The sequence below is a fragment of the Butyrivibrio hungatei genome (assembly GCF_900101605.1).
GTDB classification, from domain to species: domain Bacteria; phylum Bacillota; class Clostridia; order Lachnospirales; family Lachnospiraceae; genus Butyrivibrio; species Butyrivibrio hungatei_B.
In genome coordinates this window covers 115343-170928 of sequence record NZ_FMUR01000010.1, presented here as the reverse complement: position 1 = coordinate 170928, position 55586 = coordinate 115343, and the positions used below count along the sequence as shown (strand labels likewise).

Sequence of the window (55586 nt, the reverse complement as noted above, 5' to 3'; positions counted from 1 at the left end):
AAGCATTTTATGCTGCACTAATAGCACTACTATCTTTTCTTCTTTGCAGTTCTTATTTTGTGGATATCCTTTTTATATTTCTTACATCTGGAATAGCTGTGACATTATTGTTAGATAATCCAACATTTGGATTGATAACTGCAATTCTTATTTCTATTGGATTTCATCGCGCTAGAAATACAACTGTTGTCAAAAAAAACATGATGATTATTTCCTCAATAATTCTATCGATTATAACATTCTTGTGGACACTACTTTTTCATAGTATTTTATTCTCTATATTAGCCATGCTCTCGATAACGATTGGCTTAAACTCCTGAGCATTACTAAGCGCATCCACATGAAGCTGCTCTGCCGTGATCCCGTACTGCTCAATCATCCTGTTTGTCACAAGCACGGAAGTTCTTCCCTCATCGGTCTGTGTAAGCTCAAAGCGATAAACAACCGACATATCCTCGATATCCTTATGCGGAACTTTCTGCAAAAGATCTGCGTTTCTCTCAGAAGAGACAACCTCCATGGTCAGCTTTTCCTTCATCTTGCCGTAGTCATTAAAAGAATCGATATCAAAACCAGGCCCGCTATGAAGTGATCTGTTGGCAAACTCCGCCGCAGTAGAAGCAATGCAGTCAATGCTTTTTCCCTGTTCATACTCCTTAAAAAGCTCATTAGTATTGAGGTTCACACCAATGATGCTGCCCTCCGGCTTTACTGTTATCGCTTCGTAAGACTCATTCATCTTCTCCACTGTTCTCACATCCACAGATGTTTCCATTCCATACTTGGAATCGAGAGCCTCCTTGATTTTTTTTGCCATTTCCTCCTTAAATTGTTCAAAGTCCATATGCTTTCCCTTTCCCCTTTTTAGGCATACACAAAAGGCGCCACCTCTGAATCTCTTCAGAAGTAGCGCCTCACTATAGTTGCTTCTTTTGCAAAAGAAAAACCAAGAAATGAATCGATTGATTTCTCTCTCGTTCATTTCTTGGCTCAGTATAATAATATCACACCCAAAATCGGTTGAAAATTGCCATTTGGGTGCCATTTGGTTGCCATTTGGGTTACTTTTGGGGACATTTGGGGACGTTTTTTTACAAATATTAACGTATTAAAGTATTCTGCATAAAAAATAGCAATCTTCCAAGAATGGGCTCCAATTCCCCAAACAGAAGATTGCTGTTTTAGCTTATCAAAAATCAATTTTATAAATAGTAATCCTATAGTTTTCGTTGTAACCATCACTTGATAGAACAATCAAATTTTTTTGATTTTCCCTATCTAATACTTTTAATCTGCAAAAGTAATAATCCTCATCCGGATAAATATATTGATTTTCTGAACCAACGATTTTTATTTGACTTTCAGATAGATATTTATCTGTATCTTCTGATTTCACATAATCAATCCACTCTTCATCAAGTTCTTTATTATCGAAATCGTCTTCAGGAGCAAAATCATCACAAGGTCTCACGATTAATTGATCAGTATCTAAGTAGAAATAATTATTTTTATATGTTTTTATAATAATATCATTTCCGTTGTCAGCAATCTTTTTATCCAGTATTTCGTCATAAAAACAATCCGGCATTTCCATCATCTTTATTTCATCAGTATCAATATTAACTATATAGATTTTCTTACTTTCAATACAATTCAATAAAATCTCTTTTTCATCGATGACTATCGCATTATATATACATAAATCCTGATCAATACTTATTCTTTTTACAATAGACAGGTTGGAGTCCAATACGATAACACCTTCATAATTATCATTCAATATAACTTTATCTTTTAGGACTTCCAATATATATGCATCGCCGCTATATGTTTTTTCTATAATTTTATTGATATTCATACTAAATATACTCTACACGCGTACAGCAATGTCCGCGTAGATCAAACCAAAGCTTATAGTTATCAAAAGTGTAGATAGAAAAACCATCTCCTCTTTCCCAAACAGTATATTTGTCCTCAATATCAGAAAGAAGATTTTCTTTCATTGCTCCAATTCTAAAGTTTCCAATTCTTATTCCCAGTTCAATTTCACCTATAATCAACATTATTGTACCCTTTCTAAATCTTTAGTATTATCGGCTCTCACAATATCCATATAGGTGTTTTCCTTTGGTCGCTCGTAATTGATCAAGTATTCCCACTATTCCGACATCATTAGTTTTTTATACAATTCTTCTATCTTATAAGCCAACAGTTCTAATTCTTCAACACTTATTTCCGAACAAAAAATATCTGAATAGTTTTGCGCAAAATCCTCATAATCATCTTCATCTTCGCTCTGCATTTGGTACATTGGTGTAACCAGAATATAATATCTTTTATCCTTCTTAAAAAGCCATGTTGCACAATTAAGAGAAACATATGCACAATAATTTTCTATATTATCTTCATCATCAAAATCAAATTGATAAATATCATTTAGTTTTCTGCCTAAAGAATGTACATCCAGATTATCTGCAATATCAGGAATGCTTTCTTCTTTATACCTACGCACAATATTATAAAGCTCCAATAAATTATCATTATAAATATTGGTACTATTTTTCTTTTCTATAAACTCTAATAAAATTCTAGAATAATAATCAAAGTCGTCTTCTATATAATCTGCCACTATAGAAAAATTTATATTGTGGATTAATTCGAATTTCATTCCAGTTCTTTACCTTTCTTTTACTCTACCTTTATTATCAACCATTCCATTTTTTCTCAGAACACTCTTCATCGGATTCGAAAGCTCATCCCATGACCTAACATGTCCATGATAAACCCCCGGAGTTGTTTCATCTAGAACAACAATCTCTCCGTCACTTACGCCTACTCTCCTATGCGTATTGGGGCCTAACGGAACAGAATTATCTAATGCGGCTTGACCATCCTGCGGGCCTTTATTCTTTACTCCTGTATCTCTATTTCCATGGTATTTCGCCCCCTCAAATTTCCCATGTTCATATGTATAACTTATCTCCGATTCATCGCCTTCAATAGTTGTAATCTTCGGTCCATCATCTTCTATTGAAGGCGTAGGCATTATATCTCGTCCGATTTCTTTTTCTTCCACATCTCCTGACGGAATATCAGTCACTGAAGGCTTATCCTGTGGCGTTGAAGAAGGTTTTTCAATTAGAGTTTTTTTATCTTCCGTCGGTGGAATATCAATAATATTGGCATTTTCCTCTTTATCTCTTGGCGTAACAAGCGGACAAAAAGTATTGACAATCTCACCTATAATACGGACAAATAGAGCTATTCCGGCACCTATAAGCATTCCTGCCAGAATTGGCGGAACAAAAGGTGCTATTTCAGATACCAACGTTGCCGCTCCCGTCATAAACAATGCCGCTATATCAGCAATAGCCTTTAAGGTCTGCCCATCCGTCGCCAGCATTGCATTTGAACAATTCCGTATAGCAAGCATTCCCTCTTTACTTGGACACATCTGCAACGCATAGTCGGTTGCCGTTTTTATTATATTAGCATCAACAGGAAGATCTGCGCTATGTTCTAATCTTAAAAGTTTTAGAAGCTTCTCGCCTTCCGTCATTGAAGCTTTGGGGCTTACTGTAAGCCCTGCACTGTACATCATCCTTGCGGCCATCTGTGCTACCGGTGTCATTGTAATCTTTTTGACATCGGGATTATAAACCTTCATTCCATTAAGAGCATTCATCGTAGCTTTGGTATCGGTCTCAATATCATACATGTACCTATCAAGCTCAGAGCTCTTTAAGTATGACCTGGTTTCCTCATCAAACTGCTCAAACGATCTCATGCATTTATTCATAAAACCGCTGTAGCCGCAAAAGTCCTCAAAATCGTATTTTGCTCTTTCATATCTTATTTCTGTTATATAACCAAAGCGCTCGAATCTGTCACATATTTCCCGAGATACGCGTTCCATCTGCAATGCTTTATCTTCAAATCTATCGTTCTGAATCGAAAAGAATCGCTTATTTCCTTCAAGCACATCCATGTCTATCTTTGCATTTGGCGAAGAATCGACCATGGTACTAAATGCGTCCTGTGTTTCATTAAACTTTTTGCTCAGCTTATTAAGGACTCTGACCTGTTCCTTTATAAGTTTCCCCTGTCCTTTATATACAAACTCTTTCGAAGCATTGGCAGCTTCGCCCCGATAAGTGTTATTGCTGTTATATGCAGAATACTCGTTTTCGAGCATCTCAGCTTTTGCAGTAAAGTCGCTTACCACATGGCTTATACTGTCACAAAGCTCGGTCATCTTCCGAGCATCATATCTTTTCCCCATACCTTTCCTCTAACCTTTATTCAATAACCGGAATCATCTTGTGCCGCTTCAAGGCTTGATAATTCACTTTCATAATCCTCAATCTTTTCATGTAACGTTTCGATTATATTCCGAACATCAGATATAAAATCGGAAGCAAGACTTTGTCCTGCAGCTATGCCACAAAGAATCTCATTTCTATAATCCTCAGCCTCCTTTTCGAGGTTTCCTTCCCAGCTTCCGGCTGATGTAATATCAAAGCTTCTAATTGGCTCTTCATGATCATTACGTATTTCTGATTGCATATCTCTCACAAATGCGCACACTTCCTCAAGTTCAGATATATATCCCCTATATTCATCTATCTTATCCCTGAGATATTCCATTCTATCGTGATTACTCATACTTATCTCTTATGCCTCCCGCTGATTCAACTACAAGACTCTTGCTAAGAGCATCATCAACAGTAATCATACTATCGCGAAGCGTCGAAAGAGCACGTGGTAATGCTTCGGATGCTTCAGTTCTGTGAAGCTCCGTCATTTTATGTGCTTCTTGTAAAAGAGAATGAAGCTCTCTGCCAACATCTGTATCATCTAAAAAATCTGCTTTTGCAAGTGCCTCAGTCTTAAGCATGCACGACGAGGCTGCGCCTCTTATATCGTCGACAATACCGGTAAATATGCCGGTGTCCATGAATACTTCTTTTTCTGCCATACATTTCTTTTCCTTGTATTTAATATTTTGTAACAGATTGGTAATATTTTATCACTCCAAAATATGCTTTATCAAGCACATTTATTGCTACACTTCAAACACAAATAGTTTCTAGCATCATCTATATTCACCTCATCTTTCTATCTCTGCATACTATAAATGGAGATTTCTTATACTGTTCATCCTGTTTGCCATAACTAACTTTATTCTTGAAATAGTTCAGATAATTATGATATGATGTTAATGTTATTTTTACATACTCGTACTATAGTTTATAAAATCAAAATAATGAGGTACCCAAATTGAACCGAAGTGATAAACGCTCAGAAATAAAGAAGCTCGACGAGCAGATAAAAGAATTTGAAGCTAAAATCTTTAAACTCGAAGAAACATATAAAGAAGTAAAGATACATTACAACAATATTATAAAAAAAGTCTATGAGCCGCAAAAGGCTTACGATATGTCCCCTTTTGCCGTCTGTGGAAAAGAAGCCCAAGCCGAGGCAGAAAAATATAAAGAAAGAATCGTCACTGAATTAGAAAAAAGTCTCAGTGATACTTCTAAATTCTTGTCTCAAATTGTTGTTATCAAAGAAAAGATACTGAAAGAAAAAAAGGACTGCGAAGATAAGAAAAAAGCACTTGAAACAGAATTGGACACGATCTCATAATTCTGTCTTGTATCCGTACCAATACTGAAGATTCCATATTGCAGCTATGATAGTGCCAATAGCTACCACTGTAAGCTGCGCATGCCTTGAATCGTAGCTCTTCCAGATAGAACAAAGAAACGCTATAGCTACGCAGCTTATCACAGAAGCAAGTATTTTGGCAATTGTAAACATATGCTGTATTACCAATGCCAAAAGCACTGCTATCCCAAAAATAATCCAATTTGTCATTTTATCAAACCCTTTGTTTCTCACAAGAAATACCGGAATAACTCCGATAAACAAAGAATTGGTAAGATCAACCCGCTTTATCAAAGCACACACTATTTTAACGATAAAGTTGATTACCATCAAAAGAATATATAAAAAAACTGCCATTTAATCACCTTCTTTTTTCTGTTTGCCCAACCGATTTACATATACTGCAGCTCTTGAATAGAACTTAAGCTGTTCTTCTCCATTTTTTATTGTTGTTGCTCTGTCTATTCCCTTTGCAGTTCCTTTACGCACAGCTTCATTGAACATCTTTCCAAGGCGAGCTCTTACCTGTGCAGGAGACTCTTTAATCTCGCGCTCTACAAGAATCTCATTTACCCCCGCAAAAGTCGGAAGATCTGACAGAGTAAACTCTTCATCCATCTTTTTGGCCTCTTTGATCATATTCCCTACTGCAACGGTATAGTCGTAAGTATCTTTTCTGCCAAATATTTCTTCCAACATCTCGCAGATATAATAATTAACTGTTATTTTTTCCTTATTGGCAGCATTCTCAATTCGATCATATAGTTCCTGTGTTAGTGATAAGTTGACTCTTGGCATATTTCAATCCTCCATTGTGAGTGTTGCGCAATCATGTAACTAATTTGATTATATGAGTGTCGTGCAGATATGTCAAATATTATCCAACAACCCTGCTTGCCATGTCATGCCTATACTCAGATTGATAATAGCTCCCCATTGTTGTAGGTGCGTTAAATAGCGCTGATAGCAGGTAGTTTTTTATATTTCTAACCTTTGTTGTATTATCTTTCATGCATCCCATAACATACTCAAGATGCATATGATTGAGCTTTAAGAACTTGGACTTAACCAGATTGACTGGATACTCATTCTTTGAAATCCATATGGTAGACTTCCTGCAAAGGATTGTCTCAAGTACAAGATCGTAAATTCCCTCAATAATCTCAACATCTTGTGGATAGCGTTCACACATACTATCAATATCTAGATTTTCTCTTACAATTTCAGCATACGCATTATACTCATCATTCATATCCTGCTTCATCGAAGAGATATGATTAGTATTTATAGCTCTATTAGTATTATTAATATTATTATAATTAGAGTCGGATTCTCCGTGGTCTTGAATCGGGTTTTTGCTTGGTCTTGAACCCGAATTTTCCGTGGTCTTGACCCCGATATTTCCGTGGTCTGAATTATCTTTATTTCCTACAGAAGCAAAGTTTTTAAGATAGATCTTTGTGGGTTTTCCCTGTCCCTGCTTTTGACGTTCTATAAGCCCATATTCCTCAAGCTTCTTAAATAAACTCCTGATCTTATCCTCACCACATCCCAACATTTCTGCCGCTTCCTGCTGAGCAAAGTATATAAAAGCTCTCTGAAGCTCATCAAACCACTTATTCTTAAGAGAAAGCGACATTCTGTCAAGCATAAGCCCGTATAGAGTCTTGGCAAGCGCATCAAGCCCTTTAAAATATGCATTTGTAAATAAGAGCTTTGGTATTCTGTAAAAGGCAAGCATTTCGGATTCTTGACCGGTAAAATAGTCAAATACAATTCTTTCGCTCAATCCTTTTTCCTCCCTTCAATAACTTTCCACGATGTTCTGTGGACTTGAGTGGTGCAATTTCTGCACTACCCTATAAGCTGAAATCTTCTTTTCAGATTAAAATTCTTAACGTAGATCTTGCTTGGCTTCCCCTTTGCCTGAAGCTTATAGATAAGCCCGAATTCTTCCAATTCATTCATACAATCAATAATCGTATGCCTTGAGAAATTGATATCTTCCTCAATCTTGCTAAGAGGATATATGATATAAACTCTGTTCTCATCATCGAACCAGTTATGTTTTTTGGCCTCTCCCATCTTGTCCAAAAGAACTGCATAAAGCATCTTTGATGAAACGGACAGGGAAGAGAAATTCTTCCCTGTAAGCAGTTCCTTCGGAATCTCTACAGATGCATATTGCTCAGACTGAACGCCATAAAAGTATTCCATCATATCATTTTTCCTCGCCTTCCTGTGAAGCCTTCCACTGTTCCAAAAGTCCAACAATCACTCGCTCTATCTCAATCTGAGAATAGTAAGCCGGAAAATACTTATTGAGCCTTCGCTCTGTGATTGTGATTTTCTTTCTTGGTTGTGGTGTAGCTTTTTTCTGAATTAAGATTTCTATCATCTGTTCCTGTGTAAGAGAATCATCATCTCGGTACTGACGAAGATCTATAAGTTGTTCCTGCTTGAGCATTCCATTTTCATGAATATATTCGTAGAGCCATTGTTGGTAGTTATTGTTGAAATAGGAGAGTTCTACTGCTACAGATAACGCTAATCTCTTTTCATCAACCATATCCAACAGTTTGGGAATAAGTTCCGTAAGTCTTATAAATCTTGCAACCTGAGCACCACTACAGCCCATTTCTTCTGCAATTATCTCCCTTGAAGTTTTTCCATCCAACTTCTGCTCAACTTGATCAGAAGTTAAATCTCTTCGCTTTCCTTGGCTTCTTATTGCATCAAGCTTCATCTTATAAGCAAACGCTTTCTCACTAGGCAGAATCTCTTCCCTCTGCATATTTGCGTTAACCATTGCAATAGTCGCATCATCATTGGTCATTTCCTTGATAATTGCCGGTATCTTCCTAAGTCCTGCCCTTTTCGCCGCATGAAGTCTTCTATGACCGGAAATCATTTCATAAGTACCTTCATCATCAGGTCTTACAAGTACCGGAGTAAGAACCCCGCTTTCCTTGATGCTCTCTACAAGCTCTTCCATCTTTTCATCATCAATTACCTTAAACGGATGATTTTCGAAAGGATATATTGTTAATACATCAAGATCTACTGTCCCCTCGGTGCTTGGAACACCGAGGAGTTCATCTATACTAGATAGCTTTAACTTCTGCCCAATTCTTTGTGCCATTGTTCATAACCTCCTTGATAAACGCTGAATAAGCAAATGCCGCTTTTCCCTTGGGATCATACTGATATAAACTGCTTCCTGAAGCACTTATCTCAGCTGCTCGTACAGATAACGGAATCTCTGTTTTAAACACATTTATGCTTGATGAATACGCTTCATATATCTGCGCTGAGATATCTTTTGCATAATTTGTTCTGTTATCAACCATAGTGATGAGTATTCCTTCAATCTCAAGCTTAGGATTGAGCTGACGCTTTACTCTTCCTATTGTTCTGATAAGCTGCTGTAAGCCCTTTACTGGAAGATAAGCAGCCTGGCAAGGAATAACCACAGAATCTGCACAAGCCAGAGCATTTATTGTCAACATTCCAAGTGATGGCATACAATCAATTATGATAAAGTCATACCGTTCTCTTGCCTTATCCACATATTCTTTGAGGATTGTCTCTCTGCTTATCACTCCGGTCATACTGATTTCCAAACTTGAAAGCTCGATATTTCCCGGCATAAAGTCAACTCCCTCAGGGTGCCTGATGAGCCCCTTTGCAACATCCACGGGTTCATCATTTATGATATTTACAAGAGCCGTTGCCAATGAATAATCCAAACTGTCGGGTTCATCACATCCAAGACTAATTGACATCGAGCCCTGCGGATCTGCATCTATCATCAATACACTGTAGCCTTCTCTTGCAAGCCCAATTCCCAGATTTACACTTGTTACAGTCTTTCCTACGCCGCCCTTCTGATTTGTTACCGCAATTACTTTAGACATCTGTTCTTCCTCCTTATTCCTCAAACGACTCGATAAATGCATCAATCTTTTCAGTGTTACAGAGAACCACACCTTTTACTTTCCTAGTTGCCTTTGCTTCTTTTGCCAAATTCTCAAAAGTATGCAGGCCAATGGAATAAAGCTCCGCTCCTTCTGCATATCTCACATATTTCTTTTTGCCTTTCTTAACAACGTCAGCTAAATCTTCAATCTTTCTTCTACTAGCCATTTCCGAAACCTCTCTTTCATATTCTTCTTTAAAATTCTCCTCAATGTACTTATCAACAATGTTCAGATCCACAATTGCAGTCTTACGAAGCTTGAAATTTGCTCCTGCTTCCTTACAGAACGTTACAAAGCTCCAATAATTCATGCAGTAAAGCCTTGCTCCTTCATTGTAAGTACAGTAACGATGTTCTTTTCCGACAAGATACTTGTCTAAATTGATTGGTGGGGATTTTCCGCGATTCATCCGTAACCTCCTTTTTCTTAGTTACGAGATGCAGTTAAGAAGATTTTGGGTACAAAAAAACCACATCTTCCTTTTTTAGAAAAATGTGGTCTTTATATCATGGTTTTTTATGAACTGATCATTCCTCTGACACACCATGTTTGTCCTGATATTTTATTGAGAAAACTACATACCGGTCCGAATAGCTCCGTAGAAATCCAATGAATCTGTTGTACATTCATGGCGTTTTTGGATTACATTGTATGTCCACGGATAACGGTGAGTCGTAATAAGTCCAAATGTTAATTTAAACTTTTCAAGGTCGGGATTACTCCTCTCATCTCATTATCTTTCTTCGAGACGGTTTATCATGCGATTTTTGCTATCTATACGTCTCGTTGTGTTGACTTATTATTCTTTGTTGTCAGAACAAATTTGTTGTCAAATTGTTGTCTTTTGGATTTTTTGTTGTCAGGATTTTCAGCCCGACTTTCTTAAAAGATGTCATCCAATTTTGATGCCAAATTCTGGAATGATAACTTCTTCATCTCCTGCGTTGCTTCAGCATAAATGTTCATGGTTGTTTCAATACTTGCATGTCCCATTATATCCTGAATAACTTTCAGATTGGTTTCTGTCTCACAAAGCCTGGTTGCAAAGGTATGTCTCAAATGATGACAAGAGAAATCCGGTAAGATAATTGGATCTCTGTTCTCCTTCTTTGCATTAAGTAATTCTTCTGAGTTGTAGGCTTTGCAGATCCTACGAATTGTATCATTCACTGTTTGAGGATTATGTACCTTCTTAAATCTATTGCAGAAGACAAATCCTTTCATCCCATCAATAACCTGCTGATTCCCTCCTGAGACTGCCTGTTCTTCTTTTTCTATCTCAAATGCATCTTTTACAATATCAAGCATCGGGATATCTCTGATACCAGCCTTTGTCTTTGGAAGTGATATAGTCACTGTGGAATTTTTTCTCTGTGAATCATAACGAAAAACCACGCTATGATTTACTGAAACAATACGCTCCTTGAAATCAAGATCCTCCCATCTTATCCCTAAACACTCACCGATACGCATCCCTGTTCCAAGAAGCACTGTGAACAATGGCCACCAGTGATAGTACACCGGATGTTTTGCCATGTAATCCATGAATACTCTCTGCTCATCTCTTGTAAGAGCATGTCTTATGCCTGCTTTCTTATCTGTCTTTTTGGAAATCTCTGCGATAACTCCATCGGAAGGATTCTTCCTTATAATATCATCTCTCACAGCAAGTTCAAAAGTCGGATGTAGCAATCCATGAATTGTCTGCACTGTACTGATGGACACATCCAGTTCATTCAGCAAATAGTAGTAATACTGAAGGACATCTGAATACTTTATATCTATAAGCTTTTTAAGTCCGAAGTTCTCACGAACAAAATGATTATAGAAGTAAATGTATCCGTCTCTGGTGGAATCTCTCAGCTCATATTTAGTTGACATGTAACGATCAAAGGTATCGTTGATAGTTGCTTTTCCTGCAGCATACAGGTCAAGACCGTCAAGCTGATCTCTTTGAAGCTTCTGCTCCTTTTCCCGGAGCTCTGTCAGATCATTTGCGTATATAAACTTCCTTCTCCCAAGAGGGTCTGTGTAGGAATACATATATCGCTGATCATCTTTTCTCTGGATCTCACCCGGTTTAAGGGCTCGACCTCTTAAATCTTTCCTTGCTTTTGCCATTCTATTTTCCTCCTGTTAAAAGAGGACCCTTAATGCTTAGAATTGCATAAACAAGGCATTTGCACTCTTTAATTATATGCCTGTCAGCACTAAATATCAATGAAAACCTGGCATTTCCGGTCCTCTTACATCCTTCAATTGTTTTACTGAGCTAACCAATCAGAACTCTCTGAAAGTCTCAAGGTATTTCTCAAAAAGGTCACAGTTTACAAGCACCAGCTTGTCTACTTTATAAGTAGCCTTTGCTTCTCTTGCCAAAGTTTGAAACTTTGAAAGACCCATGCTGTACTTTTTTGCACCCTCTTCATAACGAACAAACTTCTTTGCGTATAATGCTGTTTCCTCTACATCTGCTCTTCTGTATGCCATCTTTATGCTCCCCTCCTAAGTCTTGGTTCTACACGTTCAATCAGTTTATGCTTGATTCTTCCTATTTTCTTAACTGCCGACTGATAATCAATTCCCATCTCTTCTGAAAAATCTCTAAAGGTCTTAGTCCCTGAAAGGTACTCCCTAAGGATTTTCTGATCCTTTGGCTTAAGAGTCTCCATCTTACTTTGGAAAGACAGATAATCAATGCTTACTCTGTGGTAGATGGTTACTCTTTTTACCAGAGCTTCTGGATCATCCGTGTCTTCAAAGAAATCCTCATCCAGATACCCTTCATCAACTGCCTTTGCAATTGTGATATTATTGATTGCCTTATTCATGGTCGGGTTACTTGTACCCATAGACACCTGAACCCTGACTCCAAGTTCTCCATTGGCAGCTCTTCTGTTGTAGCTTTTCATGTCAATCACATCATTGATGATGTCTTCTCGATAATCTTTGATGATTGCTTTCAGGACTGAATAGTTTTCATATAGAAATTCAAATCTCTGACTCACATCACTGTCTAAGTATTTGTCAATGCTAATTGCCTCAGATTCCATGTGTACCTCCTATAGAATTTCTGAAGCATAACCGGTTAGCTTCTTGTATCTCGTTGACAAGACTTATTATAGGTTGTCACTCATTTTTAATCGTTTGCCAAAGATTGGACTTAGGGAGCAAAAAGTACAAGGACGTTGTACTTTTTTGAAGAAGGTATTTGAACAAACGCCTTAGATGATGTATTATAATCTCAAGGTGTTTGTTCAGACACCTTGGAAAGGACAAATAATGCGAGTACAGTTCACAGTAAATGATAAAGAATGGGAAAAGCTAATGGGATTTGCAAAAGAAAAAGGATATCCAGATGTGCCATCATATTGTAAAGATGCTTCTCTTAAAGAACGATCATATGCTACCATGTGGAAGACAGTCGTAAAAAAAATAAGTGAAATGCCATCAGGTACAAAATTTGCACTGAGAGATCTCATCCAAACACCTCCATCAAATCTTGGAGTTAAACTTTATAACCATCAGGAGGAGCTTAAAATCACAGTAAACGATCAAAAAGACAGTTTAAAAACAAATACATTTACAAAGATATAAGGAGTATGCTCATGCATAGAGGAATGATATGGAATATAGATAATGGCGGTACATTAGATCTTTTAACACCCAACATTGGAAATATTTCCAATGTAGTAAACACAATCCACGAAGTAAACCCTGATTTTGCCGTATTGCCTGAATATATGATCCGTTACAGCAATAATTTGATCACCAATGGACTGCGCCAAATAGGCTTCGACCATTTTTGTGTTAATAAGAATAATCAGGACAAAGACTTAAGAAAACGTGTTCTCATTGCATCAAAATACGAAATTACCGATATTTCAGATGAAGGAAATATCAATTCCTATGATCTCAGAAACTGGCGAGAAGTTCAAATCAATGACCTCAATATACATCTTCTTGCAGTAGATGTTCCTCTTGCTGAAACTAAAGATTTACAGGGTAACAAAAAAAATAACAGACATAATAAAAAGAAATTTCTTGATGCAATGCTATTAAAAGCTCAAGAAAACAAGCATAAAGAAATTTCTTTTGCTATGCTTGGGGACTTTAACTTACATCCTGATGCAGTATTCCCAGAATACCTTGAAAAGTTTAATAACGAATTGCAAGAGATTACTGATGGTAATGCCACCTGGAATGATAAAAAACTTGATTACATCTTCGTAAATGATTGTTTTATTAAAAAAATCACGACAGTATCTTCTCCAAAATCTACAGCTTACTCAGATCACTGTTATATTTATTTCGACTTTGAGGATTGATAATGACACACAAACTGCAAATGGAACAAGCTAAAAAGGTTCCACGCTTTGGAGGAACCTTTTTTCATCTATACTATTTAACTAAAGCTTCAATCTGAGTTTTAAGTATCCTTCTTATCTTGATATTTGTTATCTTCGCAAGCAATGAATTTATCTCTTTCAGATATGCATCCTCTTCCTTACCCTCAAGCCCAAGCAGATAATTTGGTGTAGTATCAAGATGCTTTGACAGCTCCACGAGCACACTTCCCTTGATATCCACCTTATCATTCTCATAAGCAGAGATTGTAGACTTAGGAATGCACATCACTTCTGCAAGCTGTTCCTGCGTCATCCCCATTCTGATCCTTGCTGCCTTAATTCTCTGTCCCAGTGTTTCTTCTTTAATAATATTCTTCATCTTCTCCCTCTTTCCGGGCTGAAACCAGAAAAGGAACAAAGAAAAAGGACGCACAATAAGACTCAGCCTTTAACTGATTTCTTATCATGCGTCCGCGGTGGGCTATACCCCCATATCATGATGCCCTCATTTAGTTGTGTTTTTTATGCACGGATCACCGCGCCTGATTTCTAATTTATTTACAGATAGCATCTGCCGGATACGTTTGCTCTCTGTACTATCTTACCCTCCGTGAAATTCTTAAGGGTAACTACTCTGGTGCACTTACGTGTGTGACACCTGATGATGATTCCATTCATGGCCGGAGCGTCCTTATCTCCGGTAAGTGCATAAGACATCTTCATAGTCTTCCTACACTTCTTGCAATAAAACTCAATTTCCTGCATATTGACCCGTCACCTCCAATTCAAAGTGTTGTCCAAAAGCTTGAAAAGGAAAGGGAAAGTCACCTTTACAAGTTATTGAGATTTTCTCGATATTAACTTTTCCGGATAAGCCGACTATAAGTCTCCGAGGTCCGAGCAGCTTATCAAAAGCCTCTGTAAGTTTTGTAACTTCATGCGCAGAAGGCCGATGCTTCATGTCCCCCTACGCATATAGACATCGTTCTCCATATATCCATTACCTCCACATTCCCCAAATATCTGGCAGCCGTTTTCCGTTTACACAGAGGTGTGTGCCGTCTGCCGTTCTCCTCTTTGCATTATCAACTATAAATCAACTATATCCAAATTTCAACGGGACTATATATCACATTTTTCAATTATACATTGATATTAGGTTTTTACTGTGGTATATTCCAAATATAAAATCAACACAGACTAATTTAGTCTGCACTTACGCAGAAATGAGGAAAACACTATGAACATCGGACAGGTCATTGCACAGAACAGAAAAAGTAAAGGCTTATCTCAGATCGATGTGGCAAAAGAGCTTGGACGATTCGACATCCATGTAGGTAATGCTGCCATAAGTGCCTGGGAAAAAGGTATAAACATGCCAACTGCGAATCAGTTCCTTGCACTGTGCCAGATACTTGAGATCAACGATATCTATACGGAGTTTATTGGGGAAAATCCAAATGATCCTTTCAGGAATCTCAATGATGACGGAATCATTAAAGTCTACGACTATATCGATCTCCTGGAAGCATCAGGAAAATACGATAAGAAGTCATCCAAGGTCATCCCTATGGAAGGACGCATAATGAAGATAGCTCTTACCTCAGCATCAGCAGGAACCGGTAATTTCCTTGATGATGAGAACTTTGATGAGATAGAGATCTTTGATCACGTACCAAGAAAGGCTTCCTTTGGAGTACATCTGGATGGTGACAGTATGGAGCCAAAATTTAAGAATGAACAGCTTGTATGGATTGAACAGACAGACTGCCTTGAATCAGGGGATTTGGGACTATTCTTTCTTGACGGTCTTACCTACTTCAAAAAATTTGTAAAAAAGGAAACCGGCACCTTCCTAGTATCACTTAATGCAAAGTATAAGCCGATTGAAGTAGGCGAATACAGCACCTTCAAGATATTTGGAAGGCTCGCTACAGATTAAGTCCAAATTATAGGACACTCCTTTATTTACAATGATACTTGTGAAATAGTCTGTATTTTTATAAGAGAGGGGTGAACATCTTGAAAGATTTAATCTATTCAAACAGAGTTTATGAACTTCGTAAAAGCTACGGAATCAGTCAGGATCAAATGGCTGCCGACCTTGATATAAGCAGGCGCACTATCAGTAAGATTGAAAACGGTGAACAGAATCCTTCACTTGATATGGTTTACAGGATTGCTGCCTATTTTAATCTTCTGATTCCTGATGTATTCCCACTGGCAAAAGAAATCCATCTTGCCTCCTGTGAGGAATGTATAAAGAAATGATATGAACAAAAGTAAGCGAACCTATATCGCTATTGATATGAAAAGCTTCTATGCATCAGTAGAATGTGTGGCAAGAGGACTTGACCCGCTTAAGGCAAATCTTCTTGTAGCAGATGCTTCGAGGTCTGACCAGACCATTTGCCTGGCTGTCTCTCCGTCACTAAAAGCTATCGGTGTACCGGGAAGACCAAGGCTCTTTGAAGCCAAGCAGGCAATAAAGAAATATGAGCAGATGCACCACACACGCGTCCTCTATATAACAGCTGTGCCACGCATGGCTGAGTATGAAAAGATATCTGCCAGGATATATGGCATTTATTTGAAATATGTAGCTCCTGAAGATGTACATGTCTACAGCATAGATGAATGCTTTATAGACTGTACGCCTTATCTGCATTTCTATGAAGAAGCTGCAAAAATGACAGGCGAATCCCCGGCTCACATCATGGCTATGACCATGATAAGGGACGTACTAAAAAATACCGGGATCACTGCAACTGTTGGTATAGGAACTAATCTCTATCTTGCCAAGGTTGCCATGGATATAGTAGCCAAGAAAGCTCAGGCAGATAAAGACGGAGTACGTATAGCAGCACTTACTGAGGATTCCTATAAATATCTGTTATGGGATCACAGACCTCTGACAGACTTCTGGCAGATAGGTAACGGAAAAGCCGGAAGACTTGAAAGAAATCATATGTACACCATGGGTGATATTGCTCAGCGTACCCAGTGGGATGAGGAATGGTTCTACAAGACCTTTGGTATTGATGCTGAAATACTTATAGACCATGCCTGGGGCATAGAGCCAGTAACCATGTATGACATCAAGCACTATAAGACAGATAATCACTCTCTTTCCAACGGCCAGGTACTTCCAAGGCCATATAAATATGAGGAAGCCTGCATTGTCCTTATGGAGATGATCGATATTCTGTGCTGTGACATGTACAAGAAAAGCCTCGTATCTTCCACCTTTACCTGGTGGATAAGCTACGACTATAAGAGCCTTGAATACTGCCCTTCCTATGATGGACGACTTTCCATCGACTGGTACGGAAGGCTGCATCCTGCTCATTCAAATGGCACTGTGCGTATGCGAGCTGCAACCAACAGTGTACAGCAGGTCACAGACCTTATCATGGCAGATGTAAAAAAGAAAAGTGATCACAGGATTCTATTCCGCAGACTTGGAATCTGTGCCTGTGATGTAAGAAATGATGAAGGAATATATCAGATGGATCTGTTTACAGATTACGATGCACTAGACAGAGAAAAAAGGCTCCATGCTGCCCTGCTTGAAGTCAGGACAAGATATGGTGCCAATGCACTTCTTAAGGGAACAAATCTCCTTGAAGGTGCAACAACTATAGAGAGAAACAAGCAGATCGGAGGTCACAGAGCTTAAAGCACAGCCTCCGGTCTGTTAAGAAACGGAGGAATCAGATGAATAGCGAAAGTTCTGTGTTAGAAATACCTTCCAATTTCAGATACAGGGATGTATTTTTAAAAGGTAAACCAAAGCATGATAAGACTGACAGCTTTTCCATAAAGCATCCGGCGATGGATCTTGGACGGAGGGCAAAGATATTCAGTCCCTTTGACGCTCTTAAAGGTTTTAATGATGAGCTCGCAAGATCCGAGAAAATAAATGAAGACTACTATGCCGATAATGGCTATGAAGAGATAGATGAATACCCATAGAAGTAAAACATTATGTGTACCAGATATGCACTGGAGAAGGATCTCCCGGAGTTAAAAGATATAATTGAAATAGCTTTACGGTCATCTCTAACCAGTAAATTTGTAGATACCCACGCAAGGCCTCTGATCACTGATGGAGAAGTTCGTCCCACAGATATAGTCCCTGTTATAGCTCCCAATGCCAAAGGAATAAAAAGTGTATTTCCAATGCAATGGGGATTTATGGCAAGAGACGGTAAACGGAGCCTCTTTAACGCAAGAGTTGAATCTGCCATGGAAAAGCCCACCTTCAAGGATGCCTGGAAATCCCACAGATGCATCATCCCAGCTTCTTATTATTTTGAGTGGGAGCATTTTAAAAGTGCAGATGGCAAGACAAAAACCGGTGATAAATATGCCATCCAGCCAAGAGGCTGTACTGTAACCTGGCTCTGTGGGCTTTACAGAATTGAAGAGGGCTATCCGGTATTTGTAGTCCTTACAAAAGAACCTACCGCAGAGCTATCTAAAATCCATGACAGGATGCCACTTATGCTACCTATAGAAAAAATAGATGAATGGATAAGCCCTGCATCAAATCCGGATGAAATTGTACCGTTTGCTTTGTCAGATATGGTTATGGAAAAAGCTGAAATTTAGTTCTTCAGCTTTTTATGCTATCCACCAGGTTCCATCCTGCCCTTGATATAACGACCCTATTTCTTCTGAAAGGATAATAAGTACTCACAAAATGTCATTGCTGCGTTCATAGCCAGCCTAGCTTCACGTTCCTTTACTGCTATGCGGCTACTTCCAACCCCATGAGCATCACTGTTGACATTTCTCATATTACCAATTGCTTCGACTATCTTTTCAAGACCAGAAAGCAATGAATTTACTCTTCCATCATAATTCTTACTTTGCTGCATATTAAAAAGATTTTTTACTTGGTTATACAGCTTATTAATGTCCCCTCTTGACTCTATTGGTTGATTCCTCTTTTCCAATATAAATATAAGGACTTCTTCCATAAGCGTTCGCGATTTAGTTATTACATTGTCATAATTTCCTTGTAGGATTTCATTTTTACATCTATTTGGCAGTTCTCTAACATACGAAAGATCAATTCTGCTAATATTAGGAGAAGCTACTTCTACTTTCTGATTAATATCTGTTATATAAAAATGTCCACCTACAAACTGTAGTTCATGCCTCCCCAATGCAAGCTTAGCATTTATTTTATCAATTGCAGCATTACATATTTCTTGATGTCTGTTAGTTACTTCTTCTGAACTTCCATAACTTTCCAATTGATAAAACCTTGCCAAGTCGAACATATAACACAAAAGCTCATCGCACCTATCTTGTTTAATCATGCAATCCATAAGGTTTTCAAGGTATGTCCATCTACTTGCCCCATATTCCTGATGCAACCCAAAATTGTCACTCAGCTCACATAGATGTGTTCCCTTTAAATATGGCATTCTAAAGGTATCATCGTTGCCGTCTCCCAATAGTTCATCACCATCTAATATTGCGTAGATATCTTTACGTTTCAACAAATTCCAATCATTTTCCATTTTTGCTTCCTTGTTCAATCCGCGTATTATCTGCATTAGCATAAAAATTATTAGTATAATTGTTTATTACAGCAGACTTTGCAGCCACTTCCTTCTCTTCATTAGTGAAGTTCAAACCCTCGCCAACGATTCCGTTTTCTTCCAACAGTAATGCCCATTCCAATATCTTATTTCTTACGGCACTTATTATTTTATGCATTTCTGTTTTGGTTGTATGAAAGCTATATTGCGTAATAAAACCATCTGTATTTTTGTTAAAGAAATCTTGAATTGCACCCGGAACCGTTAACATTAACGAGCCATCACTCTCTTTGTATGAATCAGCAATAGTTGCTATTGGGATTTTCAGCGGCATTCTACTTGCAACATCTGCCAGCTCGCCCTGCATAACAACTGGCATCCAACCACGATATGGATTCCAAGCTCTTATCTGCCCCGAAATAGTTCTGTAATCTGGTATTTCTCCACTGTAGCCATTTTGCTCGTTTGAAATCCATTGTTCAAAATCTTTTAACTTCAGCTTGCACGCCACAAGATAAGCCTTCCTTAATAACGTTTCAATATCTACTGAATCATCCAATGCCTCAGCCTGGAGTTGTAATACAATTCCCTCCATAAATCACCTCAACAATCTTGTTGCTATTTCAATTATTCCTGCTGCAATTAATCCACCGCCTGCATTAACTGATAAGTCTCGAATATAACTTACAGTCTTTTTTACACAAGAAACATTGGCATTTCTTAAATCTGTCTGTGCCAGATCTTTACAATTCTTTCTTAAATCATCGGCTGCATCGCCATATTCAGACTCCAACACAGCATCGTATTTATTTACAGTCTGTACTAGCTGCCTTACAAGTGAATTAAAGTCTTCACCGTTCATCTTTTGAAATGAATCCACAGTTCCCTGTTGTATCTGAACATTAGTAGCTGCTCCATAAAAATTATTTACATAAGAAGATGAATGAGCAGCTAAATTATCATTTGAATCCTTTTCTTCAAAGTAAGAAACTCCATTACTCAGCAACATCAAAACTGCCGGGTAATCATCATACCAGCTGACTAAAATCATTCCAGCTTCTCGTAGTTCCTTGAAAAGACTTCTGATAATTGCATCCTCAGAAACCGAATACTCTTCAAATCTGTCTTTCCAATAGTTGGTATCACAATCGCCATTTTCTAATCTATGCTCTAATATTTCTTCAAGTAATACTTCAGCTTTCTTTGTCAATTGCTTCATATATCATTCCACCTCTAGTGCTTTAAACACAACAGCATCAGCACTCTAATAGTACACCACCCTCATATTGCTTAACACACGTGTGTGGTATTATCTGAAGAGTTTATCAAATACTGCATTTTCCATATCTGCGATATTATATAAATGTTCCATGGTCTCAAATGTTTCCTTAAGATTTCTTCTCGCTGACTTCCATCCGCCACCATCAGTAATCCATACAAACTCGACACCTTGTACCTGCTTTGCCTCTTCAGCAATCATCTTATAACTTCTTGCAGTTTCATTTAATTTCGAACCGCCCCCTGAGTAAAAATTGGTTTCAATCACATATATTTTTTTAGCCGTCTTAACTACAAAATCCCATCTTTTTGTTGTAGTCCCCTCAGCTGATATCGCAGAAAGGTTTGCTCCCCATTTTTTCTCAATATCTGTCAGATACATTTCTTTATAGTATTCTGCACCAGTTTTCTTGATATATTTTTCTACCAGATCTTCCATTTGATGCCCACCACGGTTTTTCCTGCCATTACTATCCAAACCAGTTTCTACTCCAGTCGCATAGTCATACAAGTTTCCAATAATATGATTTGAGATCAAATCCAAGAGACCTGTTTTTTTCATAAATGTGATATACTGTTCGATCGAACAGCTTTTAAAATCGACATTGCTAAAATCATATAAAAATGCACCTTCTTCATCTTGTGCATATATTTCATTTTCTCTTACAGCCAAGAGAATGGGAATGGCTTTCATAACATTGGGATATTTCCTAAGCAATTCTTTACATTCTACATCAACATTTTTAGAGCCAATAAGCGAGTTCAAAATATTAAGTTCCACCTTGATTGCATCAACGTTGGCATATACTTTATCAAAATCCACATAGTATGAATATCCGTTGATACTCTTACGCATTTTACTCAACCATTCTTCAAAATCACGCATAACATTCTCCTATAATTCTATTCTTCGATAATTCAATATATTCTTTAGAGTTATCTATTCCGACAAAGTTTCTTCCTAACTTTATTGCGGCAACACCTGTTGATGAACTTCCGCAAAAAGGATCCAAAACCAAATCCCCTTCATTCGTTGATGCCAAAATAATTCTTTCTAACAAATATAAAGGCTTTTGGGTAGGGTGTTTTCCATACTTTTTCTCTTTGGGTGATGTTAAACTTCCTGTCCATACATCCTTCATTTGCTTCCCACCGTTTTCTTCTTTCATAACTTCATAATTAAATAGATGCTTACTCTTTTTATCTGCCTTCTGAGCCCAAAGTATAGTTTCTGTGCTATGAGTAAAGCATCTACATGCTAAATTTGGTGGAGGATTAGTTTTTTGCCATGTAATATTATTAATAATCTTATACCCCTCTTGCTCCAATGCCATTCCGACACTGTAAATATTATGAAGGGTTCCGCTTATCCAAATTGAACCATTTGGCTTTAATACCCTTTTACATTCACGGAGCCATCTTCTATTGAAGTCATGCTTTTCATCAAAAGAATTCACCTTATCCCAATCACCTTTATTAACCGAAACCATCTTCCCACCTTGGCAAGTAATTCCATCATTGCTAAGAAAGTAAGGAGGATCTGCAAAAATCATATCAAAAGTGTTTTCTGGGATTTGGTTTAATGCATCAAAAACATCACTAAGGACTAACATTGTCTCATCTGTTTCATAGTATGATTCTAAACAGTCCAAACACAAATCTTTCATATGTTCCATCAGTAATTTGTGATAATTACTTCTTTCCCCTTTCTCCCATCTGCATTTCTATTAATCATACGCGCCACATCAGTCTCATAAATATTAAATCCTTCATATAATTCATGGACCAGCGGAACATTATTATTGCTCAGCATAACCATTGCCCCACGTTCAGACAATTTTCTAAACAATCTTGATAGTCTTACATGGTCTTCGTATTCAAAACCAGTTTTTGTATAGTCTGTAAAATTAGCAGTGTCACTTTCAGGCACATATGGAGAATCAAAGTATACAAAATCTCCAGTACCAACACCCTCACACCCTGCCTCAAAATCCCCTTCAAGAATTGTCACATCGTTGTTCCTCAAATAATCACTGATTTCCCTAAGATTATCTTCCGAAATAGAATCACCACTCTGTTTATTATTCCATGGAACATTAAAACTACCTTTCTTGTTTACTCTGTATAATCCATTAAAGCAGTGTTTGTTAATCCAAATTGTAAGCGCAGCGCATTCTACATCTTGTACATTGCCAGATATTTTCCTATTATATGCCTCTCTCATTTCATAATATCTTTCTTTTGTACAAGGAACAGCATCAAACTCATGTACTATAGATATCAAATCCTCCACACCATCTCTTATTTGTCTATATACATTTAACAACTGAATATTACAGTCGTTAATTATTGCGCGTTCTGGACTAACGTCCAATAATAAAGCCCCTCCTCCTATGAATGGCTCAAAATACCTATTGTATTCTTCAGGCATACGGCATTCCAACCTATCAAGAAGTTGTGTCTTTCCTCCTGCCCACTTAACTACTGGTTTCATATCTGTTTCCTCCATCTTGCATTATTCTATCATTGGTATTATTCTTTATTTTCTTCACAGACAACTTCTGCTATGTCTCCAATATCACATTCTAAAGCAGAACATATTTTTACCAATATATCCGTCGTTACATTCTCATTCTTCCCAAGCTTCGCCATTGACGCATGACTTATTCCGGCGGCATCACATAAATCTTTCTTCTTCATATCTAAATCGATTAATTTTTTCCACAGTTTCTTATAACAAATAACCATGTTCATCTCCAACGCCAATACTCTAGCTGTATTATTCAGCCCACACCAACTTCAAGTATTAGATTACAGCATAAATTCACCGAATGCAACAAAAAATCAGCGTTCGCTGATTTTTTCAAGAACAAATATATATTCATGCGCTAGTAAATAAAAGCTTCTTTTTTTCCTCTCCCAGTATGCGGTGCTTCTACAATTATGCTGCTCCTTGATAATTATTTCTTTCAGCTTAAAGCCATTATCAATAAATATTTGCATAGCATCCATTCCAAGCGGTCTGACATATCCATGCTCTCTTATATCTCCAATCATAAAAGCACAAATACGGTTTTTCTTCAAAACACGATTTGCTTCGGAAGCAACCTTATTCATTGAAGCCAAAAAGTCATCATACTTTAGCAATGAAATATCACCTAAAATACCTGAACTATATTTTATGATATCAGCATAAGGTGGATGAGTACATATCATATCAATACTATTATCTTTTATAAAATCTAAATTCTCAGCAGTCCCTTCCTTTAAGACTATTCTAGATTTACTATCTGACTCAAATTTAAGATTATTCTCTGATAGCAATAACGCATTTGTATTTATATCTACACCTATGGCATTTCGATTTAAAAGCTTCGCTTCCACCAATGATGTTCCGCTTCCCACAAATTGATCAAGAACCCAATCACCTTCTTTAGAATATTTTAATAATAGATTTCTGGGAACATATGGTGACCAATTTCCTCTGTATTTTCCAGAATGTGTAGCCCATTCTCCTCTATCTGGAAATGACCAAATAGTAGTTTTTTCCATTTTAAAATCTATTGGCTGAGTTATTATACCTCTTCACCCCTTTCTCTTCTTAAGCTTTATATCAATAATATCTAATACTTCCTGTTTATCGCCATCACTCAAATGCAAAAACTTCTCCTGCATTGTAATCAATTGCAAATATTTGCTTAATCTTCTTTTGGTAGCCTCATCATTATCTGCACTGTATTCCAACAACACATCTGGATCAACCTTATATAAACTTGCAAATTTAACTAATTCATCAGTACTTACTTTTCTCTTTCCGGATTCAATTGAACTTAATGTAACCCTAAGCATTCCAACTTTGTTAGCCGCGTCTTCTTGTCGTATACCTGCTGCCTTGCGAGCTTTTTTCAAATTCTCTCCGATATCTGCCATATTGTTCTCCTGTCCAATTTCAATCTTGTATTAAAAAATATAACACTCCGTCCTTTAAATGTAAATGTTTTCCTACATATTTATTTATAAAGGTTGTTAATTCTTACATTCGTTGATTTTTCCTGTTGCTAACAATTATCGTATTTCTATGGAATGAATTTATTAGATGTATGGAGGTTATATCTTATGTATTTACAGGAAGCTGAAGAAAAAATAAAAAAACTGTCTGACATTCCTTTTTCAAAACTTTTTTCAGAGGATGATATCCAGTCAATTATCATCAACAAGGGAAAAACTGGTCAGTTGCTCGAACTAGCCCTTGGAAAAAAACTTGATAGTTCTAATTTAGATTTTGATGATGGGGAATTAAAAACCAATAAGTGCGATGCTTATGGCGAACCAAAAGAGACCGTTTTCGTTACTCAGATTAGCAGCATTATAGACGAACTATTGATGGAAAAAACTTTTGAGGAAACCCACCTATATGAAAAAATAAGCAATCTTCTATACGTACCCGTTTGTAAAGATGGAGATCCTCATTCTTGGAAATTCTTCATGCCAATTCACATCGATTTAGACCGGCCAGAGTTTTCTGACCTGATGAATATTTGGAGAGAAGATTACTACAGCATATGTAGGCAACTAAAGAATCATGTTGAAACAAGCCCTGATGGTTTTATACACACATCTAACGGTAAGCATTTACAAGTTAGAAGCAAAGATAGCAGACGAAGTGATGGTTCATATAATGCAATTTATTCAGAAATTTATGGTAGATATGTTTCAAACAAAAACCATGCCTTCTATTTCCAGCGCCAGTTTGTCTTTGATATTAGAAAAATGATGGGTATCTAAATCTTCGAAAGGAGCTTTTATGGGTTCACATGAAGTTTATTACACATTACCAGCAGGCGATCGGGTTATAAAACGTAAAGCCCTTATTTCCAAAATGCTCGAGGAAGAATGTGGCACTGGAACAGGGGATAATTGTTCACGATACACATATTTCGTTGAATCTTATAAAGAATACGGGATCTATCTAAAAAGGCCCACTCAGCTGAACAAAGGTTTTGACTTCACCGTTAATGTGAGTGGTATGTGGTTCAAAAAGAATAGAAGATATTCGAATCCTAGCCATCAGGATATTTTTGATGTGTTAATTGAGTGCAAATCAAAATATCCTGAAGAATACGATGCTGTGAAATCAATAATTGCTAAGATCTATAGATGTGAAGACATTGACTTAACTACTCCATTAGGTATCTTCTTCCATGACTTTGAAGGGATTGAACGCCCTATTGAAATTATACTATTGTCAGTAAAGTGGCTTTTCATGGAACAAGACTGTGCTTACTGGAACTACTCAGGAAGAAAAATGCTTTATTCTGGGCTATTGGAGCAAGGTTTAGTTTAGATTTATGTCAAGTAATAGAACCTCCACATATGGTGTGGAGGTTCTATTGTAATTGATACAATATATAAGAGTACTCATAAAGATCCTTATAATCATTATTGTTCTATCGAAGCGCATTCCTCAGCTCATCTTCTGAATATCCAAACATATAATCCTCATCCATACCATTAGACATCCAGATATCAGCAGCATCCCAAACACTTAGTCTTTCACCTGAACCATAATTTCTACTGCTTCGACATTCCTTGCACCATGATTGTGGCTTTGTATGGCCATATCTAAATCCAAATATTTCCTCAATTTCGTCATCACCATGTGCTACTATTCCGCAATTTGGACATTCCGCATAACTTCCATGTGGCATAATTTAAACCTCCCTTAGTTGTTCAGAAAAGATAAACGTTATTTGTGTACGTTATAACTAATTATATCATCAATGCATGATTTATAAATGTTTTTCATTTTCGCAAGCAGGGCACCGAGGACCCTCGATGCGTTTTTGCTTGTTGGTGGTCATTCCCCCAATCCCCCTGAACCTCGTTTTCACTCGGAGCTACGCATCAACAAAGTTGACGCTGACAGAACTTCTCATAACGCAAAAAAGAGGGAGACTCCATTGTGTCCTCACAATGAAATCTCCCTCAGTCTTATAGAGTCTGTTCAGTTGTCTTTTGCTTTTCGTCCTGCTCTTTCGACTGCTCAGATTTGAGCAGTCGGTCTACATTATACTTTGCAGTCTGTAGATCCTTCATATCCTGCTTCGCCTGCCGGTACTCGGCATAGGTCTTTTTCTTTTCCTGAAGGACTTCGCTGTATTCCTGATTCAGTTCTTTGATCTTAGGAAGTTTACCCTCGATCTTGGAGAAAGCTTCCTTAGCAGCTTTACAAAGAGTGATAGCCTCCCTGTGCTCTTCAAAGACCTTTTTGCTATAACCGCTCTTGCGATATTCAGCATAAGTGTCCTTAGTCTTGGAATAGTTTATAATATGCTTTTTCAGCGCAGCTATCTCAACAAGCCTTGCCTCAAGAGCTTTCTGCTTCTCAGTAATTTCTCCAAATCTCTCGGAGGCTGCCCTGGCTTTTTCTGAGAGTTCATCATAATCTCTGAGACCATGTTCTTCCAGAAAAAGAAGCGTCTGTGCCATCTGCTTTATGTTATGAACCTTAGCCCAGCGTTCATAGCCTGGTCCTTTTCCCTTGGCAATCATAGCCTGAATATCAAGAAGCATATCCACCTTTGGCTCAGGTTTAACATAAACATTTTCGTCAGTACGCTGTTGCTTCGGATCAGGTGTAAATGCACTTTCCCCGGAAAAGACTTTCTCCAAATCCTCTTCTCTATAGCCTGCTCCAAGAGAGCGCATTCGTAAAAACTTCTTTTGATCTCTACCCTTAAGAGAAACATATTTACCGCGTTTTATTTCGTATCCCATTTCCTGAAGAAGCTTTATAAGCTCTTCCATATCTTTGGGCTTTTGCTCCATACAGATATCAATGGACTCACGGATTTCTTCACGGTAGCTTTTCCGCTGAGGATAAACAGTGCGCTTGCTTCGTTCACTTGGTTTCCTCGGAGTAATGACAGAGAGACCATTTTCAAGGCATACGATGTCGCTGACTTTATGGAGTGCTATTCCTGATAAATGAAAATCTCTGAATTTTCTGTTACAGTCAAGATTCGTGGAATTATATATGATGTGGTTATGAATATGCGCTTTATCTACATGTGTAGCGACTATAAAAGCATGTCTCCCCTTAGTCCAGCGCATAGCCGTTTCATATCCGATTCTGTTGGCTTCCTCCGGTGTGATTTCTCCGGTTTTAAAAGCCTGCCTTATCTGATATGCAATCACATCATTATTATTTTCTCTGCCGGTATTATGCTGATATTCTCTTTTGGCAAGAGCGAACTGCTCCTCCACAAGCTTAGGATCACACTCATAGCTGCTGACCAGAATACCACCATCTGTCTTCTCAGGATTCTGAGCATAATCCGTTCTGTCCTTCAGGCACTGCTGAATGGATTTTCCTTTATTCATATGCATGGCTATAAGTCTGGTAGCAGCTATAAGTCATCACCTCTTTTCTTAAATCGTAGCAAGCCTCTGTAATATTTCTTTCATAAGAATCCAAAGTTCTTCCTGCTGTCTCTGAACATCTTTGATATCTTCCAGATATATGCTGCCAGTTTCATTGGCTCTTTTTGCATATTGGTTGATGTTATTGGCGTTGATGCGAAGGAGGCGTGATACCTCCTTCACATCACTAAGATCCAGCTTTATAACATAACCATCAATCGCCATTTTTCTGATATAGGCAGACATGTTTCTGATACCGGCTTCTTCCATACGCTTTCTTATTTTTTCCTTATCTCCGGGCTTTATCCATACCCGGATTCTGTCCGTATACTCACGCATATCAGAACCTCTCCAGGGCATTACAGAAGCAACAAGGAGTTACAGGCTTTGGCTTTTCTACATCATAGGCAGCTTCCTGAAGTTTCTTAAGAACAGACTTTTTCTCCAGTTCCTCTTCTATCACATCTGCATTTGTCTTCTGAGCAGGTGTCTTATCTTCAGGAAGATTGTTGATAACACCATCAAAATTGTTATCATTCTGCTCAACCATGTCCTCAATGCCTCGCATGAAGTTCCTGCTGACAGATGGACCGGCACCGGGATCTTCTGTTGGGCTTTCCGAAAAAACTTCTTCCTCGACTTCTACTGCACCGCCGACTTCATCCCATTTTCTGATCTTATTCTTTTTCTTTTTCTCCATAGGCTATTTCCCTCCCTTCGTGAAATCCAAAGTGAACTGTGGCTGACCATTATCAGTTGTAGATAGGACTACTGTAGTGTCATAGCTCTTGCCAGTTTTTACCGACCTGCATTTTTTCAGCTTTGCCTTTCCGTCTGTAAGCAGCTGCACTGCAATCTGCTTCGTAAGCTTCTTGGAAAGAGAATCGAAGAAACGATTATCCTTCCAAAGAGCAAATTTGCAGTCCTTATTCTCACAGAAAAAGCCCTTGGACTTCTCTACCACATTGCTTCCACAATGAGGGCATTTTCCCAAAGGCTCATATACAGGATGCATAAGTACCTCTGCATCAGGAACTATCCTGTAGGTATCAAGCAGTTTTCTTATCATCTGTGTGATCTCAATCATAAAGGCATCTGCATCATAGCTGCCCTTTTCAATTTCTAAAAGCTTCTGCTCCCAGTCGGCTGTCATGGAAGCTGACTGAATGGATTCAGGAATAACTGTGATCAAGGTCTCGCCCTTATGCGTAGGAACAAGATATTTTGTTTTCTTATCTCCACGCCTTTCCAGGAATCCAATGCGGACAAGCTTTTCTATAACACCGGCTCTTGTGGCAGGTGTGCCAAGTCCTTTCCTCTCAGCTTCATCAGGGATTTCATCACAGCCTGCCTTTTCCATGGCAGAAAGAAGTGTATCTTCTGTATAGGATTTTGGAGGTGTGGTCTTCCCTGCTTTCACAGAAGTTTTATCAATTGCAACTGTATCGCCTGCCTTAAAATCCAGAATAATAACTCTGCTATCCTCATCAGAATCCTTATCTTTGGTATTAGCTACACTTCGCCATCCGGGATCAGCTATATATTTTCCTTTAAGCGTATAGGTTTTCCCAAGGCAACTGACTTCTGCAACAGTTTCCTTATATTTGCAGGGAGCTGATACACTCTCGGCAAGCCTTGTAGCTGCAAGCTGCAATATTTTCTTTTCCCCTTCAGGAAGTGCTTCAACATCTGTCGACCTAAGTGTTTCAGTTGGGATGATTGCATGGTGGTCTGTGACTTTTTTGCTATTAAGAATCTTTTTGAAATTAAGCTCGTCCGTTATCTTTATGGAAAGCTTATTTCCTATGATTCCAAGGATAGAACTCGCTGTTGTCTCCATATCATCTGTGAGGAATCTGCTGTCAGTTCTTGGATAGGTGAGCAGTTTTTTCTCATAAAGGCTCTGAGCATAATCAAGAGTCTGCTGAGCTGTGAAGCCATATCTTTTATTAGCTTCTCTCTGCAAAGAAGTCAGGTCAAAAAGAGCAGGAGCGTTTTCCAACTTTTCATTTATGTCTGCTTTTGTTACTACTGCCTTACTCTCAGTCCGACATTTCTCTGCAAGATCCTCAGCTTCATCTTTATCCGGTATACGTTCTCCTGTGAAGATGAGATCATTCCCTTCCAGTTGTACCTGATAAAAGTCTTCCGGCTTAAAAGCTCTTATCTGTGCCTCACGCTCTACAGTAAGCGCAAGTGTCGGTGTCATAACACGGCCTACATTTAAGGTCTGACCATAAGAGCAGGTGAAAAACCTTGTGGCATTGATGCCAACAATCCAGTCAGCACGTTCTCTGCAAAGTGCGGCTTCATAAAGCCTGTCATAATCTTTCCCATCAGCCAGGTTATCAAAACCGTTTCTTATCGCCTCATCTTCCATAGATGATATCCATAATCTCTTCATTGGCTTTTTGCAGCCTGCCTTATCATAGACAAGTCTGAATATTAGCTCCCCTTCACGTCCTGCATCACAGGCATTTGTTACTACTGTGACATCATCTCTGTTCATCAGATCCTTCAATATCTGGAACTGCTTTTTGGTGGAAGCTGCAACCTGATACTTGAATATATCGGGGATTATAGGAAGATCTTCCTTTTTCCATTTTTCATATTTGCTGTCATAAGTCTCCGGCTCAGCAAGTTCAATAAGGTGCCCAACGCACCAGCTGACAAGATATCCATTTCCTTCCAGGTATCCATCCTGTCTGCCGGTGCATCCAAGTACCTTTCCGATGGACTGCGCAACCGAAGGCTTTTCAGCCACCACCAGGTTAATCATCGCAGTCATCGTCTCCTTCCTCATCGAAGTCATCACAGTAGTCATCCTCGAAATCCTCATCATAATCATCCTCAAGGAAATCGTAGTCATCCTCAAAATCATAAGTGCGATCAAGGAGCTTCATTGCCCTTTCCACTACATCCATAGATTTCTCTACAAGCTCTGTTGCCTCGCTGACTGCACGATTTGCCCTGCGGACTTTCTGATTGCTCCTGTGAACAATTCCTGCAACCGTGCCTACTACACCTACTCCTGCTACAATTCCCATTACCAACTTCTTATTCATGCGTTTTTCTCCTCTCATTTACATAGCGGCCTGAAGATCTTTCTTCGGCTCAGTTTTTGTTTTATTTGTCTTTGATACTTTTTCTTTTCCGGCAGTGAGCTTATCCTTTACGGAAGTCTTCTTTGCAGATTCTCGGCTGGCAGGTTTTTTCTCAGCCTTAGCAATTTCTTTGGTTTCATCCTTCTTTTCTTTGGATTCCTCTGCATTTTCTTTGGATTCAGCTTTGGTTTCAGCTGTCAGAGTGATCTTTTTATCATTCTTAAAATCACTGAAATCAACCGGAGGTGTGATCTTGATATAGCCAACCGGCTGGTCAGCCTCCGGATCAGCGAAAGGGAGCTCATCACCATGAACCTCCATGAACTCATCAATCTCTTTCACAGTGGTAAGAGCCTGAACCTTGTCATCAATCTTTTGAATCATCTCTGATGCAGTTCTGCGGATTGTATCAAGGGATGCTTTAAGCTCAGGTACTTCTTTTCCCTCAGACCAGGAAGCGACATAGCCAAAGGAATAATCAGAAGTGTCTATGCCATAATGCTGGCAGACTACATAGGCTACAGATTCGGCCTCTGTCTCTTTCTGATTCTTCGACTTTTTCTCTCCTGAAGCTTCCAGTGCATCCTTAGAGTGAAGTGCCTGGTGGGCTGCTTCATGGATTATAGTCTTTACAGTTTGGGCTTCACTCATGCCCTCCTGCACAGCGATACGGTTATCCTCCAAATGGAAATATCCCTTTGCACCGGATTCAATGTTTTCAAAAGTGATGGGTACAGGAACTACTTCTGTGATTGCATCGAGAAGCGTCTTATAGCCATCCACACTTCCGGTAAGTTCTGCAATTCCAAGTGTTGGAAGCGGATCGCCATCAGTCTGACTCACATCAAAAGTACTGACAGGCTTAAAGGCATTGATTGTCACTTCAACCTTTTCTTTTACAGGCTCACCATCTTTATCAAGGATTGCCCTGCCGTTTGCATCCAGCTTGTCCTGCTCACGTTCCATTTTGTAAGGAGCAGGTGCAAGAATCCTGATTCCCTTCTCACCCTTTACCACATGGCGGTTCATATCTTTCCAGCCGGTGAAGGACTGACACATGGTTGCATCAGGTTTTTGCATCATGATAAGGATCTGATTGTTCACAGAGTACCTGGGAAGCTTGGCGCAGAAATTCAGATAATCCTTGAAGTTATCCGAGGAAAAGATATCCTTAACGCCTTTTTCAAGTTTTGTGGTGATCTCTTCCATTTCCTTTTTTCTGGCTTCAGCAGCTACTTTGGGATCAAAATTATTTTTGTCATATGCCATGTTTACTCACCCTCCTTTCCCTTCTTATCAGGCTTTTTATTTACCTCTTTGGACTTTTCTTTCATCCTGGAAAGTTTGTCCCTAATAGAAAGAGCAGGGACACTGCCCTGCTCTCCATACACTGCTTTCGCATATTCGCTGTATCGTGATTTTCTCGCCATTACTCTTCCTCCGTTTCATCTGTTGCTTCGTCTGCCGAATCCTCAGATAGCTCATAATCCTCATCCAGATCATCAGGGAGACTTGCAAGATATTCATCCTCATCCTCGTTATAATCAGCATCAGGATCTGCGGTAGTTACCGTTTTTCTTTTGGTCTTAATCTTAGTAAAGTAGATATAGCCTCCTGCACCACCGATTGCTAAGAGTAGGATCAGTGCCATGGCTCCTGTAGGATTTTTCTTCTTTTCTGGTTCAGGCTGTACTGGCTCTTCAGGCTCAGCTTCCGGTTCCTCTGTAGGTTCTTCTGTAGGTTCTTCTGTTGTTTCCTCAGGCTTTTCCTTACCTGTAGCTGCAAGATATTTATCTACCTCTTCCTCATCCATCAGAGCTAAAAGATCTGACTCATCGACCATATTCAGGAAGTGAACTGTCTCCTCGCCCTCATCATCACGATCTATAATGATATAAAAATAGTTTCCGGACTTTGTAACAACAGTGATGAACTGCTTGCCTCCTGCTTCAAGAGTGCCGTAGTCATCAACAAGAGTCATGTTGCCATCAGGTGTAAGCGGTCCCCACTTTTCTTCCTCAGGTTCTGTAGGTTCTTCCGGTTCTGTTTCCACAGGATCTTCACCCTCACACATGGTGTAATCGTATTTGCAAAGCTCACAGTCCGGATCAATTTTATCCGCTGTACACTTGTGCTCACAGGTGCAGTCAGGACCACCTGCAAATGCTGTGATAGGTGTCGCTCCAATAAAAGAAGCTGCGACAATTGCCACAGTTCCCAGTAATCTACCTCTGATATTCAGTTTATTTTTCATCTTCGATATCCTCCCAGTCAAAATCATCCTCCGAATCAGTTTCCTTTGTTTCAGCTACAACAGCTTTGTCCGTAGCTGTAGTTACAACAGTTGCCTGAGTGCCTGCATTACCGGCCTGACCATTTGCCACAAGTTTAAGGAACTCGGCAAGCTGCTCAGGTGATAAGTTCAGTGCTCCAACATCAGCAAGGATCTGTGAGTTTTCAGCTTCCTGCAATCTCTGCTGTGCAGCCTTAAGCCTTGCCTTATCATCTTCAAGTTTTTTCTCCATACGCTTAACCTCAGCGCGGAGCTTATCTAATCTCTCATACATGCTTCATCATCCTCCTATCTGATTCTGCCGTAGCAGTAAAAATGTGCTCTCCAGTACCGTGTGTCATAGCTTGCATACTGAATCGGGTTGCCACAGTGAATCATGATCTTATTAACAGGATCTACAACAATTCCAACATGGCTTGCGCCTGCCGTATCATAGGTGCCCTGGAAGAAAATCAGATCTCCCGGCTTTACATCACCTTCATGGACTCTTGCAGTAGCATTCTTCCATCCATTCGCTGTAAGCCTTCCATAGTCCCAGCCGTTTCCACAGTGATTGATAACCCAGCTAACAAATCCTGAACAGTCAAAGCTTGTGCTTGGCTTGCTTCCTCCCCAGACATAAGGGTATCCAAGGTATCTCTCTGCCTCACGGAGCATATTAGCAAACTGAGCATCGGTGAGATATTCACCTGGAACTGCGTAGTCATCATATTCTCCGGGAGAGAAGCCTCCTACATAAGGATCATCACCAAAGATGTCAGGCTTATTGCCCTTCATCTCTACAATGACTTCATAGCGTCTGATCTGATCTACAGTAAGTCCAACCTCATCAAGGGCTGCCCTGATTCCTTCATTTGTGAGTTTTACATTAAGGATGTAGTAGTCATATTCTTCCTCTGACTCATTCCCCTCATCATCTGTGACCGTCCTTGTCCTGGTTTCAACAACTTCTTCAATTTCCAGTTCATACTGAGCTTCAAAGATTGTTTCCAGAATCTCTTGGGCTTCCTCTTCCGTATAATCCTCATAAAGAACAGTAAGAAGTGCTGCAAGCTCAAAAGGATTATGACCTATCTCAGCCAGATCATAGTTGTACTCGTCATAATCAGGATAGTCATCCTCAATGTTGTCTATCTGATCCTGAAGATCAGCTTCCAGCTCTTTGTAGTCAGCTTCAGCAGCAAGGATGTCACTGTCATCTGCTGTATAGCTTGTACCAACCAGCATGTTGTTAGTTCCGCCTGCCATCATGGAACAAGAAGTAAGAGTCCCTGACATTACAAGAACAACGATTAGAACAATAAGAGCTATGATGAGTCCAAGGGGATGCTCCTCAGCAAATTCTTTTATCATCTCAGCAATACGCCCTGCCATATCCTCAGCCTTATCTGTAAATCTCTTTGTGATGCTGTAGGAAGCATTGGCTGCTTCTTTTGCCTGAGCCTTAAAAGCATTTCTTTGGATTTCCTTTTTCATGAGGTTCTTCTGTACTTCCTTTGAGGAAGGCTTTATTGTTTTTACCTCTGTCCTCCCATGGATCTTGTCAGAATATCCGCCTTTATCAGAACTCTTTAGTTCTTTCATCTTTGCCGCATATCCGAGGTCTTCCGCTAATTCTGTAACAGAATTTACTGCATCGCCTCCTGCATTGTTATCTTCATTAACCTTATCAACCTGGCTGTGAATTATCCTTGATACAGCTGCATCAGAGTAAATCTTTTTCCTGCCCTGTCTCTGTAGCTTTTTACGCTTCTTTATAGCTTCTGCACTTTCAGAAATATCAGCTTTTCCGGTACGGAGCTTTTTCCTCATGGCCTCAGCCTGGGAAGCCTCGTTTTTCAGCTTCCCGGCATGAGACTTTTTCTTTGTAGTATTATCAGTTTCTTTCTTAGCTTTGGATCTGCCCTTATCCCTCGTGTAGATTCCTTCATTCATTTATCCGCATCCTTTCCTTTATTTTTCTTCCTTTTTTGCCTCTGTGATCTCAGACAAGCGGGTTGTCATGATACGATAGAGCTCAATGTCTGTAGGGAATCTGTCTACGAAAGGCAGGATTACATTGCCATAAAAAATAAGCCCTTCACCGGCTCCTGAGTGTGTTACATAGGAAAGCTGATGTGGACTTATATTGAGCTGCTTGGCAAGAATCTGTCTGTCACCTACAGCCTGGTTCAGCATATATACGAAGTCTGAATTTTCAAAGATATTCTCTACCTCTTTGGATGCGAGCAGATCTTTGACGTTCTGCGTGATACCTGTCGGAATACCGCCCCATTTCCTGAAACGCTTCCAGATCTCTACAGTATAGGCTGCTGTCTGCTCTTCTTTTAACAGAAGGTGCATCTCATCCAGGTAGTATCTGGTAGAACGTCCTTCACTTCTGTTGGAGGAAACCCTGCCCCAGACCTGGTCCTGCACAATTAGCATTCCGATTTTCTTAAGCTGCTTGCCAAGATCCTTGATATCAAAGCAGACGATTCTGTTGGTGATATCTACGTTGGTTCTGTGGTTGAAGATATTCAGAGACCCCTTTACATATATTTCAAGAGCTGTGGCTACATGCCTTGCCTCTGCCTCATCCTGCTTCAAAAGCTCATTATAAAGATCTTCCAAGAGAGGCATATTCTCTGGTACAGGATTCTCATAATAATCTCTGTAGACCTTACGGATGCATCTGTCGATTACAGTCTTCTCTACAGGAAGAAGTCCTTCCTTACCACCAACGATAAGCTCACACAGAGATAACAGGAACTCTGCCTTTAGTGACACCGGATCATCGTCATCGGAGTAGTTATTATTGATGTCCATAGGGTTGATATACTGAGTCGAAGTGGTGCTGATCTTAATGACCTGACCACCGAAACGCTCTACCAGCGGTGCATACTCAGCTTCTGGATCTGAGATTATTACATCATCATCTGTAACCAGGAATGCATTTGCAATCTCTCTTTTTGCAGCAAAAGACTTACCGGAACCAGGTGTACCAAGGATAAGACCATTAGGGTTCTTAAGAAGCTTTCTGTCTACCATGATAAGGTTGTTGGAAAGAGCATTTAAACCATAATAAAGGCTTTCATCTCCTGCCTGAAAAAGCTCCTGAGTAGTGAACGGTACAAAAATCGCTGTTGAGCTTGTAGTCATGCCACGCTGAATCTCGATAAGGTTCTGTGCAAGCGGAAGGCTCGACATAAGCCCCTGCTCCTGCTGGAAATCGAGTCTTACAAGATTACAGTTATGCTTCTGAGCAATGGACTTTGCCTGGAACACATTGTTTTCAAGCTCCTGCTCAGTATGCCCGGTATTCATCACAAGGAATGTCAGAAGGAACATTCTCTCATTTTGGCTCTGCAATTCTTTTAACAGGTCTTTCGCATCATTTCCAAAAGTTGCAAGGTCAGAGGGGATGATGTCCATATCATATCCGGCACGAACCGCCTTTTTCTGCTCCTCGATCTTACTTCTGTCAAGCTCTGTGATAGTGTGCTTTACAGTCTTAATAGCCTCATTCTGATCTACGGACTGGATGTGCATGGTCACAATCTGACTTGATTCCATATTGAGGAAATCTGCCAGCATCCTGTCTGAGATATCTGATGCATCAATGGATAAAAAGCTCATGGCTCCGTAAATATTACCCATCTGAAACTTCTTTCCATTTGGAAAGTTGAAGCTGCTTGGTGCAATGAAGTCTTTTACAGTAAGACCTGAGCCCAAAAGATATTTCCAGTCGAAGTTGAATTTATCCCTATCTCCCATATGAAACTGCTGATGCATAAGAGCAAGTCGTTCTTTTCCGTTCAGGATCTTCGCCTGTACTCCAAGTCGTTTGAAGTTATTAAGGATATCCGTTTCAATATGGATGATCCTTGGTTTTGCTGCTCTCATGGAATCCGCATGGATGCCAAAGGTCAGAAATTTTGTTTTTGTTAGACCATTATTGCCAGCTTCCATCTGATGAAAGAGCATGGTACTATACTCATCTCTTACGCTGTCAAAACCGTCTTTCGCATGAGGAATAGCAATGCTGGTCCTGAAATCATCAATATCTGTTGCCATATTCATAAAGGAAAGCTCAAAGTGTACAGAGCTGTCAAAGAAGTTAAGAAATGCACACCATTCCTCGAAAATCTCTGTCTTATCCTCCTGAAGAGCAAGCTGATAGTTGATATCCTGAAACTGTATTGTCTTGGTATAGTAGTCTGTTCCGATCCTACAGATACCATCCTGAAACATCCTGTCAAAAGGAATGCTCTGCTGGGCTGTTCTTGGAATGCCATCATTTTTCTGAGCATTCTTTATGATCTCTCTGATTTCTTTCTGCTCAGCCCTTGTCAGGTTAGCAGGCATTTTAAAATCTCTTTTCTCCTGCTTCTTAAAAAGTGAAATCAAGAATCCTTACCTCCTTCTTTTTTTGTGTCTGTCATCTCTCATTGCCTGTGAATACATGATGATCTCATCAATTTCTGTCTGAGCTTTTTCATATCTCACTAATGCCGAGAAGTTATTGTCTGTCTTATAAGGCCTCTGTTTTGGTCTTACGAAGGTTGCTTCTATGAGATGTCCTAACAGGACTTCAAGATGCTGACCGTTCTTTTCATACATAGCCAGGAAGAAAAACGGCATCATGATAACCATCATTCCCATGGCTGCTGTACTTACGGATGCAATCTGCTTTATCAGAAAGAATGACGGCACTCCGAAAAGTGCCGCCACGGAGAAACAGATCAGCTGTCTTTTAGTCAGATTGAACATCACTTTGCTTTTGACCTTTGTAAGATCACGAGGCACCGAAATATACGATGCTGCCATATTTGTAAAATCCTTTCTTTTGTTTTAGGGAACTTTTCTCTGTGATTCTCCTGCATTTGTTCCCTATTAGTGTGCATGGAGAACCGACTTGGCTACTGCTCCGGTCTTAAAAAGCGTAAATGCCAGAAGAACCGTGTAGCCCATGACTCCCCATAAGGAGCCGATGATATCTGTTGAAAATGCTACTGACTGTATCAGCACAGCATATATTCCGACACATACCATGATTAGAAATCCCTGGAATCCCAATGCAAACAGCGACCTCAAATAATTCTGACCAATCATGCTCTGCTCTCTGTTTCCAAAGGTTGCAAATGGGATTGGTGCAAGGCTGACCATGAGATAAATTTCAATCATTCTCGCATATACAATGACAAAAATAAGTGCTGACAATAGGTATATCAGGAACTGTACTATAAGCGACTGCAAAAAGATTGATAAAAGTGCAGGGACTTCCATGGTTTCTAAGGTTGATTCCATGGATGCCAGAGTACTTGCATCAATCGCTGTGCTGCCGGAGATGATTCCTCCGGCATTTGATATAACGTGCTGTGCCACATCAAATACTGCCATTGTTATATTCATGGTATTTGTAATAAGGGTTACTGCTACAAAGGTTTTAAAAATCCATTTCCAGAAGATCCAGGTCTCAAAGTTTGCCAGATTGTTATGGCTGATGACCAGCTGGATAAGCTCATAACAGGCTATGAAAGTCAGAAGTATTCCGGCAATCGGCATGATCACATTTTCTGACAGCGTTTTAATCATGTTAAAAACTGCCGGAGAAAAGTTTGCCGGTGTCGTACCTACTTCTGATGCAATCGCACCTACCTGTGTGTTCACTGAATTGAAGGTGTTGTTCAGATTGCTCATAATGCCTGAAACAAGCAGACCTCTTAGCCATTCTTCAATCGCTTCAATAATGCTGTCCACTTGTTACCTCCTCTTCTTAAAATGGAGCCAGGGTTTTATGCCCTGACTCCGGCTCTTTCGGACCGATCAAAAAAGTCCGGAAAGAAGAGGAACAAGAGTAGTTCCGATGAGGGCAACTCCACCTCCGGCCATGAGCTGCTTCATTCCCTGGCTCTTAGCTCCAGGGTTGTCATTGCCGTATCCCTCCATGAGGTTGATTGCTCCCCAGATTCCAAGACCTGCACCAAGTGCTACAACGAGTGTCTGAAGTACGCCTACTGCGCTATTAAAAAATTCCATATTGTCAAAAACCAAAAACGCAGATGATTGTTATTTTGTTGTTTTTTGTTTGCAGACTCCAAATATAAAAAGAGCTGCTTCTTTGCTGAAACAACTCTTTCTAACTGCGTTTTTGGTTATCCTCCTTATAATGTGTGATTTATTTGGAGCCTGCTTTTTCCATATTCAGTTGTCTTTCCCAGAGCCCGTCGACTGACTCAGGGATATGCGCGCATATTTATCTGCCCTCACAGCTTAAAAACCTGGTTTGGGGCATAAGAAAAAGCCCATGCTGAAATGCCTTTTATTGACACCTCAGTGGGCTTTATTCTTCATCAAGTTCGATGACTTCATATTCGTCATCGGGTTTCAATATTAAGTTGTGATCAAGGAACTTCTCTATATCAAACCAGTTCCTTTTGTCTGCATCCGCTGTAAGTGGATAATTCGGATGCTGAGTCAGATCATATTTATCTGACAAAAATGGTCTTACACCACGGACCTGCACTATACATTTGCTCCCGTCCATGACCGCCAGCTCATCAATGCTCATAAGATCATGACCGAGCTTCTGATAATTCATGTTGTAACTCTGTGATGTACCCCTGGATTCTCCGGTGTTGTACATGTCGATTGTTTCCTTACCCAAAACAGTATTGAGTTCCTTCAGGGTTGTCTGCTCAGAGCCACCAAGAAAAATCTGACTATCGCAATTGCCTGTGATAGTGTCAGCGTTATCTTTGTAAATAGCCTTGAGCTGTGATTTAGCCTGTAGTACAAGAGCAGCTGAAATCTCACGGCTTCGTATCGTAGCCATAAGCTTTTCCAGATTCGGTATCTGTCCGATATTGGCTGCCTCATCAATAAGGCATCTCACATGTACCGGAAGCCTGCCACCATATACATCATCTGCTTTTTCACAGAGCAGATTAAAAAGCTGAGTGTAAACCATGGAAATCAGGAAATTAAAGGTTGCATCTGTATCCGACATAATGAGAAACAGTGCTGTTTTCTTATCTCCCAAGGTATCCAGCTCAAGCTCGTCGTAGGCTGTGATCTCTCTCAGCTCCTTAATATCAAAGGGCGAAAGCCTTGCACCACAACTCACAAGTATAGATTTTGCGGTCTTGCCGGCACTTAATTTATATTTAGCATATTGCCTTACCGCGAAGTGATCAGGATCTCTTTCTGCCAGTTCCTCAAACATAAGGTCAACCGGGTTCTTAAATTCCTCATCATCTTCCCTGACCTCCATTGCATTCAGCATTTCCAGAAGAGTTGAAAAGTTCTGTTCCTCTTCCGGAGCTTCATAATGGATATAGCCTATAAGCGCCGAATACAGCAATTTTTCTGCTTTCTCCCAAAATTCGTCACCTGCCTTACCTTCACCTTTGGTGTTAGCAATCAAGGTAGTGACAAGCTTTAGGATATCCTTTTCATCATGCACATAGGCAAATGGATTGTAATGCATCGACTTCTTAAAGTTGATGGTATTAAAGATTTTCATCCTGTATCCATTCTTTACAAGTGCGTTACCTACTTCATTTACCACAGTGCCTTTCGGATCAGTAACAACATAGCTTGAATGCATCTGCAAAATATTTGGCTTAATAAAAAACCTCGTCTTACCTGATCCAGAACCACCTACGACAAGAACATTTTTGTTTCTTGCATATTTTGGATTTGTGGGTCTACTGTTCATCGTAAGCCTCTCAGTCTGCGATAGAATCACATTATTTTGAAAAGTCGGATCAATATAAGGCTCTATGTCCTCATGTTTTCCCCACCGGGCTGATCCGTATTCCCTATTGTGACGAAAATTTTTTGCATTTTTACCCTTCAGGTAAACTGCCAGTCTCAGTGCTGCACCTATACCGATTCCCACAAGTAGATCTATGGGATTCAGGCTCGGCATGGGATTTGAAAATGCTGTTCCAAAACATCCATCCAGCACCAGGCTCTGCACCTTCTCTGAGGCATTAGTGCCTGATGCAATGCGGAATGCTTCCCCGACATTCGTAGCAATTGCTCCCACAACAACATAAGGAATGTTGAGAATAAGGAGCTTTTTGGTTTTATTATTCATCGTTCCGGCTCCTTTATCTTTTCCTTTGTTTTGTGAGGCAGGTTTGCCACAAGTTCCTTGAACTTCTTTAGTTTCTGCAGGATGCTTGGGCGGTCCTTTTCCATGGATTTCTTACGTTTTGTCTGCTTAGCTGCATATTCCTTCAGAACAGAAGTAATAGCATCAGCGTCCTTTGCCTTGAAAAATACGGTGTATTTCGGCGGATCTAAGGTATTATCCTTTGTAATGGCAAAATCCACTCCATACTTATTGGCGATACGTTTGAAATCCCTGATACCGGAATCTCCTATCTCCATGCTGGAAACACCCTGTCCCTGACCTACAAGCTGCTTAACAGTCTGCTTGCCTTTAATCGGTGAATCTTTCTTTTTAACAAAATCCTTTATGAGTTTAGCGCGTTCCTCCGAATACCTTTTCAAGTATCTATAAACGCCCCTGACAGTAACCTTTGTTGTCTGCCAAGCAAGATTCACAGTCTTTTTTGATACTTCTTCCTCCAAATAACCACTTCCTTTCTACTCGCCATAATGATGTTACTCACCGCATTCAAGGACTCCATCCAGCGTTGTGGGTATAACTTTGGCTCTCTTTGCAATGGAAATGTCGGCACGTACATCATCATTGACTTTCTTACCGCATACCACAAGGAATCTGGCTCTTCTCAAAAGATCTTCTGACATCTCCCGTCTCTTCTTCTCACCATCAGGATCATCTTCACTGATAATCCCGCTGAAAGCCAGCACAGGACACAGTGGCAGATATCCTGCTTTTACTAATTCACTGCAATACTTCCTTGCCTGGTCTTCCGCATCCACGCGGTTCTTACTCCATGCTGCTGTAACATATGCTCTTGGTATGGTTCTACTCATGTCATCCTCCTTAGCTCAGCTTGAAAGTCACATACTTTTTTCCATTCTCGGAAAAAGAAATACGCCTGCTTTCCAGCTCATTCTTTGCAAGTTTATAATCATCCTCATCAAGCGGTTCTAATCCATACTCTGTAACTTTCAGAACAATCATGGAGCCTACAAGATATTTGTCACCTTGGACATCAACTTCTCTCCCCTTAGGAAAGAAGGCTGCAAAATCAGTTTTTCCAATTCTTTCACAATCCATGTGGTTCTGGAGATTTTCCAGAATATCAACAGTTTCCTCTAAATCGGTTTTTCTTGCCTCTCTGTTAGTGCCGATAACAAGCGCACCAACATTATCAAGGTTAATTGCCCTGACATTGATCATCCCCTCAATAGTCTTTGAATACGGATTAAAATCTATAATGTATGCCTCCACTTTCTTCTCCTCCTTAATCCACATAAAGCGCGTCATAACGTTCACCATCGATAATGACCTCAGTAAAGTAATCTGAGATTTCCTCTTTTGCAGCCTCAATGTCTCCACTTCCAAGCCATGAATAAGCATGTTGCCCGTCATTTGATACCTGCACCATGAGAAAGCTGCCGATGAAATAATTGTTTCCATCTATATTGATAAGCTTCGAGTTATCATAGTAGAGCATATAGTCACCGATAATAAAAAGCCCCAGCCTTTCTTCCTGTGACAGTTTCCCAGTGATCTCTTCAAATCGACTTTCTGAGATAACCTTATGATCATAGTTTGTCCCGATAACTACACATTTTCCTGCTGTACTTTCCGTCTTTTCTATTGTTCCTACAATGCCATCATTCATTGGATCCAAATTCATCACGAATTTTCTTTCCATTGTTTCTATTCCTCCTAAATTCTTCCTTCTGCCATGTCATTGTTCACCATGGCCTGGTAATAGCTGTTAATCGTTAATGGCGCATTATATATAGCAGCCAAAAGATACTGCTTGATGTTCCTGACTTTTACCGGATTATCTTTCATGCAGTCCATGACATACTCAATATGAGTTGAATTGAGCTTTAAAAACTGCGACTTCACTACATTTACAGGCTTATCATCCCCGGCAATACGGATAGTCTTTCTCTTTGAACAGATTACATCCAGCATCATGTCTATAATTGCTTCCAGAGTCTCTCGCTCAAAAGGATAACGTTCAAAAAGAATTTCCATACTGAGCTGTTCCATCAGATATTCACGATATGCGTTTCTCTCATCCATATCCTTATCCCCATCGTTATCCACAATATTCCCTGATAAGATAGGATTGTTATTACTAATATCAGTATTATTAATCTCAGTATTATTAGAGGATGATTCACATACTTCTAGAGGTATGTCAGACATACTACCCTGAGTATGTTTCTCATACTTCTTGGAATATGAACCGCATACCACTATGAAGTTCTTCACATATATTCTGGTGGGCTTGCCCTGTCCCTGCTTGACTCTCTCGATCAGACCTATTCTTTCAAGCTCATCGAGAAGCTTGCACGATTTCTGATGACATCTGCCAATTGATTTCTCGATACTGGAAATAGTCATATAGACGTAGATTCTTCCCTGCTCATCAATCCATTTATTCCTGGCTGATAAAGATACCCGGTCCAAAAGTATCCCATATAGGATCTTTGCATCTGAGGACAGACACCTGAACCTGTCATCTGTAAAAAACACTTTCGGAGTCCGGTAAAAGCTGTAACTCTCTGACTGCTCGTTATAAAAGTAGTCAAATCTCATAGGTTTATGCCTCCCGTGGAGTTACCTTTCTTCCTGCTCTGTGGTCTGCCAGGATCATTGCCATGCATGGCCAGCAAAAAGCTCTGCCGTAGCCATATGGGCACTCATGCTTGCAGTTCTTTGGATGTGCAAGTGGCTCTTTCTGACCGATAACTGATCTTGATACTGTTTTGGCGGTGCATGAAGTTCTATCTACTATTGTTTTTGACATGTTCTAATCCTTTCCAGGGCATTAAAAAAGCACCAAACCGAGGTTTTACCTACAGCCTGGTGCTTTAGCCCATCAGCAATTTTTATTTACAGTGTGAATCCGGCGATTAGATTGCCTCTCCACCTTTTGACTTAGCTGCCTTTTCTACAGCTTCTTTCTTAGGAGCTTTGGCAACCTCTTCCTTCTTTGCTTTGAGATCATCAAGAAGAGATTCCTTTTCGTCCCTCTCAATGTCCTGTTCGCCACGCTCTGACTGACGCTCCACGAACTTTTCACCCAGCTCGAAGATCTTTGCCTGTGAATCGTAGTGGTAAACGTTATCAGTAAGCTTATCGGCAGGAGCGACCTGAGTTGCATTGACTTCCTTTACCATGTTCTCAAGATCTGAAAGTCTCATCTTTCCATTGTCAGGAACAATGAGAATTTCATGGATGCTCGAAGGTAAGATATAGAAGTCACCACCTGCTCTTTCAGCAGCCTGATCCATGAAGTCCTGATAAGCAAGAACTCCGGCACCATGAACCTTATCAGGTACAGATGCTACAAAGATCTGCTCGTCCTCAGGTCTTACAGGATAGAGCCCCATCATTTCAGCCTGCTCAACTCCCATCATCTCAGCAAGGACTTCACCCATGCCCTTGATCTCAGCTGGCTTAATGCGAGGTGCATTCTCCAGCGCATCAGCGTGAAGCTGCTCAGGTGTAACTCCCATGTTCTCAATCATCTGATTGGTAGCAAGAATTGAAGCTCTGCCCTCATCATCAGAATTAAGAACAAATCTGTAAACAACAGCCATGTCTTCCATGTTCTGATGTGGCACATTTTCAAGCATCTCCTTATTGGTTTCAGCTGAAACAACCTCCATGACCAGCTTATCCTTCATCTGATCATAATCAGTAAGGGAAGCTACATCTATCTGAGGTCTGTTCTCAAAGCCATCAGAAATAACTTTTACAGCCTTATCAACAACATCCTCGTAGGAAGTGCCGTCCTCTACAGCTCCGTAGAACTTATCGATCCCGATGTTCACTCCGATGTTGCTGTCCTCCGGCTTAACGGTCATAGCCTCATAGCTCTCATTGAGCTTGTTTACAGTATTTACAGTAATGTCTACCTCAGTTCCCTGCTCATAAAGCTTTTCCTTTACGTCTTCTACGAACTGCTCTTTGAAATTTTCATAATCCATAAGTGTTTTATCCTTTCTGTTTGCGTTTAGCCTTGGATCGTCATCCGCTGGCCGGTTACTGGCATAAGAAAAGCGCCAGACCCAAACCCGACTGCTCAGGTTTGAGCTGACGCTAAATCAGCCGATATTCTTTTGCAAAAGAAATGGACTCGGAAGTGAGGTGTTTTTTTGCTTTCCTCATTTCTTTGTCCATTGTAAATATAACACACCCAAAATCACTTGAAAACAGACATCAAGCAGACATTTTGCAGACATTATGCGGACATTTTGCAGACATTTTCAAAAAATAGCCAAACTCATACCTCTTTCAGCAGATCAGTAGCTACATCAATCCATACCTGCACCTCAGTGGCAGCAAAAAGTACAACCATCATAGCAGCATATATAAGTGCCAGGATTCCTAATTGCAGCCACATCTTATTGATAAGTACGAGGACTGCAAGTATGCCAAAGATCAAAGTACATACTCCTGCAACCACGCTTCCAAGCTTTATGGCTACTCTTACTGCAAGACCAGCAAGTGACAGTACAATAACTAATGGAAATATTAATACTTTTGCTAACACTCTCATACCTTATCCCTCCGTTTTCATCCCCTGTTCTTCTTTCCATTTAGTAAGAAGCTCTATAATAATCTTCTCTCTTTTTGATGCTGAATAGTCCGCCGGAAAAAACTGATTTAGTTTCTTCTCTGTAAAAGATATTTTCTTGGACTTAGGCTTATTCGCCATAGCCTCTTTCATGATTGTCATGACTGTATATGGAGTAAGGTTCTCCAAATTTGGCTGCTTCTTTAATGCTGCAAGCTGAGCCGGAGCAATGCTTCCCTTTTCCTTAATATAAGTCAAAAGATATGACTGCACTTCTTTATCAAAGGCAGCTATATCAACCCCATTTACTAATGATAACTGTTTATTATCTACCATTTCAAGTAGCTCCGGTAGTAATTCAGTAAGTCGGATATATCGCTGAACACTTCTTCCTGTGAGTCCACTTCCTTCACCTACTATGGTCGCAGTCTTTCGTTCTACGGGATTCAACTTGTCGACATCATGTCGACAAGTTCCCTGGTGCCTCATGGCATCCATTTTCATTTTAAAAGAAAATGCTCTTTCACTAGGAAGCACCTCTTCCCTTTGAAGATTTGCATCCACCATGATTATGGTCGATTCATCATCTGAAAGATCCATAACTATCGCAGGTATCTTTTTTAGCTGTGCTCTTCTTGCTGCATGCATTCTTCGATGTCCTGATATCATTTCATATGTGCCATTACCCATTGGTCGTACAAGCACTGGAGAAATGATTCCCTGCTTGATCACACTATCCACAAGTTCATCCATCTTTTCATCATCAAGAACCTTGAAAGGGTGATTCTTGAAGGGCTTTATCAGCTCAATATCAATTTCCTCTGTTCCGTTTTCAGTTGTCCCTGGAACACCTAACAATTCATCTATACTTGTAAGCTTCATCTTTTCCTTTACTTTGTTAGCCATTGAGAACCTCCTTTGTGAGAACCTTATATGCGACAGCTGCTTTCCCTTTTGGATCGTATTTATAGATGCTGCTACCCTCCAGGCTTGTTTCTGCCGTCCTGACAGATATAGGTATCTGCGTATCAAATACTTTTACAGCGGATGAATAACTGTCATATACAAGCTGAGAGATTTCTTTTGCATAATTCGTCCTGTTATCCACCATAGTGAGCAAAATCCCTTCTATTTCAAGTTTAGGGTTAAGCTGTCTCTTTACCCTGCCAATTGTCTTGATAAGTTGTTGAAGACCTTTAACAGGCAAATATGCCGCCTGTACGGGTATCAAAACTGAATCTGCACATGCAAGAGCATTTATTGTGACCATTCCTAAACTTGGCATACAGTCCAAAATCGCATAATCGTAGGAATCTTTAACCTCATCCAGGAGTTGTCTAAGAATCGTTTCTCTGCTCATAACATTCACCATGGAAATCTCAAGAGCAGACAACTCTATATTTGAAGGAATGAGATCCACACCCTCTACATGATGTAATATTGCATCCTCTATGTGTAATTCTTCTTCGTTTACAACTCTCATCATCAGTGTTGATAGTGTAACTTCCATATCATCCGGTTCTGAAAAGCCAAGGCTTATTGTCATAGAACCCTGGGGATCACAATCCAGAAGTAAAACTCTCTTTCCTTCTCTTGCGAGACCTATACCTAAATTCACTGCGGTTGTACTTTTCGCAGTTCCTCCCTTTTGATTACTGATACTTATGACTTTGCACATAATTTGCCTCCTATTCTTGGAATCCTTCTTTGAACTCTTAGATAAGCATCAAAGGTATTTCTGTTTATTCGTGTCATTTTTCCAATCTTATAAAATGCTCCTGCCTCTTTTGCCATTCTTATAAGAGGTCTCTCACTAAATCCATAATATTCAATTCCCATAGGAACTGTGATGAACTCATGCTGCAAAAAGGCTAAATCTCTTTCATCAAGTTCCCCGGAATATTTCCATGCTTGTCCAGCCATGACGAACCCACCTTTCTCAGATTTTTACATCCGGTTTTGCCGGTTGCTTAAACTGCTCCATGAACTCATCAAAGATTTCCTTGTTAATGAGAACACTGACATCATTGATTCTGTATACTGCACCTGCCTTCTCTGCTATATCCCTGAGCTTCCGATGGGAAATGCTATAGATTACCTCAGCCTGCTCATAGGTTATAAATTTCCTGCGGAACATTCTTGCTTCCTCTTTGATTGCTGTTCTTCTTTCAATGTCGTAATACTGTTCATCCATGTGTTTTTCCTCCAATAAAACAATTTTTTGATGTGCAAAGCCCTGTAACGCAAAAAAGGGACCACCTTCTCGAAATTTCTTTCAAGAAAGTGGTCCCTTAGGGTCCTAAACTTCTATGCTGAATTTTTCTCCAACAACTTATAATCCTTTGACAATCTTCGTGTTTATTGGAAGAATTGTTGTCAATTTGTTGTCATTTCGTTCTGACTGTGCCTCGCAAGCCGCATAAATACTGACTTTTAGCGGTCAACACTTTTCAAAGTCGGGAACAACAACACGTCTCTTATACCCGCACTGTTAGTCAACAGCATGCAGAGGCGGTCTATACCGTAGCCGATACCGCCTGTGGGGGGCATACCGATCTCGAGGGCGTTGAGGAAATCTTCGTCTGTGTGCTCAGCTTCTTCGTCACCTGCTGCCGCATTGGCATCCTGAGCGGCGAAACGCTCGCGCTGGTCGATAGGATCGTTAAGCTCTGAGTATGCGTTACACATCTCCCAAGTATTGATGAAGAGCTCAAAACGCTCAACCTTCTCGGGATCTGTGGGCTTCTTCTTGGTAAGAGGCGAGATTGCAAGAGGATGATCCATGATAAATGTAGGCTGAATCAGGTTCTTCTCGCAGAACTCCTCGAAGAAGAGGTTGATAATATCGCCCTTCTTGTGACGGTCTTCAAATTCGATACCGCGCTCTTTTGCGATAGCCTTAGCTTCTTCATCTGTTGCAACAGCGTCAAAATCAACGCCTGCATACTTCTTGATAGCGTCGTTCATTGTAAGACGCTCGAAAGGCTTGCCAAGGTCGATGATATTATCACCGTAAGGAATCTGTGTTGTTCCACAAACCTTCTCGGCAAGATAACGGAACATGGACTCTGTAAGCTCCATCATTCCTTCATAATCAGTATATGCCTGATATAGTTCCATAAGTGTGAACTCAGGGTTATGTCTTGTATCTGTACCCTCGTTTCTGAATACACGACCGATTTCGAATACTCTCTCCATTCCGCCTACGATAAGTCTCTTAAGGTAAAGCTCAAGTGAGATACGAAGCTTTCTCTCTTCATCAAGTGCATTGTAATGTGTGAAAAAAGGTCTTGCTGCAGCACCACCTGCATTCTCTACAAGCATAGGTGTCTCAACTTCCATGAAATCTCTGCCCGCAAGGAAATTACGGATTTCGCGGATGATAGCGGATCTCTTCTTGAATGTCTCCTTTACATCCTCATTCATGATGAGGTCAACATATCTCTGTCTGTAACGAATCTCTGTATCTGTAAGTCCGTGGAACTTCTCAGGAAGTGGCATAAGAGACTTGGACAAAAGAACAAGCTCCTTAACATGAACAGAAAGCTCTCCTGTTCTTGTTCTGAAAGCAAATCCCTTAACTCCGATAATATCTCCGATATCCATTTTCTTAAAATCAGCATATGCTTCATCTCCAAGATCGTTTCTTGAGATATAAAGCTGCATACGTCCGTCTCTATCCTGAAGATTAGCAAAAGAAGCCTTTCCCATTACACGCTTGCTCATCATACGACCTGCAAGTGATACGATCTTCTCAGCCGGAACATCTGAAAGAGGCACTACCACAGGTTTACCATCTGCATCTACAGGAGCTACAAACTCAAGGGTCTCAAAATTATCCCTGATGTCCTGTGTATGATGAGTCTGGTCATATTTCACAATCTGAAAAGGATCTCTTCCTGCTGCCTGAAGCTCAGAAAGCTTATCTCTTCTGACCTGACGAAGACGTCCAACGTCTTCCTGTGTGTTCTGGTTGATTTGCTGATTATTGGCTTCCACTTTATTTCCTCCGTATCATCTTATATGGCCTCTTATCTGCCGCCATTATGCATATAAAGAGCCAGCGAATGTCTAATCGCCGGCTCCAAAAAATTCACTGTTTTAAATCACCAATTCTTTGAGAGTCACGCATACACTCAAACAGGTACAGCTACTCAGTTTTCAAATCTCTCAATTCCAAGCACCTTGTATTTGATGACGCCAGCCTGTGTCTCTACTGATACAGTCTGTCCTTTTTTTGCTCCAAGAAGTGCTTTTCCTACAGGTGATTCGTTTGAAATCTTACCTTTAAGACTGTTAGCTTCTGATGAACCTACGATTTTGTACTCCAGGTCCTCGTTGAACTCGAGGTCGCGGATTTTAACTTTACATCCGATGCTGATTTTGTTGAGGTCTACGTCTTCCTCTACAACTACCTCAGCGTTTTTAAGGATTTTCTCAAGAGTTTCGATTCTTGCTTCGATATCGCGCTGCTCATCTTTGGCTGCATCGTACTCAGCGTTCTCGGAAAGGTCTCCCTGCTCTCTTGCTTCCTTAATTTTCTCAGCTACTTCTTTACGCTTAACTACTTTAAGCTCGTGAAGCTCATCCTCATATTTCTTAAGTCCTTCGTAAGTTAAAATGTTCTTCTTCTCTTCCATTACTCTGTCCTACCCTTCATATATTCAGGTCTGTGAAGCGCCGTAGCGACATCACACTCAAATGCAAGCGCATATTTATGTCAAGTCAAAAATACACAAATCAATATTCTATATTAACTTGGATATTATACAGTCTATTATTTACTGTGTCAATCACATAGAATTCAGTCTGTCAATACGGTTTCGAAAATATTGTTAAGCATGATATATTTACCGGTATTAATGAGAAAGCATCACTGCTTCGCACGCTTTTTTTAAAGAATCCATATCCGTCATCTGATTTATCTCATTTCTGAATCTGGCACTTCCCGGCATTCCGTATGTATACCACGAGACATGTTTTCTCATCTCTCTTATTCCTATGTATTCGCCTTTGTATTTAAGCTGAAGATCCGCATGCCTTATAACAGTGTCGTAAACTTCCTTGGCACTTGGCCTTTCACACGCTTTGCCTGTTTCAAAAAAGCTCTTTATCTCCCTAAAGATAAACGGATTGCCCTGCGCGGCTCGCGCAACCATTACTCCGTCGCAGCCTGTTTCTTCAAACATTTTCTTTGCGCTCTCACCGTCTGTAACGTCTCCGTTTCCGATAACCGGAATCCTGACTGCTTCTTTGACTTTTCTGATAATATCCCAGTCAGCAACGCCTGTATAGTATTGTTCTCTTGTCCTCCCATGAACGGCAACGGCCTCCGCTCCGCCTTCCTGCGCCGCAAGAGCACATTCCACAGCATTTATGCTGTTGTCATTAAATCCTTTTCTGATCTTCACGGTGACAGGCCTGTCAGAAACTCTGACAAGAGCGGCAACTATCTCCTCAATGAGCTCAGGCTTTTTCATAAGTGCAGAGCCTTCCCCGTTACTTACAACCTTGGGAACGGGACACCCCATATTTATGTCAAGTATGTCATATGGTCTGTTCTCGATCATTCCCACAGCTTCCTGCATTACGGCAGGTTCCGATCCAAAAAGCTGTAAAGACACGGGATGCTCATCTTTATGAATTTCTATGAGCATGTCCGTATTCCTGTTCTTGTAAATTATGGCCTTGGCGCTCACCATCTCCATGCATACGAGCCCTGCGCCCATTTCATGACACAGAATCCTGAACGGAAGGTCCGAAACTCCCGCCATCGGCCCAAGTATTATATTGTTATCAAGAGTGACGTTGCCTATCTGCAACTTGCCATACCCCGGCATTAATCTTCATCTCCCAATAATTCGGCCGGATTCTCGTGAAGCACATAGATCCTGTAATACAATCCGAGAGCTTCAAAAAGATCCTGTCTCTTTCTTCTGACTTCACCGACAAGAAGTCCCGCCGTTATCTCATCGTAAGTGATATCCTCTTCATCAGCGTTTGTCTCTATGCTGATAGTTCCATCCTTCTCAAAGAGAATGGTAAATATACCGCCTGCCTCCTGGGTAAAAAGAACACTTATAATATTGAGCTCTTTTTTAATACTTTCAGGAATCTGCCTGAACAAAGGATTAAAATAATACTTAAGCTCATACGCATTTGCTCCGCAAAGAACCACTCTTCCGTCTGCATTTTCCTCAAACACGCGCCCTTTATTGGTCTTGTTCATTTTATCTATATGAAACTCGTCAATTACGGGATCTTCGCGAAATTCTTTTTTATACTCTTTTTCAAACTCAGTCTCACTACCGGACTCTTCATTTTTTTCTTCCAAAGAAGGTTCCTCTCTGCTAAGTTCCATATTATACTCTTCCGAAAAGCTTGGTTTTCTTTCGGTTTCCTTACTGTATTCCTCCGCAAAACTCGGCTCTTCACTAAACTTTCTACTGAATTTTTCAAAAAAACCTGCCATCTATACTAAAATCTCCATCTATTATTTTCTTCTGTTCTTGTCATAAAGCACCTTGAGCCCCTCAAGTATAAGTATCGGATCGTAGATGTCTATCTCTTCAGTCTCAGCTGAAATGAGCCTTCCGAGACCTCCCGTCGCCACAACTTTCATATCGGGCATCTTTGCTTCTTTTTTCATCTCTTGTATTATGTACTTGGTCTGTCCTATCTGTCCGTACACAAGTCCCGCCTGCATACTTGAGATAGTCTCTTTTGCAAGAATGCTCTTGGGCTTTGCAATCTCAATCTCAGGAAGCTTTGCCGTATCCTGCCACAGAGCCTTAGCCGAAATTCCAATTCCGGGAGCCACAACCCCCGCAAAAAACTCGCCTTCCGCATTTACGGTCACATAAGTCGTCGCTGTTCCAAAATCGATTATCATAACAGGTCCGCCGTAAAGTTCATATGCTCCGACAGCACCTGCGATAAGGTCGGGGCCTATCTCTCTAGGATTATCGGTTGCGATCTTAATCCCCGTCTTGATCCCGGGGCCAACTATATAAGGTCTTTTTCCGATATATTTCTCTATTGCATTTACAAGAGCGTGCATTGTCTTAGGCACTACGCTTGCGATCATTACGCCCTCGATATCATCCGTCGTTACTCCGTTTGAACTTAGAAGTGTCAAAAGATTTATCCCAAACTCATCGGAAGTTCTCGGCATCTGCGTCGTCATTCGAAAAGAGCTGACGAGCTCATCCTGTGAAAAAACTCCGAACGTAATATTGGTGTTTCCCACATCAATTACCAGAATCATATTATCCTCCGTTCACAATCACACATATCCGTACAATCCACGCACGGATACTTCGCCCGCGTTTATATCAACAATACTTCCGTCAGAAACTCTGACCTTCAGTGCCCCGTCGTTTCCGATTCCCAAGGCAACCGCCTCATACTCTCCGGCGGGATCTAAAATTTTGACCGTCCTGTCTCTGTTTATGAGTCTCTCCTCATATTCTTCTTTTAAAAGAGACAGATCATAGGTCCTCTCATATTTCTCATAGTTTTCTTCAAATCGCTTCATACATGCGGCGACAACGCTTGCCCTGTCAACTTTAAATCCCGTCTGGGTATAGATAGAGCCTGCAATCTTTTCTATCTCCTCCGGAAAAGAAGTCATATTGGCGTTAATTCCAACTCCTATGACCACGTTATTTATGGTATTGTCGTTATTCATATGAAGTTCCGTAAGTATTCCACAGATTTTTTTACCCGCGATAACTACGTCATTCGGCCATTTGATCTGCGGAAAATCTGCAATATCTTCGTTCATGGCAAAAAGGTCCTCAACACCCTGAGCAATAGAAAGGCCCATAATGAGCGTAAGAACCGATACTTTGTCAGGTGTTGCAGTAGGTCTGATAAGAAGACTCATTGCAATATTGCTGCCACCCGGAGTTTCCCAGCTCCTTCCGCGCGATCCTCTCCCGCTTGTCTGAACATCCGCAACAACGAGAGTTCCGTGTGGTGCGCCCTCTTCTCCGAGCACTTTTGCATCGTCATTTGTAGATTCCGTTACTTCCTTAAAGATAAGGTTACGGGCAGCCCACTTGGTACCGAGCTGCCCCCTTATATTTTCTGCATTTAGCATTATCAATTTCCTTTTATTGTTGCCAACATCACAGCCTTTATAGTGTGCATGCGGTTCTCAGCCTCATCGAACACTATAGACCTTTCTGACTCAAACACTTCGTCCGTAACTTCCATCTCATCAAGGCCGAATTTCTCCTTGATCTCTTTTCCGATCACTGTATTGAGATCGTGGAATGAAGGAAGACAGTGCATGAATACGCTATTTTCTCCCGCATTCTTCATGATATCCATAGTTACCTGATAAGGATGAAGGTCTTTTATCCTCTCCTCCCAGATACTGTCGGGCTCACCCATGGAAACCCATATATCTGTATAAACAATATCTGCACCCTTTGTTCCTTCTATCGGATCTTCGCTGAAGTTTATAGAAGAGCCTGACTGTGCGGCAATTTCTTTACATGTGTTTACAAGTTCCTCTGAAGGGAAATATTTTTTATTTGATACAACGGTAAAATCAAGGCCGAGCTTAGCACATACGACCATAAGTGAGTTACCTGTGTTATATCTGGCATCACCCATGTATGCAAGGTGAAGTCCCTTAAGTTTGCCAAAATGTTCCTTAATAGTAAGCATATCTGCAAGCATCTGTGTGGGATGGAATTCATTTGTAAGTCCGTTCCATACGGGAATTTTACTGTACTTTGCAAGAGTTTCAACAATCTCCTGATCAAAGCCCCTGTACTCAATTCCATCGAACATACCTGCAAGAACTCGTGCAGTATCGGCGATACTCTCTTTTTTTCCAATCTGAGAGTCTGTCGGATTGAGGAAAGTCGATCCCATTCCAAGATCCGAAGCTGCAACTTCAAAAGAGCATCTGGTACGCGTACTTGTCTTCTCAAAAACAAGAGCAATATTCTTTCCTCTGAGTTCATCGTGGAGAATACCCTCTTTTTTCTTTCTCTTAAGCTCTGCTGCAAGATCTATAAGATATTCAATCTCCTCTGCAGAATAATCAAGAAGTTTCAAAAAATCGCGTCCTTTTAAGTTCATGTAATGCTCCTCCGTTCGGTAATATATGTATGCACTATTATTGCACTCTGCCTTTATATTGTAAATAAGGGACTGCATTTCTGCAATCCCTCATAATATCACCAAAATACGTGCTCTCCGATGATAATTCCCTCACGGCCG

74 protein-coding genes (1 of these 74 cut by a window edge) are annotated in these 55586 nt (G+C 40.1%); 10 read left to right on the top strand and 64 right to left on the bottom strand.

Features of this window, described 5'->3' with window-relative positions; translation table 11 throughout:
* Positions 1-259: 259 nt before the first annotated feature.
* From BLP87_RS09495 to BLP87_RS09465, 7 genes are all read right to left on the bottom strand, one after another.
* Positions 260-844 (bottom strand): DUF5688 family protein, encoded by a 585-nt coding sequence (locus BLP87_RS09495; RefSeq protein WP_278308266.1) that lies wholly within the window; start codon positions 842-844, stop codon positions 260-262.
* 345 nt (positions 845-1189) lie between these two features.
* Entirely contained in the window at positions 1190-1858 is a 669-nt protein-coding gene (locus tag BLP87_RS09490; RefSeq protein WP_074462486.1) for a hypothetical protein, read from the bottom strand.
* Between the two features lies 1 nt (position 1859).
* On the bottom strand, positions 1860-2063 hold the full coding sequence (locus BLP87_RS09485; RefSeq protein WP_074462485.1) for a hypothetical protein: 204 nt from the start codon (positions 2061-2063) through the stop codon (positions 1860-1862).
* Between the two features lie 95 nt (positions 2064-2158).
* On the bottom strand, positions 2159-2668 hold the full coding sequence (locus BLP87_RS09480) for a hypothetical protein (protein WP_074462484.1): 510 nt from the start codon (positions 2666-2668) through the stop codon (positions 2159-2161).
* A gap of 9 nt (positions 2669-2677) precedes the next feature.
* Positions 2678-4282 carry a T7SS effector LXG polymorphic toxin gene (locus BLP87_RS15740; protein WP_083334550.1) on the bottom strand — a complete coding sequence of 535 codons (1605 nt, stop codon included), beginning with the start codon at positions 4280-4282 and terminating at the stop codon, positions 2678-2680.
* 20 nt (positions 4283-4302) lie between these two features.
* A complete protein-coding gene (locus tag BLP87_RS09470) occupies positions 4303-4665 on the bottom strand; it encodes a DUF5082 family protein (RefSeq protein WP_074462483.1) in 363 nt (120 codons plus the stop codon).
* On the bottom strand, positions 4658-4978 hold the full coding sequence (locus BLP87_RS09465; protein WP_074462482.1) for a hypothetical protein: 321 nt from the start codon (positions 4976-4978) through the stop codon (positions 4658-4660). Before BLP87_RS09465 ends, BLP87_RS09470 begins: the two co-directional genes overlap by 8 nt.
* Before the next feature lie 302 nt (positions 4979-5280).
* Here BLP87_RS09465 and BLP87_RS09460 point away from each other — a divergent pair, with 302 nt between their 5' ends.
* On the top strand, positions 5281-5649 hold the full coding sequence (locus tag BLP87_RS09460; protein WP_074462481.1) for a hypothetical protein: 369 nt from the start codon (positions 5281-5283) through the stop codon (positions 5647-5649).
* Here BLP87_RS09460 and BLP87_RS09455 read toward each other — a convergent pair.
* The 10 genes from BLP87_RS09455 to BLP87_RS09410 all read right to left on the bottom strand — a co-directional run bounded on the left by BLP87_RS09455 (position 5644) and on the right by BLP87_RS09410 (position 12703).
* Positions 5644-6027, bottom strand: a complete 384-nt coding sequence (locus BLP87_RS09455; RefSeq protein WP_074462480.1) for a hypothetical protein — start codon at positions 6025-6027, stop codon at positions 5644-5646. The genes BLP87_RS09460 and BLP87_RS09455 overlap by 6 nt on opposite strands.
* Complete coding sequence (locus tag BLP87_RS09450) at positions 6028-6468, bottom strand: hypothetical protein (RefSeq protein ID WP_074462479.1); 441 nt, start codon at positions 6466-6468, stop codon at positions 6028-6030.
* A 79-nt stretch (positions 6469-6547) separates the two neighbouring features.
* Entirely contained in the window at positions 6548-7459 is a 912-nt protein-coding gene (locus BLP87_RS09445; protein WP_074462478.1) for a DUF6017 domain-containing protein, read from the bottom strand.
* Positions 7460-7524: 65 nt separating this feature from the next.
* Positions 7525-7890 carry a replication initiator protein A gene (locus tag BLP87_RS09440; protein WP_074462477.1) on the bottom strand — a complete coding sequence of 122 codons (366 nt, stop codon included), beginning with the start codon at positions 7888-7890 and terminating at the stop codon, positions 7525-7527.
* A 1-nt stretch (position 7891) separates the two neighbouring features.
* Positions 7892-8812, bottom strand: coding sequence for a ParB/RepB/Spo0J family partition protein (locus BLP87_RS09435; protein WP_074462476.1), 921 nt, complete (start codon positions 8810-8812; stop codon positions 7892-7894).
* On the bottom strand, positions 8775-9587 hold the full coding sequence (locus BLP87_RS09430; protein ID WP_074462475.1) for a ParA family protein: 813 nt from the start codon (positions 9585-9587) through the stop codon (positions 8775-8777). Before BLP87_RS09430 ends, BLP87_RS09435 begins: the two co-directional genes overlap by 38 nt.
* 13 nt (positions 9588-9600) lie before the next feature.
* Positions 9601-10059 (bottom strand): DUF6462 family protein, encoded by a 459-nt coding sequence (locus BLP87_RS16485; protein ID WP_330390033.1) that lies wholly within the window; start codon positions 10057-10059, stop codon positions 9601-9603.
* A gap of 473 nt (positions 10060-10532) precedes the next feature.
* Complete coding sequence (locus tag BLP87_RS09420) at positions 10533-11771, bottom strand: tyrosine-type recombinase/integrase (protein ID WP_074462474.1); 1239 nt, start codon at positions 11769-11771, stop codon at positions 10533-10535.
* A 159-nt stretch (positions 11772-11930) separates the two neighbouring features.
* Positions 11931-12140 carry a DUF6462 family protein gene (locus BLP87_RS09415; RefSeq protein ID WP_074462473.1) on the bottom strand — a complete coding sequence of 70 codons (210 nt, stop codon included), beginning with the start codon at positions 12138-12140 and terminating at the stop codon, positions 11931-11933.
* Positions 12141-12142: 2 nt separating this feature from the next.
* On the bottom strand, positions 12143-12703 hold the full coding sequence (locus BLP87_RS09410) for a hypothetical protein (protein ID WP_074462472.1): 561 nt from the start codon (positions 12701-12703) through the stop codon (positions 12143-12145).
* Positions 12704-12932: 229 nt separating this feature from the next.
* On the opposite strand from BLP87_RS09410, the gene BLP87_RS09405 reads away from it, so the two are divergent.
* Together BLP87_RS09405 and BLP87_RS09400 are read left to right on the top strand one after the other, a co-directional pair.
* Positions 12933-13247 (top strand): hypothetical protein, encoded by a 315-nt coding sequence (locus BLP87_RS09405; protein ID WP_176756629.1) that lies wholly within the window; start codon positions 12933-12935, stop codon positions 13245-13247.
* A gap of 11 nt (positions 13248-13258) precedes the next feature.
* Positions 13259-13978: an endonuclease/exonuclease/phosphatase family protein gene (locus BLP87_RS09400; protein WP_074462470.1), complete on the top strand. Its 720-nt coding sequence runs from the start codon at positions 13259-13261 to the stop codon at positions 13976-13978.
* 73 nt (positions 13979-14051) lie between these two features.
* On the opposite strand, the gene BLP87_RS09395 is transcribed toward BLP87_RS09400, so the two are convergent.
* Positions 14052-14378: a helix-turn-helix domain-containing protein gene (locus BLP87_RS09395; RefSeq protein ID WP_074462469.1), complete on the bottom strand. Its 327-nt coding sequence runs from the start codon at positions 14376-14378 to the stop codon at positions 14052-14054.
* Between the two features lie 179 nt (positions 14379-14557).
* A complete protein-coding gene (locus tag BLP87_RS09390; protein WP_074462468.1) occupies positions 14558-14764 on the bottom strand; it encodes a hypothetical protein in 207 nt (68 codons plus the stop codon).
* A gap of 475 nt (positions 14765-15239) precedes the next feature.
* On the opposite strand from BLP87_RS09390, the gene BLP87_RS09380 reads away from it, so the two are divergent.
* The 5 genes from BLP87_RS09380 (at position 15240) to BLP87_RS09360 (ending at position 18613) form a co-directional block, all read left to right on the top strand.
* Positions 15240-15941, top strand: a complete 702-nt coding sequence (locus tag BLP87_RS09380; RefSeq protein ID WP_074462466.1) for an XRE family transcriptional regulator — start codon at positions 15240-15242, stop codon at positions 15939-15941.
* A gap of 80 nt (positions 15942-16021) precedes the next feature.
* Positions 16022-16270 (top strand): helix-turn-helix transcriptional regulator, encoded by a 249-nt coding sequence (locus tag BLP87_RS09375; RefSeq protein WP_242871845.1) that lies wholly within the window; start codon positions 16022-16024, stop codon positions 16268-16270.
* A 1-nt stretch (position 16271) separates the two neighbouring features.
* A complete protein-coding gene (locus BLP87_RS09370; RefSeq protein ID WP_074462464.1) occupies positions 16272-17678 on the top strand; it encodes a Y-family DNA polymerase in 1407 nt (468 codons plus the stop codon).
* Positions 17679-17716: 38 nt separating this feature from the next.
* The gene (locus BLP87_RS09365; RefSeq protein WP_074462463.1) at positions 17717-17974 is read left to right on the top strand and encodes a hypothetical protein; all 258 of its coding nucleotides are present in this window, start codon (positions 17717-17719) and stop codon (positions 17972-17974) included.
* A 12-nt stretch (positions 17975-17986) separates the two neighbouring features.
* Entirely contained in the window at positions 17987-18613 is a 627-nt protein-coding gene (locus BLP87_RS09360; RefSeq protein WP_074462462.1) for an SOS response-associated peptidase, read from the top strand.
* A 56-nt stretch (positions 18614-18669) separates the two neighbouring features.
* On the opposite strand, the gene BLP87_RS09355 is transcribed toward BLP87_RS09360, so the two are convergent.
* The 9 genes from BLP87_RS09355 to BLP87_RS09315 all read right to left on the bottom strand — a co-directional run bounded on the left by BLP87_RS09355 (position 18670) and on the right by BLP87_RS09315 (position 24762).
* Positions 18670-19533 carry an abortive infection family protein gene (locus BLP87_RS09355; protein WP_074462461.1) on the bottom strand — a complete coding sequence of 288 codons (864 nt, stop codon included), beginning with the start codon at positions 19531-19533 and terminating at the stop codon, positions 18670-18672.
* Positions 19523-20149 carry an AbiTii domain-containing protein gene (locus BLP87_RS09350; RefSeq protein ID WP_074462460.1) on the bottom strand — a complete coding sequence of 209 codons (627 nt, stop codon included), beginning with the start codon at positions 20147-20149 and terminating at the stop codon, positions 19523-19525. Before BLP87_RS09350 ends, BLP87_RS09355 begins: the two co-directional genes overlap by 11 nt.
* Positions 20150-20152: 3 nt before the next feature.
* Entirely contained in the window at positions 20153-20773 is a 621-nt protein-coding gene (locus tag BLP87_RS09345; RefSeq protein ID WP_074462459.1) for a hypothetical protein, read from the bottom strand.
* Between the two features lie 90 nt (positions 20774-20863).
* Positions 20864-21718 (bottom strand): type II restriction endonuclease, encoded by an 855-nt coding sequence (locus BLP87_RS09340; protein WP_074462458.1) that lies wholly within the window; start codon positions 21716-21718, stop codon positions 20864-20866.
* Positions 21711-22499, bottom strand: a complete 789-nt coding sequence (locus BLP87_RS09335; RefSeq protein ID WP_074462501.1) for a DNA-methyltransferase — start codon at positions 22497-22499, stop codon at positions 21711-21713. The genes BLP87_RS09340 and BLP87_RS09335 overlap by 8 nt, the downstream gene beginning before the upstream one ends.
* Positions 22500-22507: 8 nt before the next feature.
* Positions 22508-23326, bottom strand: a complete 819-nt coding sequence (locus BLP87_RS09330; RefSeq protein ID WP_242871844.1) for a DNA adenine methylase — start codon at positions 23324-23326, stop codon at positions 22508-22510.
* Positions 23327-23364: 38 nt separating this feature from the next.
* Positions 23365-23580 (bottom strand): helix-turn-helix domain-containing protein, encoded by a 216-nt coding sequence (locus BLP87_RS09325; RefSeq protein WP_074462456.1) that lies wholly within the window; start codon positions 23578-23580, stop codon positions 23365-23367.
* A gap of 96 nt (positions 23581-23676) precedes the next feature.
* On the bottom strand, positions 23677-24384 hold the full coding sequence (locus tag BLP87_RS09320) for a TRM11 family SAM-dependent methyltransferase (protein WP_074462455.1): 708 nt from the start codon (positions 24382-24384) through the stop codon (positions 23677-23679).
* Positions 24385-24417: 33 nt separating this feature from the next.
* On the bottom strand, positions 24418-24762 hold the full coding sequence (locus BLP87_RS09315) for a helix-turn-helix domain-containing protein (protein WP_074462454.1): 345 nt from the start codon (positions 24760-24762) through the stop codon (positions 24418-24420).
* A gap of 186 nt (positions 24763-24948) precedes the next feature.
* Here BLP87_RS09315 and BLP87_RS09310 point away from each other — a divergent pair, with 186 nt between their 5' ends.
* Both BLP87_RS09310 and BLP87_RS09305 read left to right on the top strand, forming a co-directional pair.
* Positions 24949-25617 carry a MutH/Sau3AI family endonuclease gene (locus BLP87_RS09310; protein WP_074462453.1) on the top strand — a complete coding sequence of 223 codons (669 nt, stop codon included), beginning with the start codon at positions 24949-24951 and terminating at the stop codon, positions 25615-25617.
* Between the two features lie 19 nt (positions 25618-25636).
* Positions 25637-26176: a hypothetical protein gene (locus BLP87_RS09305; RefSeq protein WP_074462452.1), complete on the top strand. Its 540-nt coding sequence runs from the start codon at positions 25637-25639 to the stop codon at positions 26174-26176.
* 103 nt (positions 26177-26279) lie between these two features.
* On the opposite strand, the gene BLP87_RS09300 is transcribed toward BLP87_RS09305, so the two are convergent.
* The 36 genes from BLP87_RS09300 to BLP87_RS09130 form a co-directional block, all read right to left on the bottom strand.
* Positions 26280-26540: a hypothetical protein gene (locus tag BLP87_RS09300; protein WP_074462451.1), complete on the bottom strand. Its 261-nt coding sequence runs from the start codon at positions 26538-26540 to the stop codon at positions 26280-26282.
* Positions 26541-26823: 283 nt separating this feature from the next.
* Positions 26824-28245, bottom strand: a complete 1422-nt coding sequence (locus BLP87_RS09295) for a relaxase/mobilization nuclease domain-containing protein (protein WP_074462450.1) — start codon at positions 28243-28245, stop codon at positions 26824-26826.
* Between the two features lie 18 nt (positions 28246-28263).
* On the bottom strand, positions 28264-28593 hold the full coding sequence (locus BLP87_RS09290; protein WP_072699992.1) for a plasmid mobilization protein: 330 nt from the start codon (positions 28591-28593) through the stop codon (positions 28264-28266).
* A 1-nt stretch (position 28594) separates the two neighbouring features.
* Positions 28595-28954 carry a DUF4316 domain-containing protein gene (locus tag BLP87_RS09285; protein ID WP_074462449.1) on the bottom strand — a complete coding sequence of 120 codons (360 nt, stop codon included), beginning with the start codon at positions 28952-28954 and terminating at the stop codon, positions 28595-28597.
* A gap of 3 nt (positions 28955-28957) precedes the next feature.
* Positions 28958-31030: a DNA topoisomerase 3 gene (locus tag BLP87_RS09280; RefSeq protein ID WP_074462500.1), complete on the bottom strand. Its 2073-nt coding sequence runs from the start codon at positions 31028-31030 to the stop codon at positions 28958-28960.
* On the bottom strand, positions 31026-31319 hold the full coding sequence (locus tag BLP87_RS09275; protein ID WP_074462448.1) for a hypothetical protein: 294 nt from the start codon (positions 31317-31319) through the stop codon (positions 31026-31028). Before BLP87_RS09275 ends, BLP87_RS09280 begins: the two co-directional genes overlap by 5 nt.
* Positions 31320-31337: 18 nt before the next feature.
* Positions 31338-32627, bottom strand: a complete 1290-nt coding sequence (locus tag BLP87_RS09270) for an ArdC-like ssDNA-binding domain-containing protein (protein WP_074462447.1) — start codon at positions 32625-32627, stop codon at positions 31338-31340.
* 2 nt (positions 32628-32629) lie between these two features.
* Positions 32630-32788, bottom strand: a complete 159-nt coding sequence (locus BLP87_RS16040; RefSeq protein ID WP_176756628.1) for a hypothetical protein — start codon at positions 32786-32788, stop codon at positions 32630-32632.
* Positions 32788-33612, bottom strand: coding sequence for a DUF4366 domain-containing protein (locus BLP87_RS09265; protein ID WP_074462446.1), 825 nt, complete (start codon positions 33610-33612; stop codon positions 32788-32790). Before BLP87_RS09265 ends, BLP87_RS16040 begins: the two co-directional genes overlap by 1 nt.
* A complete protein-coding gene (locus BLP87_RS09260) occupies positions 33602-33925 on the bottom strand; it encodes a DUF4315 family protein (protein WP_074462445.1) in 324 nt (107 codons plus the stop codon). The genes BLP87_RS09265 and BLP87_RS09260 overlap by 11 nt, the downstream gene beginning before the upstream one ends.
* 14 nt (positions 33926-33939) lie before the next feature.
* On the bottom strand, positions 33940-35586 hold the full coding sequence (locus tag BLP87_RS09255; protein ID WP_074462444.1) for a C40 family peptidase: 1647 nt from the start codon (positions 35584-35586) through the stop codon (positions 33940-33942).
* Positions 35587-35604: 18 nt separating this feature from the next.
* Entirely contained in the window at positions 35605-37998 is a 2394-nt protein-coding gene (locus BLP87_RS09250; RefSeq protein WP_074462499.1) for a VirB4-like conjugal transfer ATPase, CD1110 family, read from the bottom strand.
* Between the two features lie 48 nt (positions 37999-38046).
* Positions 38047-38460, bottom strand: coding sequence for a PrgI family protein (locus tag BLP87_RS09245; RefSeq protein WP_074462443.1), 414 nt, complete (start codon positions 38458-38460; stop codon positions 38047-38049).
* 66 nt (positions 38461-38526) lie between these two features.
* Positions 38527-39393, bottom strand: coding sequence for a VirB6/TrbL-like conjugal transfer protein, CD1112 family (locus tag BLP87_RS09240; protein WP_074462442.1), 867 nt, complete (start codon positions 39391-39393; stop codon positions 38527-38529).
* A 66-nt stretch (positions 39394-39459) separates the two neighbouring features.
* Positions 39460-39672 (bottom strand): Maff2 family mobile element protein, encoded by a 213-nt coding sequence (locus BLP87_RS09235; protein ID WP_074462498.1) that lies wholly within the window; start codon positions 39670-39672, stop codon positions 39460-39462.
* 304 nt (positions 39673-39976) lie between these two features.
* Positions 39977-41737, bottom strand: a complete 1761-nt coding sequence (locus BLP87_RS09230; RefSeq protein WP_074462441.1) for a VirD4-like conjugal transfer protein, CD1115 family — start codon at positions 41735-41737, stop codon at positions 39977-39979.
* Positions 41734-42237, bottom strand: coding sequence for a PcfB family protein (locus tag BLP87_RS09225; protein ID WP_074462440.1), 504 nt, complete (start codon positions 42235-42237; stop codon positions 41734-41736). The genes BLP87_RS09230 and BLP87_RS09225 overlap by 4 nt, the downstream gene beginning before the upstream one ends.
* A 33-nt stretch (positions 42238-42270) precedes the next feature.
* A complete protein-coding gene (locus BLP87_RS09220; protein WP_074462439.1) occupies positions 42271-42606 on the bottom strand; it encodes a DUF7768 domain-containing protein in 336 nt (111 codons plus the stop codon).
* A gap of 10 nt (positions 42607-42616) precedes the next feature.
* On the bottom strand, positions 42617-43027 hold the full coding sequence (locus tag BLP87_RS09215; protein WP_143002120.1) for a hypothetical protein: 411 nt from the start codon (positions 43025-43027) through the stop codon (positions 42617-42619).
* A gap of 13 nt (positions 43028-43040) precedes the next feature.
* A complete protein-coding gene (locus tag BLP87_RS09210; RefSeq protein ID WP_074462437.1) occupies positions 43041-43457 on the bottom strand; it encodes a hypothetical protein in 417 nt (138 codons plus the stop codon).
* A 14-nt stretch (positions 43458-43471) separates the two neighbouring features.
* Positions 43472-44359 carry a DUF6017 domain-containing protein gene (locus tag BLP87_RS09205; RefSeq protein WP_074462436.1) on the bottom strand — a complete coding sequence of 296 codons (888 nt, stop codon included), beginning with the start codon at positions 44357-44359 and terminating at the stop codon, positions 43472-43474.
* Positions 44360-44363: 4 nt separating this feature from the next.
* Positions 44364-44570, bottom strand: a complete 207-nt coding sequence (locus tag BLP87_RS09200) for a hypothetical protein (RefSeq protein ID WP_074462435.1) — start codon at positions 44568-44570, stop codon at positions 44364-44366.
* A 106-nt stretch (positions 44571-44676) separates the two neighbouring features.
* The gene (locus BLP87_RS09195; protein WP_074462434.1) at positions 44677-45756 is read right to left on the bottom strand and encodes a DUF5688 family protein; all 1080 of its coding nucleotides are present in this window, start codon (positions 45754-45756) and stop codon (positions 44677-44679) included.
* A gap of 296 nt (positions 45757-46052) precedes the next feature.
* Positions 46053-46328 (bottom strand): hypothetical protein, encoded by a 276-nt coding sequence (locus tag BLP87_RS09190; RefSeq protein ID WP_074462433.1) that lies wholly within the window; start codon positions 46326-46328, stop codon positions 46053-46055.
* A gap of 3 nt (positions 46329-46331) precedes the next feature.
* On the bottom strand, positions 46332-47252 hold the full coding sequence (locus tag BLP87_RS09185; RefSeq protein WP_074462432.1) for a ParB/RepB/Spo0J family partition protein: 921 nt from the start codon (positions 47250-47252) through the stop codon (positions 46332-46334).
* Positions 47245-48024, bottom strand: a complete 780-nt coding sequence (locus BLP87_RS09180; RefSeq protein WP_074462431.1) for a ParA family protein — start codon at positions 48022-48024, stop codon at positions 47245-47247. The genes BLP87_RS09185 and BLP87_RS09180 overlap by 8 nt, the downstream gene beginning before the upstream one ends.
* On the bottom strand, positions 48009-48269 hold the full coding sequence (locus BLP87_RS09175) for a DUF6462 family protein (protein ID WP_074462430.1): 261 nt from the start codon (positions 48267-48269) through the stop codon (positions 48009-48011). Before BLP87_RS09175 ends, BLP87_RS09180 begins: the two co-directional genes overlap by 16 nt.
* 16 nt (positions 48270-48285) lie before the next feature.
* Positions 48286-48540, bottom strand: coding sequence for a DUF6462 family protein (locus BLP87_RS09170; RefSeq protein WP_074462429.1), 255 nt, complete (start codon positions 48538-48540; stop codon positions 48286-48288).
* A 239-nt stretch (positions 48541-48779) separates the two neighbouring features.
* Entirely contained in the window at positions 48780-50345 is a 1566-nt protein-coding gene (lysS, locus tag BLP87_RS09165; RefSeq protein ID WP_242871843.1) for a lysine--tRNA ligase, read from the bottom strand.
* Between the two features lie 155 nt (positions 50346-50500).
* Entirely contained in the window at positions 50501-50986 is a 486-nt protein-coding gene (gene greA / locus BLP87_RS09160; RefSeq protein ID WP_026513575.1) for a transcription elongation factor GreA, read from the bottom strand.
* Between the two features lie 219 nt (positions 50987-51205).
* Positions 51206-52186 carry a tRNA dihydrouridine synthase DusB gene (dusB, locus tag BLP87_RS09155; protein WP_074462428.1) on the bottom strand — a complete coding sequence of 327 codons (981 nt, stop codon included), beginning with the start codon at positions 52184-52186 and terminating at the stop codon, positions 51206-51208.
* On the bottom strand, positions 52186-52818 hold the full coding sequence (locus BLP87_RS16345) for a DUF6145 family protein (RefSeq protein ID WP_242871842.1): 633 nt from the start codon (positions 52816-52818) through the stop codon (positions 52186-52188). The genes dusB and BLP87_RS16345 overlap by 1 nt, the downstream gene beginning before the upstream one ends.
* Positions 52819-52839: 21 nt before the next feature.
* A complete protein-coding gene (locus BLP87_RS09145) occupies positions 52840-53613 on the bottom strand; it encodes a type III pantothenate kinase (RefSeq protein WP_074462427.1) in 774 nt (257 codons plus the stop codon).
* 18 nt (positions 53614-53631) lie between these two features.
* Positions 53632-54450 (bottom strand): biotin--[acetyl-CoA-carboxylase] ligase, encoded by an 819-nt coding sequence (locus BLP87_RS09140; RefSeq protein ID WP_074462426.1) that lies wholly within the window; start codon positions 54448-54450, stop codon positions 53632-53634.
* A 2-nt stretch (positions 54451-54452) separates the two neighbouring features.
* Positions 54453-55445 carry an ornithine carbamoyltransferase gene (gene argF / locus BLP87_RS09135; protein ID WP_074462425.1) on the bottom strand — a complete coding sequence of 331 codons (993 nt, stop codon included), beginning with the start codon at positions 55443-55445 and terminating at the stop codon, positions 54453-54455.
* A gap of 98 nt (positions 55446-55543) precedes the next feature.
* Positions 55544-55586, bottom strand: partial view of a cell wall hydrolase gene (locus tag BLP87_RS09130; RefSeq protein ID WP_074462424.1) — the 3' portion only. 1118 nt of this gene lie beyond the right edge of the window; 43 of the gene's 1161 nt are visible here — the last part of the coding sequence; its start codon lies off the right edge, out of view — the gene reads right to left on this strand; its stop codon occupies positions 55544-55546.

Bases quoted from the DNA above. Each gene is read 5' to 3' on its own strand.
- BLP87_RS09170 (WP_074462429.1), bottom strand. From the start codon at position 48,540: ATGGATGAACAGTATTACGACATTGAAAGAAGAACAGCAATCAAAGAG.
- BLP87_RS09450 (WP_074462479.1), bottom strand. From the start codon at position 6,468: ATGCCAAGAGTCAACTTATCACTAACACAGGAACTATATGATCGAATT.
- BLP87_RS09370 (WP_074462464.1), top strand. From the start codon at position 16,272: ATGAACAAAAGTAAGCGAACCTATATCGCTATTGATATGAAAAGCTTC.
- BLP87_RS09495 (WP_278308266.1), bottom strand. From the start codon at position 844: ATGGACTTTGAACAATTTAAGGAGGAAATGGCAAAAAAAATCAAGGAG.
- BLP87_RS09360 (WP_074462462.1), top strand. From the start codon at position 17,987: ATGTGTACCAGATATGCACTGGAGAAGGATCTCCCGGAGTTAAAAGAT.
- BLP87_RS09405 (WP_176756629.1), top strand. From the start codon at position 12,933: ATGCGAGTACAGTTCACAGTAAATGATAAAGAATGGGAAAAGCTAATG.
- argF (WP_074462425.1), bottom strand. From the start codon at position 55,445: ATGAACTTAAAAGGACGCGATTTTTTGAAACTTCTTGATTATTCTGCA.
- BLP87_RS09480 (WP_074462484.1), bottom strand. From the start codon at position 2,668: ATGAAATTCGAATTAATCCACAATATAAATTTTTCTATAGTGGCAGAT.
- BLP87_RS09195 (WP_074462434.1), bottom strand. From the start codon at position 45,756: ATGGATTATGAAAATTTCAAAGAGCAGTTCGTAGAAGACGTAAAGGAA.
- BLP87_RS09235 (WP_074462498.1), bottom strand. From the start codon at position 39,672: ATGGAATTTTTTAATAGCGCAGTAGGCGTACTTCAGACACTCGTTGTA.
- BLP87_RS09390 (WP_074462468.1), bottom strand. From the start codon at position 14,764: ATGCAGGAAATTGAGTTTTATTGCAAGAAGTGTAGGAAGACTATGAAG.
- BLP87_RS09250 (WP_074462499.1), bottom strand. From the start codon at position 37,998: ATGCCTGCTAACCTGACAAGGGCTGAGCAGAAAGAAATCAGAGAGATC.
- BLP87_RS09205 (WP_074462436.1), bottom strand. From the start codon at position 44,359: ATGAGATTTGACTACTTTTATAACGAGCAGTCAGAGAGTTACAGCTTT.
- BLP87_RS09485 (WP_074462485.1), bottom strand. From the start codon at position 2,063: ATGTTGATTATAGGTGAAATTGAACTGGGAATAAGAATTGGAAACTTT.
- greA (WP_026513575.1), bottom strand. From the start codon at position 50,986: ATGGAAGAGAAGAAGAACATTTTAACTTACGAAGGACTTAAGAAATAT.
- BLP87_RS09145 (WP_074462427.1), bottom strand. From the start codon at position 53,613: ATGATTCTGGTAATTGATGTGGGAAACACCAATATTACGTTCGGAGTT.
- BLP87_RS09185 (WP_074462432.1), bottom strand. From the start codon at position 47,252: ATGGCTAACAAAGTAAAGGAAAAGATGAAGCTTACAAGTATAGATGAA.
- BLP87_RS09265 (WP_074462446.1), bottom strand. From the start codon at position 33,612: ATGAAAAATAAACTGAATATCAGAGGTAGATTACTGGGAACTGTGGCA.
- dusB (WP_074462428.1), bottom strand. From the start codon at position 52,186: ATGCCGGGGTATGGCAAGTTGCAGATAGGCAACGTCACTCTTGATAAC.
- BLP87_RS09435 (WP_074462476.1), bottom strand. From the start codon at position 8,812: ATGGCACAAAGAATTGGGCAGAAGTTAAAGCTATCTAGTATAGATGAA.
- BLP87_RS09455 (WP_074462480.1), bottom strand. From the start codon at position 6,027: ATGGCAGTTTTTTTATATATTCTTTTGATGGTAATCAACTTTATCGTT.
- BLP87_RS09465 (WP_074462482.1), bottom strand. From the start codon at position 4,978: ATGGCAGAAAAAGAAGTATTCATGGACACCGGCATATTTACCGGTATT.
- BLP87_RS09380 (WP_074462466.1), top strand. From the start codon at position 15,240: ATGAACATCGGACAGGTCATTGCACAGAACAGAAAAAGTAAAGGCTTA.
- BLP87_RS09325 (WP_074462456.1), bottom strand. From the start codon at position 23,580: ATGGTTATTTGTTATAAGAAACTGTGGAAAAAATTAATCGATTTAGAT.
- BLP87_RS09285 (WP_074462449.1), bottom strand. From the start codon at position 28,954: ATGGAGAAAAAGAAAAAGAATAAGATCAGAAAATGGGATGAAGTCGGC.
- BLP87_RS16485 (WP_330390033.1), bottom strand. From the start codon at position 10,059: ATGAATCGCGGAAAATCCCCACCAATCAATTTAGACAAGTATCTTGTC.
- BLP87_RS09345 (WP_074462459.1), bottom strand. From the start codon at position 20,773: ATGAAGCAATTGACAAAGAAAGCTGAAGTATTACTTGAAGAAATATTA.
- BLP87_RS09305 (WP_074462452.1), top strand. From the start codon at position 25,637: ATGGGTTCACATGAAGTTTATTACACATTACCAGCAGGCGATCGGGTT.
- BLP87_RS09440 (WP_074462477.1), bottom strand. From the start codon at position 7,890: ATGATGGAATACTTTTATGGCGTTCAGTCTGAGCAATATGCATCTGTA.
- BLP87_RS09410 (WP_074462472.1), bottom strand. From the start codon at position 12,703: ATGGAATCTGAGGCAATTAGCATTGACAAATACTTAGACAGTGATGTG.
- BLP87_RS15740 (WP_083334550.1), bottom strand. From the start codon at position 4,282: ATGGGGAAAAGATATGATGCTCGGAAGATGACCGAGCTTTGTGACAGT.
- BLP87_RS09210 (WP_074462437.1), bottom strand. From the start codon at position 43,457: ATGGAAAGAAAATTCGTGATGAATTTGGATCCAATGAATGATGGCATT.
- BLP87_RS09490 (WP_074462486.1), bottom strand. From the start codon at position 1,858: ATGAATATCAATAAAATTATAGAAAAAACATATAGCGGCGATGCATAT.
- BLP87_RS09270 (WP_074462447.1), bottom strand. From the start codon at position 32,627: ATGGCATATGACAAAAATAATTTTGATCCCAAAGTAGCTGCTGAAGCC.
- BLP87_RS09320 (WP_074462455.1), bottom strand. From the start codon at position 24,384: ATGGAAAAAACTACTATTTGGTCATTTCCAGATAGAGGAGAATGGGCT.
- BLP87_RS09175 (WP_074462430.1), bottom strand. From the start codon at position 48,269: ATGGCTGGACAAGCATGGAAATATTCCGGGGAACTTGATGAAAGAGAT.
- BLP87_RS09340 (WP_074462458.1), bottom strand. From the start codon at position 21,718: ATGCGTGATTTTGAAGAATGGTTGAGTAAAATGCGTAAGAGTATCAAC.
- BLP87_RS09200 (WP_074462435.1), bottom strand. From the start codon at position 44,570: ATGTCAAAAACAATAGTAGATAGAACTTCATGCACCGCCAAAACAGTA.
- BLP87_RS16345 (WP_242871842.1), bottom strand. From the start codon at position 52,818: ATGGCAGGTTTTTTTGAAAAATTCAGTAGAAAGTTTAGTGAAGAGCCG.
- BLP87_RS09220 (WP_074462439.1), bottom strand. From the start codon at position 42,606: ATGAGTAGAACCATACCAAGAGCATATGTTACAGCAGCATGGAGTAAG.
- BLP87_RS09290 (WP_072699992.1), bottom strand. From the start codon at position 28,593: ATGCGTGAGTATACGGACAGAATCCGGGTATGGATAAAGCCCGGAGAT.
- BLP87_RS09365 (WP_074462463.1), top strand. From the start codon at position 17,717: ATGAATAGCGAAAGTTCTGTGTTAGAAATACCTTCCAATTTCAGATAC.
- BLP87_RS09355 (WP_074462461.1), bottom strand. From the start codon at position 19,533: ATGGAAAATGATTGGAATTTGTTGAAACGTAAAGATATCTACGCAATA.
- BLP87_RS09420 (WP_074462474.1), bottom strand. From the start codon at position 11,771: ATGGCAAAAGCAAGGAAAGATTTAAGAGGTCGAGCCCTTAAACCGGGT.
- BLP87_RS09140 (WP_074462426.1), bottom strand. From the start codon at position 54,450: ATGCTAAATGCAGAAAATATAAGGGGGCAGCTCGGTACCAAGTGGGCT.
- BLP87_RS09335 (WP_074462501.1), bottom strand. From the start codon at position 22,499: ATGAAAGATTTGTGTTTGGACTGTTTAGAATCATACTATGAAACAGAT.
- BLP87_RS09400 (WP_074462470.1), top strand. From the start codon at position 13,259: ATGCATAGAGGAATGATATGGAATATAGATAATGGCGGTACATTAGAT.
- BLP87_RS09180 (WP_074462431.1), bottom strand. From the start codon at position 48,024: ATGTGCAAAGTCATAAGTATCAGTAATCAAAAGGGAGGAACTGCGAAA.
- BLP87_RS09415 (WP_074462473.1), bottom strand. From the start codon at position 12,140: ATGGCATACAGAAGAGCAGATGTAGAGGAAACAGCATTATACGCAAAG.
- BLP87_RS09190 (WP_074462433.1), bottom strand. From the start codon at position 46,328: ATGAGAGTGTTAGCAAAAGTATTAATATTTCCATTAGTTATTGTACTG.
- BLP87_RS09275 (WP_074462448.1), bottom strand. From the start codon at position 31,319: ATGAATAAGAAGTTGGTAATGGGAATTGTAGCAGGAGTAGGTGTAGTA.
- BLP87_RS09255 (WP_074462444.1), bottom strand. From the start codon at position 35,586: ATGAATGAAGGAATCTACACGAGGGATAAGGGCAGATCCAAAGCTAAG.
- BLP87_RS09330 (WP_242871844.1), bottom strand. From the start codon at position 23,326: ATGAAACCAGTAGTTAAGTGGGCAGGAGGAAAGACACAACTTCTTGAT.
- BLP87_RS16040 (WP_176756628.1), bottom strand. From the start codon at position 32,788: ATGGCGAGAAAATCACGATACAGCGAATATGCGAAAGCAGTGTATGGA.
- BLP87_RS09350 (WP_074462460.1), bottom strand. From the start codon at position 20,149: ATGGAGGGAATTGTATTACAACTCCAGGCTGAGGCATTGGATGATTCA.
- BLP87_RS09430 (WP_074462475.1), bottom strand. From the start codon at position 9,587: ATGTCTAAAGTAATTGCGGTAACAAATCAGAAGGGCGGCGTAGGAAAG.
- BLP87_RS09470 (WP_074462483.1), bottom strand. From the start codon at position 4,665: ATGAGTAATCACGATAGAATGGAATATCTCAGGGATAAGATAGATGAA.
- BLP87_RS09230 (WP_074462441.1), bottom strand. From the start codon at position 41,737: ATGAATAATAAAACCAAAAAGCTCCTTATTCTCAACATTCCTTATGTT.
- BLP87_RS09315 (WP_074462454.1), bottom strand. From the start codon at position 24,762: ATGGCAGATATCGGAGAGAATTTGAAAAAAGCTCGCAAGGCAGCAGGT.
- BLP87_RS09395 (WP_074462469.1), bottom strand. From the start codon at position 14,378: ATGAAGAATATTATTAAAGAAGAAACACTGGGACAGAGAATTAAGGCA.
- BLP87_RS09310 (WP_074462453.1), top strand. From the start codon at position 24,949: ATGTATTTACAGGAAGCTGAAGAAAAAATAAAAAAACTGTCTGACATT.
- BLP87_RS09300 (WP_074462451.1), bottom strand. From the start codon at position 26,540: ATGCCACATGGAAGTTATGCGGAATGTCCAAATTGCGGAATAGTAGCA.
- BLP87_RS09245 (WP_074462443.1), bottom strand. From the start codon at position 38,460: ATGGCAGCATCGTATATTTCGGTGCCTCGTGATCTTACAAAGGTCAAA.
- BLP87_RS09260 (WP_074462445.1), bottom strand. From the start codon at position 33,925: ATGTATGAGAGATTAGATAAGCTCCGCGCTGAGGTTAAGCGTATGGAG.